This window comes from Lacicoccus qingdaonensis (genome assembly GCF_900101075.1).
Taxonomy (GTDB): domain Bacteria; phylum Bacillota; class Bacilli; order Staphylococcales; family Salinicoccaceae; genus Lacicoccus; species Lacicoccus qingdaonensis.
On record NZ_FNFY01000020.1, the window covers coordinates 1 to 44,584 of the forward strand.

General features: G+C 43.5%; 47 protein-coding genes, 1 rRNA gene and 3 pseudogenes. 33 read left to right on the forward strand and 18 right to left on the reverse strand.

The window, feature by feature from the left end; genetic code table 11:
• Positions 1–194: pseudogene (locus BLR15_RS10290) on the forward strand (IS110 family transposase); the annotation flags it as partial.
• A gap of 153 nt (positions 195–347) precedes the next feature.
• On the opposite strand, the gene BLR15_RS10295 reads toward BLR15_RS10290, so the two are convergent.
• The 4 genes from BLR15_RS10295 to BLR15_RS10310 form a co-directional block, all read right to left on the reverse strand.
• Complete coding sequence (locus BLR15_RS10295; RefSeq protein ID WP_092987202.1) at positions 348–986, reverse strand: uridine kinase family protein; 639 nt, start codon at positions 984–986, stop codon at positions 348–350.
• A gap of 125 nt (positions 987–1,111) precedes the next feature.
• Complete coding sequence (locus tag BLR15_RS10300; RefSeq protein ID WP_176754129.1) at positions 1,112–1,609, reverse strand: DUF1648 domain-containing protein; 498 nt, start codon at positions 1,607–1,609, stop codon at positions 1,112–1,114.
• Positions 1,610–1,709: 100 nt separating this feature from the next.
• Entirely contained in the window at positions 1,710–2,009 is a 300-nt protein-coding gene (locus BLR15_RS10305) for a hypothetical protein (protein WP_143003961.1), read from the reverse strand.
• 338 nt (positions 2,010–2,347) lie between these two features.
• Complete coding sequence (locus BLR15_RS10310) at positions 2,348–3,304, reverse strand: threonine ammonia-lyase (RefSeq protein ID WP_092987210.1); 957 nt, start codon at positions 3,302–3,304, stop codon at positions 2,348–2,350.
• 113 nt (positions 3,305–3,417) lie between these two features.
• Between BLR15_RS10310 and BLR15_RS10315 the strand changes: the two genes are divergently transcribed.
• The 6 genes and pseudogenes from BLR15_RS10315 (at position 3,418) to BLR15_RS10340 (ending at position 7,348) form a co-directional block, all read left to right on the forward strand.
• Positions 3,418–3,855 carry a MarR family winged helix-turn-helix transcriptional regulator gene (locus BLR15_RS10315; RefSeq protein ID WP_092987212.1) on the forward strand — a complete coding sequence of 146 codons (438 nt, stop codon included), beginning with the start codon at positions 3,418–3,420 and terminating at the stop codon, positions 3,853–3,855.
• A gap of 74 nt (positions 3,856–3,929) precedes the next feature.
• Complete coding sequence (locus tag BLR15_RS10320) at positions 3,930–4,889, forward strand: ring-cleaving dioxygenase (RefSeq protein WP_092987213.1); 960 nt, start codon at positions 3,930–3,932, stop codon at positions 4,887–4,889.
• A 39-nt stretch (positions 4,890–4,928) separates the two neighbouring features.
• On the forward strand, positions 4,929–5,525 hold the full coding sequence (locus BLR15_RS10325; RefSeq protein WP_092987217.1) for an alpha/beta hydrolase: 597 nt from the start codon (positions 4,929–4,931) through the stop codon (positions 5,523–5,525).
• A 40-nt stretch (positions 5,526–5,565) separates the two neighbouring features.
• A pseudogene (locus BLR15_RS10330) lies at positions 5,566–5,843 on the forward strand (GNAT family N-acetyltransferase).
• A 180-nt stretch (positions 5,844–6,023) separates the two neighbouring features.
• Positions 6,024–6,338, forward strand: coding sequence for a PadR family transcriptional regulator (locus tag BLR15_RS10335; protein ID WP_092987218.1), 315 nt, complete (start codon positions 6,024–6,026; stop codon positions 6,336–6,338).
• A gap of 20 nt (positions 6,339–6,358) precedes the next feature.
• Positions 6,359–7,348 (forward strand): DUF4097 family beta strand repeat-containing protein, encoded by a 990-nt coding sequence (locus tag BLR15_RS10340; RefSeq protein ID WP_176754130.1) that lies wholly within the window; start codon positions 6,359–6,361, stop codon positions 7,346–7,348.
• Between the two features lie 311 nt (positions 7,349–7,659).
• Here the strand turns inward: BLR15_RS10340 and BLR15_RS10345 are convergent, their stop codons facing one another.
• A complete protein-coding gene (locus BLR15_RS10345) occupies positions 7,660–8,541 on the reverse strand; it encodes an EamA family transporter (protein WP_092987220.1) in 882 nt (293 codons plus the stop codon).
• A 101-nt stretch (positions 8,542–8,642) separates the two neighbouring features.
• On the opposite strand from BLR15_RS10345, the gene BLR15_RS10350 reads away from it, so the two are divergent.
• From BLR15_RS10350 to BLR15_RS10370, 5 genes are all read left to right on the forward strand, one after another.
• Complete coding sequence (locus tag BLR15_RS10350) at positions 8,643–9,305, forward strand: copper homeostasis protein CutC (protein WP_092987225.1); 663 nt, start codon at positions 8,643–8,645, stop codon at positions 9,303–9,305.
• A 20-nt stretch (positions 9,306–9,325) separates the two neighbouring features.
• Positions 9,326–10,273 carry a VOC family protein gene (locus BLR15_RS10355; protein ID WP_092987226.1) on the forward strand — a complete coding sequence of 316 codons (948 nt, stop codon included), beginning with the start codon at positions 9,326–9,328 and terminating at the stop codon, positions 10,271–10,273.
• 53 nt (positions 10,274–10,326) lie between these two features.
• Positions 10,327–11,730 carry a 23S rRNA (uracil(1939)-C(5))-methyltransferase RlmD gene (gene rlmD / locus BLR15_RS10360; protein ID WP_245696746.1) on the forward strand — a complete coding sequence of 468 codons (1,404 nt, stop codon included), beginning with the start codon at positions 10,327–10,329 and terminating at the stop codon, positions 11,728–11,730.
• Positions 11,731–11,858: 128 nt separating this feature from the next.
• Positions 11,859–12,383: a hypothetical protein gene (locus BLR15_RS10365; protein ID WP_092987227.1), complete on the forward strand. Its 525-nt coding sequence runs from the start codon at positions 11,859–11,861 to the stop codon at positions 12,381–12,383.
• Between the two features lie 86 nt (positions 12,384–12,469).
• Positions 12,470–12,697 (forward strand): hypothetical protein, encoded by a 228-nt coding sequence (locus BLR15_RS10370; RefSeq protein ID WP_092987228.1) that lies wholly within the window; start codon positions 12,470–12,472, stop codon positions 12,695–12,697.
• A 49-nt stretch (positions 12,698–12,746) separates the two neighbouring features.
• Here the strand turns inward: BLR15_RS10370 and BLR15_RS10375 are convergent, their stop codons facing one another.
• A complete protein-coding gene (locus BLR15_RS10375) occupies positions 12,747–13,796 on the reverse strand; it encodes an NAD(P)/FAD-dependent oxidoreductase (RefSeq protein WP_092987230.1) in 1,050 nt (349 codons plus the stop codon).
• 74 nt (positions 13,797–13,870) lie between these two features.
• Here BLR15_RS10375 and BLR15_RS10380 point away from each other — a divergent pair, with 74 nt between their 5' ends.
• From BLR15_RS10380 to map, 3 genes are read left to right on the forward strand one after another with little or no spacing between them, the layout of a single operon-like run.
• Positions 13,871–14,434 (forward strand): DUF3267 domain-containing protein, encoded by a 564-nt coding sequence (locus BLR15_RS10380; RefSeq protein ID WP_092987244.1) that lies wholly within the window; start codon positions 13,871–13,873, stop codon positions 14,432–14,434.
• A gap of 55 nt (positions 14,435–14,489) precedes the next feature.
• Positions 14,490–15,557 (forward strand): DNA polymerase IV, encoded by a 1,068-nt coding sequence (gene dinB, locus BLR15_RS10385; RefSeq protein WP_092987246.1) that lies wholly within the window; start codon positions 14,490–14,492, stop codon positions 15,555–15,557.
• Positions 15,558–15,602: 45 nt separating this feature from the next.
• Positions 15,603–16,358 (forward strand): type I methionyl aminopeptidase, encoded by a 756-nt coding sequence (map, locus tag BLR15_RS10390; RefSeq protein WP_092987248.1) that lies wholly within the window; start codon positions 15,603–15,605, stop codon positions 16,356–16,358.
• Between the two features lie 42 nt (positions 16,359–16,400).
• Here the strand turns inward: map and BLR15_RS13850 are convergent, their stop codons facing one another.
• Complete coding sequence (locus tag BLR15_RS13850) at positions 16,401–16,661, reverse strand: hypothetical protein (RefSeq protein WP_143003962.1); 261 nt, start codon at positions 16,659–16,661, stop codon at positions 16,401–16,403.
• 154 nt (positions 16,662–16,815) lie between these two features.
• Positions 16,816–17,295, reverse strand: coding sequence for a metal-dependent hydrolase (locus tag BLR15_RS10395; RefSeq protein WP_092987250.1), 480 nt, complete (start codon positions 17,293–17,295; stop codon positions 16,816–16,818).
• Positions 17,296–17,455: 160 nt separating this feature from the next.
• Here BLR15_RS10395 and BLR15_RS10400 point away from each other — a divergent pair, with 160 nt between their 5' ends.
• Positions 17,456–17,650: a YwbE family protein gene (locus BLR15_RS10400; RefSeq protein WP_092987252.1), complete on the forward strand. Its 195-nt coding sequence runs from the start codon at positions 17,456–17,458 to the stop codon at positions 17,648–17,650.
• 23 nt (positions 17,651–17,673) lie between these two features.
• Here BLR15_RS10400 and BLR15_RS10405 read toward each other — a convergent pair whose 3' ends face one another.
• The 5 genes and pseudogenes from BLR15_RS10405 to BLR15_RS10425 form a co-directional block, all read right to left on the reverse strand.
• Positions 17,674–18,198 (reverse strand): D-glycero-alpha-D-manno-heptose-1,7-bisphosphate 7-phosphatase, encoded by a 525-nt coding sequence (locus BLR15_RS10405; protein ID WP_092987259.1) that lies wholly within the window; start codon positions 18,196–18,198, stop codon positions 17,674–17,676.
• A gap of 70 nt (positions 18,199–18,268) precedes the next feature.
• Positions 18,269–18,826, reverse strand: a pseudogene (locus tag BLR15_RS10410) (gamma-glutamyltransferase); the annotation flags it as partial.
• Between the two features lie 322 nt (positions 18,827–19,148).
• A complete protein-coding gene (locus BLR15_RS10415) occupies positions 19,149–19,715 on the reverse strand; it encodes a beta-class carbonic anhydrase (protein ID WP_092987261.1) in 567 nt (188 codons plus the stop codon).
• 1 nt (position 19,716) lies between these two features.
• Entirely contained in the window at positions 19,717–20,754 is a 1,038-nt protein-coding gene (locus tag BLR15_RS10420) for a YihY/virulence factor BrkB family protein (protein WP_092987262.1), read from the reverse strand.
• Between the two features lie 58 nt (positions 20,755–20,812).
• Positions 20,813–21,133: a hypothetical protein gene (locus BLR15_RS10425; protein ID WP_092987264.1), complete on the reverse strand. Its 321-nt coding sequence runs from the start codon at positions 21,131–21,133 to the stop codon at positions 20,813–20,815.
• 161 nt (positions 21,134–21,294) lie between these two features.
• Between BLR15_RS10425 and BLR15_RS10430 the strand changes: the two genes are divergently transcribed.
• The 7 genes from BLR15_RS10430 to BLR15_RS10455 all read left to right on the forward strand — a co-directional run bounded on the left by BLR15_RS10430 (position 21,295) and on the right by BLR15_RS10455 (position 26,412).
• Complete coding sequence (locus tag BLR15_RS10430) at positions 21,295–21,492, forward strand: DUF1128 family protein (protein WP_092987265.1); 198 nt, start codon at positions 21,295–21,297, stop codon at positions 21,490–21,492.
• A 23-nt stretch (positions 21,493–21,515) separates the two neighbouring features.
• Positions 21,516–22,736, forward strand: a complete 1,221-nt coding sequence (locus BLR15_RS10435; protein ID WP_092987266.1) for an aminopeptidase — start codon at positions 21,516–21,518, stop codon at positions 22,734–22,736.
• An 88-nt stretch (positions 22,737–22,824) separates the two neighbouring features.
• Complete coding sequence (locus BLR15_RS14075; RefSeq protein WP_176754131.1) at positions 22,825–22,980, forward strand: hypothetical protein; 156 nt, start codon at positions 22,825–22,827, stop codon at positions 22,978–22,980.
• A gap of 79 nt (positions 22,981–23,059) precedes the next feature.
• Positions 23,060–23,863, forward strand: coding sequence for a regulatory protein RecX (locus BLR15_RS10440; RefSeq protein WP_245696747.1), 804 nt, complete (start codon positions 23,060–23,062; stop codon positions 23,861–23,863).
• Positions 23,832–24,152: a YfhH family protein gene (locus BLR15_RS10445; RefSeq protein WP_092987267.1), complete on the forward strand. Its 321-nt coding sequence runs from the start codon at positions 23,832–23,834 to the stop codon at positions 24,150–24,152. Before BLR15_RS10440 ends, BLR15_RS10445 begins: the two co-directional genes overlap by 32 nt.
• Before the next feature lie 3 nt (positions 24,153–24,155).
• Positions 24,156–25,646, forward strand: coding sequence for a hypothetical protein (locus BLR15_RS10450; RefSeq protein WP_092987270.1), 1,491 nt, complete (start codon positions 24,156–24,158; stop codon positions 25,644–25,646).
• 10 nt (positions 25,647–25,656) lie between these two features.
• On the forward strand, positions 25,657–26,412 hold the full coding sequence (locus tag BLR15_RS10455; RefSeq protein ID WP_092987272.1) for a hypothetical protein: 756 nt from the start codon (positions 25,657–25,659) through the stop codon (positions 26,410–26,412).
• 68 nt (positions 26,413–26,480) lie between these two features.
• Here the strand turns inward: BLR15_RS10455 and BLR15_RS10460 are convergent, their stop codons facing one another.
• Entirely contained in the window at positions 26,481–27,458 is a 978-nt protein-coding gene (locus tag BLR15_RS10460; protein ID WP_092987277.1) for a metal-dependent hydrolase, read from the reverse strand.
• A 62-nt stretch (positions 27,459–27,520) separates the two neighbouring features.
• On the opposite strand from BLR15_RS10460, the gene mutY reads away from it, so the two are divergent.
• Genes mutY through BLR15_RS10480 form a run of 4 tightly spaced genes read left to right on the forward strand, consistent with a single transcriptional unit; the run spans position 27,521 to position 31,586 of the window.
• Positions 27,521–28,558 (forward strand): A/G-specific adenine glycosylase, encoded by a 1,038-nt coding sequence (mutY, locus tag BLR15_RS10465; protein ID WP_092987278.1) that lies wholly within the window; start codon positions 27,521–27,523, stop codon positions 28,556–28,558.
• 56 nt (positions 28,559–28,614) lie between these two features.
• Positions 28,615–29,160 carry a nucleoside tri-diphosphate phosphatase gene (ntdP, locus tag BLR15_RS10470; protein ID WP_092987279.1) on the forward strand — a complete coding sequence of 182 codons (546 nt, stop codon included), beginning with the start codon at positions 28,615–28,617 and terminating at the stop codon, positions 29,158–29,160.
• Between the two features lie 54 nt (positions 29,161–29,214).
• The gene (locus tag BLR15_RS10475) at positions 29,215–30,951 is read left to right on the forward strand and encodes an ABC transporter ATP-binding protein (RefSeq protein ID WP_092987280.1); all 1,737 of its coding nucleotides are present in this window, start codon (positions 29,215–29,217) and stop codon (positions 30,949–30,951) included.
• Between the two features lie 11 nt (positions 30,952–30,962).
• Positions 30,963–31,586, forward strand: coding sequence for a DNA-3-methyladenine glycosylase (locus tag BLR15_RS10480; protein ID WP_092987281.1), 624 nt, complete (start codon positions 30,963–30,965; stop codon positions 31,584–31,586).
• 40 nt (positions 31,587–31,626) lie between these two features.
• On the opposite strand, the gene BLR15_RS10485 is transcribed toward BLR15_RS10480, so the two are convergent.
• On the reverse strand, positions 31,627–32,508 hold the full coding sequence (locus BLR15_RS10485; RefSeq protein WP_092987282.1) for a LysR family transcriptional regulator: 882 nt from the start codon (positions 32,506–32,508) through the stop codon (positions 31,627–31,629).
• A gap of 118 nt (positions 32,509–32,626) precedes the next feature.
• On the opposite strand from BLR15_RS10485, the gene gltB reads away from it, so the two are divergent.
• Both gltB and BLR15_RS10495 read left to right on the forward strand, forming a co-directional pair.
• Entirely contained in the window at positions 32,627–37,087 is a 4,461-nt protein-coding gene (gltB, locus tag BLR15_RS10490; protein WP_092987283.1) for a glutamate synthase large subunit, read from the forward strand.
• A 17-nt stretch (positions 37,088–37,104) separates the two neighbouring features.
• Positions 37,105–38,571 (forward strand): glutamate synthase subunit beta, encoded by a 1,467-nt coding sequence (locus BLR15_RS10495; RefSeq protein WP_092987284.1) that lies wholly within the window; start codon positions 37,105–37,107, stop codon positions 38,569–38,571.
• A 386-nt stretch (positions 38,572–38,957) separates the two neighbouring features.
• Here BLR15_RS10495 and BLR15_RS10500 read toward each other — a convergent pair whose 3' ends face one another.
• Positions 38,958–40,070 (reverse strand): FUSC family protein, encoded by a 1,113-nt coding sequence (locus BLR15_RS10500; protein WP_092987285.1) that lies wholly within the window; start codon positions 40,068–40,070, stop codon positions 38,958–38,960.
• Between the two features lie 11 nt (positions 40,071–40,081).
• Positions 40,082–41,374 (reverse strand): glutamate-1-semialdehyde 2,1-aminomutase, encoded by a 1,293-nt coding sequence (locus BLR15_RS10505; protein ID WP_092987286.1) that lies wholly within the window; start codon positions 41,372–41,374, stop codon positions 40,082–40,084.
• Between the two features lie 148 nt (positions 41,375–41,522).
• Here BLR15_RS10505 and bcp point away from each other — a divergent pair, with 148 nt between their 5' ends.
• From bcp to perR, 3 genes are all read left to right on the forward strand, one after another.
• A complete protein-coding gene (bcp, locus tag BLR15_RS10510) occupies positions 41,523–41,969 on the forward strand; it encodes a thioredoxin-dependent thiol peroxidase (protein WP_092987287.1) in 447 nt (148 codons plus the stop codon).
• Between the two features lie 4 nt (positions 41,970–41,973).
• Complete coding sequence (locus tag BLR15_RS10515) at positions 41,974–42,918, forward strand: D-2-hydroxyacid dehydrogenase (protein ID WP_092987288.1); 945 nt, start codon at positions 41,974–41,976, stop codon at positions 42,916–42,918.
• Between the two features lie 91 nt (positions 42,919–43,009).
• Positions 43,010–43,444 carry a peroxide-responsive transcriptional repressor PerR gene (gene perR, locus BLR15_RS10520; protein WP_092987292.1) on the forward strand — a complete coding sequence of 145 codons (435 nt, stop codon included), beginning with the start codon at positions 43,010–43,012 and terminating at the stop codon, positions 43,442–43,444.
• Between the two features lie 39 nt (positions 43,445–43,483).
• Here perR and BLR15_RS10525 read toward each other — a convergent pair whose 3' ends face one another.
• Positions 43,484–43,873 (reverse strand): DUF2614 family zinc ribbon-containing protein, encoded by a 390-nt coding sequence (locus tag BLR15_RS10525; protein WP_092987293.1) that lies wholly within the window; start codon positions 43,871–43,873, stop codon positions 43,484–43,486.
• A 535-nt stretch (positions 43,874–44,408) separates the two neighbouring features.
• Between BLR15_RS10525 and BLR15_RS10530 the strand changes: the two genes are divergently transcribed.
• Positions 44,409–44,584 (forward strand): 16S ribosomal RNA (locus BLR15_RS10530); the annotation flags it as partial.

The following is a 44,584-nucleotide window of genomic DNA, read 5'->3' on the forward strand; positions in this document are numbered from 1 at the left end:
ATTACTTGATTGAGGCTGCCAATTCAGTCCGCAATAATATTCCGACGTTTCGTGCGTACTATCAGAAAAAGAAAGCAGAAGTCCCCAAGCATCAACACAAAAGAGCCCTCGTCCTTACCGCAAGAAAACTTGTGCGTCTGGTGGATGTCCTACTACGCAACCACCAACTCTACATGCCGGAAAGGAGTGTGTAATTCGGGCATAATATTGACTCGAATCCTTTCATCCAACGCCTAGGAAAAATGTGAAATTACGCTAGGCTTATTTAAGTATGCTTTAAATCTGTGATTCAGTTGTCGCCTCTACTGACGTTATGAATACATCAATTTGACTTAACACCACAAGTCTTATAAATTTGACTTGATCATTTTAAATTCATTGTTTGAATAATCTACAATGATATCGAATTTTTCCCTTAAAGGATGCATGAACAGATCGTACTGGTCCCGCCTGTGTTTCTGCGCGCTGATCAGTGTGTCCAGGCTCCGGCCACGCTGTTCGACATCACGCTTCTTTCTGCGTTCAAGTTCTGTTTCTGAATCGGTATAGAAGTAGACGGACAAATCAAAGTTGAAATCTTCGAGAAAGGCCGCGGACATCCCTTCGATGATTGTGACTTTGCGGGAACCATCCAGCACTTTTTCAGCGTCCCATGGTTTGTCTATTGTTGTGAGACGTGCGCCATTTTTAAGCACTTTGATATCCCTCGTCAAACTGTTAAGCTCGTGGCGGATCGGCATGCATGCCGTGATTTTGAAAGTGGAACGGCTGCCGTCAACTGTATAGTCCGCATACGTATTACCCAGATGCCGGCCTTCGATGATGTAAGTGTCCGTATTCATGTAATTATAATCCGTATCGAGGGAATCGCACAGCCTGCGTGCGAAAGATGTCTTGCCGGATGCACCATGGCCGGAGATGGCAATGAATATTCTATTTTCGGCAGTATTGATGACTTCATTGATCTGTCTGATGAGCGATTCCATAATGCACCTCTTCTACCCGTTAATTTTATTATCCCATAAACTGATGTAATTTTACAAAAATGCGTAATTTGCAGTTCACTTAAAACACAACTCACCGGATTTCATTGAGTTGTGTCCAGGGGCAATCACTTTATTTTTCTGCGTCCGAGCATTGCCCAGACAATCGGGCCTAAGGCCAATATAATAATTAAAGGAATCATAAAGACACCGAATGTTGATTGGTCCAATACGCCGTAGTTGATAATTTCTATAAAGATCACAGCGAAGATGACCAGCACACCGTTTTTGGTTGCGTTCATGAGCTGGCGGCTGTTCAAATAAAAAGCTTCAACAGTGGATTCATCCATCCGCTTTGGATAGTTGTGCATTTCAGGAACTCTTTCAAGAGCTTCGAGCATAGGTATGATAAAGAATGGTATGACTATTAAAATGATCATTTCATATTTCGAGCCGTATCTGTTCACTTCACCAGCTGAACCGAAATGCATGGGCACTTCCGCAGGCAGGAATGGAAAAGTGATAATGGCATAAACAAGAGCCCCGGTAAATATGCTGTAGCCGATGATGTTGTAGACTTTTTCTGCAGCTGTTTTAGGAATATCCAGCTTTGGTCGTGTTTGCAATTTGATTACCTCTTATACATGTTGTTTGACTTCATTATCCCATAACAGCATTTGTTTTCACACAAAAAATTGAGCACAGAAAGTCTGTGCTCAATCAATGTTAGACGACATCATGCCGGACTGCCTTTTTCTGTGTCGTAAAGTAGGTGACTGCATATGCCAGGATGCCAAGTCCGAGAATGATATAGGGCAGGGTATAGAGAGTGAAGTTCCAGAACGCATTTATTTCAATGCCTGTGTTGACCAGGTTAATCAGCGGCATAAAGTAGAACATATAAGTGAAGCCCATCGGTACCAGGTATATGACCACTTTTATATTGACATTTTTGAACCAGTCCCTGGCGAATGTCGTGTAGTAAAAGCTTGCGATGAGCAGATTGACTCCCGTAATCATTATCATCCCGAAAGGATAGAAGATATAATTTACTCAGATTATCAGGCCGGGAAACGAGTAAGTCACTCGAAAATGGATATGTGCTCGAATTCAGGACGTGCAAAACGATTAAGATGTGTGATGAGATAGATATACTCGGAATTCAGGGCCGGGAAACGAGTAAGTGGATAGCAAACTTCAATATACTCGGATATTGAAGAGGAAAACGATTAAGTCTTCCAAAATTTCAGATATACTCGTTTTCTAAATAAAGAACCGATCATTTTCAACAAAATCCAATATTTAATCGCCATGAAAATAAAAAATCCGGTAAACATAGAGTTCACCGGGATTCTGCCTGTCTATCAATACTCAATGTCCTTCAGCATCTCGAGCTGTTCGAAGCCGAGGTTGCCGCCCGAAACGACGAGGCAGACCTTATCATCTTCTTTGACATCCAGCTTTTTATCGAGCAGCGCACCGAGTCCGATGGCCGAGGACACTTCTGCAAGAATTTTACCTTCCATCAGCATCATCTTCTGGGCTTTCAGCATCGTTTCATCGGATACACTCAGAAAATCATCCCCATGTTTTTGAACGACTTCAAAATTCAAAGTGCCCGGACGGTTGACGACCAGCGCATCGGCAATCGTTTTCTGTGATTCAAGCTGGACCGGTTCGCCGGCTGCCAGACTTTTTGTGTATCTCGGCAGCCTTTCAGGCTCGACACCGATGACTCTGCCCTTGAATCCTGATTCCTTCATGGCAGTGGAAACACCGCCGATCAGTCCGCCGCCGCTTGCCGGGACCAGCACATGGTCGAATGGAATGTTCTCATCCATTATTTCGAGGCCGACGGTACCCTGACCAGCCATGACGAGATCATCTTCGAAAGGCGGCACGATTGTATATCCGTGTTTTTCAGCCAGCTGTTTCGTTACAATGAAACGGTCATCGACGGTGCAGAATTCAGTCGCCGCGCCGTGCTGTCTGATGGCCTCGACTTTGAACGACGGTGCGGTTTCAGGAATGACGATCGTGGCCTTTATCCCCAGCAGCTTTGAAGCGTAACTGACTGCCTGGCCATGGTTGCCGGAAGAGGAGCAGATGATGCCTGCTTCTTTTTCTTCATCGGTCAGGCTGAGAATTTTATTCATCGCACCGCGGAGCTTGAAAGCTTTTGTGTTCTGCATATTTTCAAGCTTTGCATACACTTCGCAGCCCGCATACTCGTCCAGGTTCTGGAGACGGATCAGAGGTGTTTTAACAATAAAAGGTTTAATCTTCTCGCGTGCTTGGTATATATAATTAACGGATATCATAAATAAAAACCTCTTTTCTATTGGATTTATATAAATAATTTGACAATAGTAACGAATCATACTAAAATTATCTCGAAACTGAAATAATTTGGTTTATGACAGAAGGTGAGACAATGAATCGCACAAAAGAAGCTTTTAAGGCCTTTGTAGGTGTGAAACGTACAAACGAGTACCTGGAAAGCAACGTCAAGAAGGATGTTTCACGTTACGGTTTGAACATCACCGAGTTTGCTGTTCTGGAACTATTATACAACAAAGGTGACCAGCCGATACAGCATATTAAAAATCGTATTTTAATTGCGAGCAGCAGTACAACCTATGTTGTGGATAAGCTCGTTGATAAGGGCTATGTGGACAGACGTCCGGATACGAATGACCGACGGATCAGCTATGCGTTCCTGACCGAAAAGGGGCGTGAGCTCATGGTGGAAATTTTCCCGCCGCATGCCGAACTCATCAAAGAACTGTTTGAAGAGTTGACGGATGAAGAACTGGCTGCATTCAGGAAGACTTTGAAAAAAATATCAGTGAAGCGCGCTCAGACTAATTAGGTTTGAGCAAACTTTTTGAAACTTATCTCGATTTCGAGATATAATAAAATCATGTTTAATAAAGGAGAGTTAAAATGGTTAATCATGAACTACTGGGTATTCATCACGTCACTGCAATGACAGACGATGCGGTGAGGAACTATCGGTTCATCACTGAAGTGTTAGGAATGAGACTCGTCAAGAAAACAGTCAACCAAGATGACATTCACACATATCACACATTTTTTGCTGATGATGCCGGCAGTCCGGGAACGGATTTGACTTTCTTTGATTTTCCGAATGTCCCGCAGGGGCAGAGAGGTTCGAATTCTATCAGCCGAATCGGTCTGAGAGTGCCGGATGATGCGGCTCTGGAATATTATCAGGAACGATTTGATGAATTCGGTGTCAAGCACGAAGGCATCCGGGATTTATTCGGCAAAAAGGTGCTGCCTTTTGAAGAAGCGGACGGCCAGAGATACCAATTGTTCTCTGATGAGAACAATGAAGGCATAGCGCCGGGGACACCTTGGAAAAACGGTCCTGTACCGGAAGACAAAGCCATTTACGGACTCGGTCCGATTGAAATTACGATCTCTTATTTGGATAAATTCGTGGAAAACCTGACCGGAATCTACAATATGAAACCTGTGGTGGAAGAGGAAGATATCGTTGTATTAGATGTCGGCGAAGGCGGAAACGGAGGTCAGGTGATTGTCCGAAAAGACGGCTCCCAGTCCGCAAGACAGGGTTACGGTGAAGTTCACCACGTGTCCTTCAGAGTAAAAGATCATGAAGCGATCAAAAAATGGGAAGAAAATTACAATGAGCTGGGATTGAGCCACTCGGGCAATGTCGATCGTTTCTATTTTGAAGCACTGTACTCAAGGGTCGGTCACATATTGATCGAGCTGTCGACGGACGGTCCGGGCTTCATGGGCGACGAACCGTATGAAACGCTTGGTGAATCATTGGCACTGCCGCCGTTTTTGGAACCACAGCGGGAGCATATAGAATCGCAGATCAGACCATTTGATACAACTCGCAGCAAGTAATCATAATTAAAATAGATAAGAAATCAGGAGGAAATATATATGTTACACATTTTTAAAGAAGGTAAAAAAGGCGGACCGGTATTTGTATTATTGCATGGCACAGGCGGTACGGAGCATGATCTGATTCCGCTTGCCGAAATGCTGAACAGCGACTACAGCATACTGTCCATCCGCGGCAACGTCCAGGAAGGCGGCATGAACCGTTATTTCAAACGCCACGGCGAAGGGCAGTATGACATGGAAGACCTTGAATTCAGAGGGAAAGAACTTCTGAATTTCATCAAGGAATCAGCAGATAAATATGATTTCAACACAGAAGACGCGATTCCGGTCGGATTCTCAAACGGGTCGAACATTGCGATCAACATCATGCTGAGAGAAGAATCGGACATCAAAAAAGCACTTTTATTCGCACCGCTGTATCCTGTTGACCTTTCGGGTAATAATAAAGATCTGAGCGGCGCAGAAGTGTTCCTGTCACTCGGTAAAGGCGATCCGATCGTTCCTGAAGATGAAAGTGAAAAAGTTGTTGAAATCTTTAAAGAGCGCGGTGCAGATGTCAGGCACACGTGGGTCAACGGGCACAGCCTGCCGCAGGAAGTCGCGATGGAAGCAAGAGATTGGCTGAATAAGTAACCTCACTATTTCCGTTTGTCAAAGGACAGGAGATGGAAATATGGATATGACTGTAAAGCAGGGTCAGAACAAATTTTATGTGGACGACGATGAAGAAGATCCACTCTCTCTGATGACTTATGTCCATAACGCCAAGACGCAGATCATCATTGACCATACCGAAGTGAGTGATGAACTGCGCGGTGAAGGCATCGGTGATCGACTGCTTGAAGCTGTGGTCCGTTATGCGAGAAAGAAATCCAGATCATTCCATTATGTCCATTTGCAAAGGCACGGCTTGAAAAGAATGATGACGAGTATGAAGATGTACTGAAATAGAAGATGATTACAGAATCCCGCCCCGGCTGAATGAGCCAGGATGGGATTTTTCTGTGTGCTGAGATCTTTATTTTTAACACATACCTTGCATTATTCACTAGTGAGCAATATACTATAACTAAGTAGTGAACAATGAACAGTAGTGAGTTAAGAGCAGTAGTCGAAAAGGGGGGGTACCGAATGAACGCACAGTTTAAAAAGGGGTCGCTGGAACTTTGTGTGCTGTCGTTTATCAGACAGGAAGAACAGTACGGCTATCAGCTCGCACAAAATATCGGTAAATATATCAATATTGCGGACGGCACTTTGTATCCGCTGCTCAGACGATTGGTCAAAGAGGGGGTTGTTGACAGTCATTTCAAAGAATCGACCGGCGGCCCGGCAAGGAAATACTACACGTTGACATCAGAAGGGGAAGCGCATTTGGAGAGTATACACGAGGAATGGAGAACCTATACCAAAGCGGTCAATCAGTTGCTCGAAGATACGCATTAAACAAAAGGGAGAAATTTATTATGACAAAGAATGAATTTTTGAAGCAGCTTGAAAATGAGCTGATACAGCTTTCAAGCACCGTAAGAAATGATATTTTAAACGAGTATCAAAATCACATCAATGAAGGTGTGGAAGAGGGCAAAAGTGAAGAAGAGGTTGTGGCAGCTTTGGGAGACCCGGCAGATATTGCAGAAGAAATCTTATCAGTCGAAAACGTTGAGGAGAACGCCAGAGAGCCGGAATATGCTGCGATGCAGTCAGATCTTCATCAGGATATCAACCCGAAAGATATTAACAGCATCGATATCCAGGGTGATTTTTTAACGGTCGATATCAGAAGCGGGATCAAGTTTGAAATGAATTATGAGAGCCCCGGAGAGCAGAGCGAGTTTTCGCACGGCGTCGATGGAGATAAGCTCATATTCAGACATAAGAATAAAAATGCGAAGAAAGTCCACTTCAACATACTTGATTTTATGCGCAACAAAAACTACCGCAGTGACAAGTTGACAATCGTCTGGCCGGAAACTTTGACTGATTTAAAAATCAGGACGGAAAAAGGGGCAGTGACACTGAGCGGACTCACAGCCAAAACTTTTAATGTGGCTGCGGATCTCGGAGGGGTCACAGTTGAAAATATTGTCGGTATGAACGGAGAGTTTACAAGTGATATGGGATCTGTAACCGTTAAAAACAGCGGTTTTGATGATGTTAAACTCGCGACGGATATGGGCAGGGTGAAAGCAGATAATATTGTTGCAAACCATCAGTCGTATTCAACGGATATGGGAGCGATTGACATTAAAAATGCACAGCATGATTCAAATATTACGGCGCATACCGATATGGGCTCGATCAGTGTCGTCTATAACCATAAGCCGACTGTAACACAAATCATTGCGAAAACAAAAATGGGCAGTGTATCAAATCAGCTTGATAATTATATTGTTGACCATCCGGAATATACTGCAAGATTTACGACCTCGATGGGATCTGTCAGTATTCATTAAAAATAAAAGGAGCAATAACTCGAGTTATGAGTTGCTGCTCTTTTTGTTGCTGTGCCGCTCGAGGGGGAGTCTTCCTGGCGCTATATCTGTTCATTTTATAAGTAGGTTATAGCGTGGCTAATGACTATACGCTATATGTACGAATTTCATAATCGACTTATAGCGCAGCTGCCGCTATGGCGCTATATCCAGACTTTTCACAAGCGGGTTATAGCGTAATCAGAGTCCTGACGCTATATTCAGCCTTTTCTCAGGTGACTTATAGCGCAGAAGGTGTCTCCAGGTCTCAAAATCACCCGCACCTCACCAACTCACACATTCACCGCCTGCCTCTTATTCTTTCTCGACTGCAGGACGAGTATGACGATGCCGAGAAGGAGCATGATGAGGCCGGCCCATGACAGGCTGTCTAGTGTTTCACCGACGAGAAATACGCCGAGAAGTGAAGCTGTCAAAGGTTCGGCGAGAGACAGTGTGACGGCGGTCGAAGATTTTACATGTCTTAAACCGCTTGAGAATAAAAAGTATGCCAAAGTTGTTGCGAACAGGCCGATATGTAAAGCGACCAGAAGTCCGTTCGTTTCACCGATCCATGACATATCATTGATGAATAGGAATGGTGACAGGATCAGGGCACTCAGGCAGAATATCATCGCCACCGAAGCGATCGGATCACGTGACTGGACAAGTCTCGAGTTCGACATCGTAAAGCTGGCGAATGAAATGCCTGCGCCGAGTCCTCGGAGGACGCCTGAGGCATCGACTGTTACTGCATTAGTGTTGAACATTAAAATAATACATCCCGTAATCGCGAGTACTGTGGACAGCCACCATACCCGGGATGGTCTGATTTTGAAAATCAGCCATTCAATCATTCCCGAGAATACAGGTGCGCTGCCTATAGAAACGACCGTACCGACAGCAATGCCCGTCAGCTCGACGGCACTGAAAAAGAATGGCTGGAAAAGTGCCATCGCAATTCCGCCGATGATCAGAGGTTTCACCGGCCAGCCTTTGAACGTCATTTTTTTGGTCAGTACGGCGATCGCCATCAGCATAACACCGCCGATTACCAGTCTCGCGACGCCCATCGATATACTGTCTACTTCGCTTGCGAAGGCTTTTGCCGTTCCGGCAGTGCCCCAGAGCATTGCTGCAAATAAAATCATGAAAGGTGCCAGACTCTGTCTCATTTGATCTCTCCTAAAATAATTACATACAAACCATATATAAGATATAATATAGGTAATTTCAATGATTATAACAATAAAATGACTTGAGTGGAGTGGGTGTTATGTTAGAAGTGATCGCAACAAACATACAGGATGTCATCGATGCCAACCAATACGGCGCCGACAGGATCGAACTGTGTGCCAATATGAATGAAGACGGTTTGACGCCGAGCATCGGACTGATAGAAGAGGCATCGAAACTGTCACGAATACCCATACATGTCATGGTCAGGACCCATAACCGGGGGTTCGTCTATAACGCACTCGACCAGCAGGAAATGCTGAGCGACATCGACTTTATCAAACAGACGAATGCCGCCGGCATCGTCATAGGTATGCTGACATATGAAGGGGTTGTCGACGAGTATTTTTTAAAGAAGGTCATCAGCCGGGCTGAAGGGCTGAATATTACATTCCACCGTGCATTTGACTCGGCGCGCATCCAGTTCGAAGCGCTGCAGACTTTATTGAAGTATGAAGAAGTGCAGACGATTCTGACTTCGGGAGGAGAAGGATATGCGAGCGAAAACCTGCCGCTGTTGATCGAGATGAATAAGTTTGCCAAAGAGAAAAATAAAGTCATCATGCCTGGCGGGGGCATCAATGAAAACAACGTCAGTCAGTTTCTGGATGAATTCGAGTACATTCATGCAGGAAGCGGCGTCCGTCTGGACGGCACATTCAAAACCGGAATGTCACAGCGTCTGGTCCATTCATTTTTTTGACTCGGAAAGGGTGGGGCTCAATGATTAAAAGACATCATCATATTTCCATGTATACAAAAGATCTGAAAAAGAATAATCATTTTTACACTGAGGTACTGGGGCTGAGACGGGTCAAAGTGTCCGTCAACCAGAATGACCACTCGATGTACCACGTGTTTTACGGGGACACGCTCGGCACAGCCGGAAACGATATTACCTATTTTGATATGCCTTATGTCGCAGACCGGAAGCCCGGCACGAATGCCCATCATGCACTCGGCCTGCTTGTAAAAGATGAAACGGTTTTTGACTACTGGCAGGAGCGTCTGAAAAAATTCGGCTTTGAAAGTGAGAAAAAAGAATATTACGGACGCAGTGTCCTCGAGTTTCGGGATGCGGATACTTTAAAGCTGATACTGTTCAGTGCAGAAGGCGAGACGCTCCCGCCGGAATGGGAACCGTGGACGAATAATGATATTGATGAGGAATATCTGATCCTCGGCATGGGCCCGGTTCAGATAAATGTGCGCGACAAAGACAAGATGGTCGATATGCTCACCGGGATTTTCAAGTATGACATCATCGAAGATACAAGAGAGCATGCAATTCTCCGTGCACATAAAAACCGGTTGACCGGTGAAATCATCATCTGTGAAAGAGAAGGAAGAATCGAGGTCCAGGGTCGCGGCACCATCCATCATCTGGCGGTTCAGACGGACGGTGCTGATCTGCATGGAGTGGATGAAATGTTGAAGGCACGCGGATACCGTACAACCGGTGTCATCGACCGCTATTATTTTGAGAGCCTTTATTTCCGCGAGGATAACGGTGTGATGTTTGAAATCGTCGGCCCGGACGCAAGAGGCTTTACTGCAGACACTGACGAGAGTGAGCTCGGTAAAAAACTTGATCTGCCGCCGGCACTGGAAGAGAAACGGGATGAAATCGAGAGCGGTCTGACACCTATCAGTGACTGGACAGATCAGTAATATTTTAGCACGAAGATATGACAACGATTGTCTGATATTTTGGAGGTTATAAATTGAACGAACAAAAAAGTGTTAAATTAACGACGACGATTCACAGTCTGGATAAAAAAGGTTCCGGCATGGCTCTGGAATACAGGGATCATGGCGGCCATAAGCCGCGCAAGCTGAAGCTTAATATTCCTCAGACGCTGATCGGCGAAGAAGTGGAAGTCGATGTGCCGAATGCGGACGGCAGAAGGCGTGCGACGGTCATGCCGGGTAAAATACTCACACCGCACAAAGAACGGGTGACGCCGCCGTGTCCGCACTTTGAAATGTGCGGTGGCTGTGTATGGCAGCACTGGCAGTATGAAGGCCAGCTCAATTACAAGACGGACCTTGTCAAATCATTTTTAAAGAAGCATGATTTCGATACTTCGATGGTCAAAGATACAATCGGAATGGAGCACCCGTTCGAATTCAGGAATAAGATGGAGTTCACATTTTCAAAAGAAGGGCATCTCGGCCTTCATGAACTCGGTAACTTCAGAAATATCATCGACCTGGATACATGTCTGATTTCAAGCAGGGATATGGTGAACGTCATGAAAATCGTCTCCGGGTGGGCGAAAGATTTTGATCTGCCGGGTTACGATAAGGATAATCACACCGGGCTGCTGCGCCATCTGATGGTCAGACAGTCACAGATTACAGGCGAGCTTATGGCAGCATTGTTTGCAACAGAGGCACCAGACGGTGACCTCACAGAAGCGGTCAACGCACTGGTTCTAAGGCTGACGTCCGAGATTGATTCTTTGGAAAGTCTGATGTGGATGGAGAACAAAGAAATCGCAGATGTCGCCCAGGCAGAGGACGAGGATATCCATCTTCTTCACGGCAGGGAGTATATCCATGAAGAGATGAGCGGTTACAGCTACCGTGTCTGGTACAACACATTCTTCCAGACGAACCCGACCCAGGCGCAGAAACTTGTGGAACTCGCCACTGAAATGGCAGACGTCAAAGAGCATGAAACGATGATCGACCTATTCTGCGGTGTCGGAACTTTTTCACTGCCGTTTGCCGGCAGGGTGAAATCTTTGGCAGGCATCGAAATCGTTGAATCGTCGATTGAATCGGCCAAAAGGAATGCCGGGGACAATGATATTCACAATACGTACTTCCTCGCGAAAGATGCAAGGCGCGGCATGTCCGAGATTCTCAAGACGTGGGGCATACCGGATCTGCTGCTGCTCGACCCGCCGCGTTCAGGAGCCGGCGGCAAAGTGATGCGCCGCATCGGCAGACTCGGAACGAACAGAGTCGTCTATGTTTCATGCAACCCGGAATCATTTGCTGATGACATTACATGGCTGAGAGAATTCGGCTATACACTCAGACAGGTTCAGCCTGTTGACCTGTTCCCGCACAGTGCTCACGTTGAAATCGTATCGGTTTTGGAACTGGAAAAAGAATAATGTTTGATTAGGAGTTGCAGAAAGGTGAAAGTTGCCGCTGCAGCTCTTAATTTTTGATAATTATGCGTTTTAATCTTTATAGATTCTTTACAAATGTATATAATGGAAATAAGAAAAGAGGGTGTAGAATGGAGCAATTTACATACAAGATTCAAATCAAGAATAAAAAACAAGAAGTTGTGATTATCGGTGATGATGACAAAGTTTACGGATCCATTCAGCGCAGTGTGCTGAGAAACTGCGACAAAAGAAGCACTTATCAATTCATCGGCAATTCCGGCGATAAGGTGGTCGTCGGTATGAAGAAGAGGCGTTTCCGCGATCTGAACGTCGCAAGCTATATCGTGCAGTCGGATAATTATGAATTCAAATTGAAAGAACGGCCGGGGAGCAACCTCCTGTACTTCAAAGTGGATGGTAAATTTGATAATAAATATATCACACTTGCCGAAGACTGGAACGGCAACCTGGAAGTCTATTACCATGCGAGCCATGTGATGACGGTCATTGAAGATCCGGTGAGCGGGGAAACGGCAATCGTTCTCGGAGAAAAATTTGAAGTGAATTCCCTCAGCTTCATAATCGGTCTTCTGATGTTCTTTATGTATAAAACATATAAGCGGGAAGACTGGTACATCGAGCGGGCATTATAGCGAAATTGTGTCACTTGTAAAAATGTTTTGAAAACTCAAGGGAAAACATGTAAAATCAAACTATTGAGACGTTAAGGGGGAATCGTATGCTAAGGTTGTTATGTATTGCGATACCGGTAGCAATTTTAGTGTTCCATTTAATATTTGATGACGCGCTCTTATGGTTGATTTCATTATTATTTGGACTGCTGGGTTTTCTATTCAGTTTTATCAATCTGAAATTCAGAGTAAACCCGCTTGCATGGGGGCTTTTTGCATTGAATATCGGAATGTTCATATTTACGGTAGTTTATACCGTACTGCACTTTTCATAAGTGCGCACAAAGGGGACAGGGCTTGTGAATCAGCCCTTTTTATTGTGCTTTAATTATTTTCCGGTTCTACATAGCTGTAGTCACTCAGATCAAGGTCGGTTTCTTCACCGCTTAAAAATCTGGCGACTTCATGTCCGATGAAAGGTCCGGCAGTCAGACCCGTTGCACCGGCACCGTTGATGACGAATGTATTCTCATCCACATGGCCGATGAACGGCAGAAAGTCCCTTGTATAAGGCTTGAAACCGACCATCATCCTGATGTCTGTAAGTTTGGAGTCCGGGAAATACCTTTCTGCAAGCCCCCGCAGATATTGATAGTTTTCTTCCGACGGTGAATCATCATATGACTCGGTCTTTTGATGCGTCGTACCGATCGCAAATTCATTATCTCCCATCTCGACAATATAGATGGGGCCGAGAGCCATGACGACAGGTGTTTTTACGACTTCAGCCTCCTCCACTTTGAAATGCAGTACTTCAGAGCGCTGATGTGTGATTACCGGTTTGAAACCCTGTTCAGATCCCCATGCGCCTGTAGCATATATCGTCATACCTTCCGTTGTTTCCGGCGGATTTTTATCGATCCATGTGCCGCCGGCTTTTATAAATGCCTTTTTCAATGAATCTCTCAGCAGGGCACCCTTGACCTGGGCACCGCCTTCGACATAGACACCGGAGTACTTATCACTAAGGTGAGGATGATAATCCTTCACTTCCTCCCGGGACAACATTTTTACTTCGCCCATTTCAGGGGCATCGGTTTTCTTTTTACTGATTCTGTTGAAGGCGAGCTCCAGTACGTCATCATCTTTGAATAAAGAGATCGATCCGCGTCTTGTATAGCCGGTTTCCGAATCCGTTTCTTCTTCCAGCTGTCCGATGAATCCCGGGTAGTATCGTGCAGCTTTTGTTACAAGACGGTACCACTTCTTATTTCTTCTCTGTGATACCCATGGGTTGATGATTCCGGCAGATGCTCCGGTTGCATTTCCTCTGTCATTCCGGTCATAAACTGTGACTTCATGACCTTGTTTAATGAGGTGGTAGGCCGTAGATGCACCGATGATGCCTCCGCCGATTACTGTGAATTGTGACATTCTATCCCTCCGTACGTTAATATATATAAAATTATGATAAACTGTTTATTGATCAATGATGGGGAGTTTTACTCATGGAAAAATACGTTTTGAATATATTCAAAGATCAGCAAGCTTTAAAGACTTTGAACAAATGGTCCATTCTCATTACTATGGGCGCCTTTATAGTATTTTACTTATTTGAAGTCTTTTTCACAAATACTACAGGTCCGGCCCTTTTGGGATGGTCTTTGACGGAAATACTATTGTCCGTCCTTTTCATCATCATCTTACTGTTTTTGATCATAACAGTACATGAAGCGATCCACGGTTTATTTTTTAAAATCTTCAAACCGGATGGCAACGTCAAATTCGGTTATAGTAAAGGTATGTTCTATGCGACCTCTCCCGGTGAATTTTTCGACCGCAGGCAGTTCAAAATCATCATTATCATGCCGTTCATCATTATCACTTCACTGATGCTCGTCATGTGGTTCATAGTACCACACTCTTCGATCAAATACTTTCTGGCGCTCCATACAGGCGCATGTGCCGGTGATTTTTATTATTTATACCTGCTGAATAAACACCCGAACATGAAGTATGTCGAAGATACGGATGTCGGTATGACGATGTATGAAAGCCTGCCTGAAAATTAGAACGTTTGTTCGTATCATGGTATAATGGACTTAATGATAAGTTTTAGGTGATACTATGGAAAGAAGAATCATTCATATAGATATGGACGCGTTCTATGCCCAGATTGAACAGCGGGATCATCCCGAGTACAGGGGCAGGCCCCTGATCGTCGGCGGCCGTTCGCTCAGCAGGGGCGTCGTTGCGACTGCCAGTTATGAAGCGCGCAAATTCGGCGTGCATTCAGCGATGCCGACAAGAACTGCGCATAAGCTGTGCCCTGATGGTATTTACGTCAGGCCGCGCTTTGATGTGTACAAATCCGTGTCGAAAGAAATTATGGAAATATTCCTGTCATACTCTGAAGTCGTGGAGCCGCTCAGCCTGGATGAAGCGTATCTCGATATTACGCATCTCGTGTCAAGGGAGCGGACGGCAAAATCTGTGGCGCTGAATATTCAGAGGGATATTTTTGAGAAAACGAGATTGACGTCATCAAGCGGCATTTCATATAATAAGTACCTGGCGAAAATCGCCTCCGGCATGAACAAGCCGAAAGGAACAACGGTCATCCACTATGACAATGTCATGGAAGTTTTAAAGGCGATGCCGATCGGCAAGTTTCCTGGTGTCGGTGCGGTCACCGAAGAGAAGATGAAATCGTTGAAAATATATGACGGTGCAGACCTCTACGAGTGGTCCGAGCTTGATCTGACACGTGAATTCGGCAAACGTGGAACTTCTCTCTATAAGAAGGCCCGCGGCATCGGGACGAATGAACTGAGTGTCGACCGGGTGCGTAAGTCTGTCGGAAAAGAAACGACGTTCGATCACGACATCAATGATGATGAGTACATACTTAAGACGCTTGAAGGGTTGAGTGACAAGGTCAGCGAGAGTATGGAACGCCGCCAGTTTGCCGGACGGGTCGTCACAGTCAAATTGAAAACACAAGATTTTAAGACACATACGAAACAGATGATGACCACGAATCCGATTTTCACCGGAGAAGAGATATTCCATTATGCATACAATTTATATCATGAAGTGAAGTCACCTGAAGCGCCGATACGCCTGATTGGTGTGACCGTGTCACACCTGGAAGAAAGAAGTTATCGCAATTTGACGATATATGATTTTTTATAATAGTATGTATTTAATAAAATTTTATAAAAGGAAGACAATTGACTTATGATAATTAAAACAGATGAAGAACTAAAAGCATTGGAAGAGATTGGCCAGATTTGCGGGAAAGTCCTAAACGCGACGGTCGATTATGCGAAAGTCGGCTTGACGACAAAAGAGATAGATGAAGAAGCTGGGCGTCTTTTGAAAGAATACGGTGCAGAGAGCGCGCCGATCAGTGAATATGATTTCCCGGGCTACACATGCATCAGTGTCAATGAAGAAGTTGCGCACGGCATTCCGGGATCACGGGTACTGAAAGACGGCGATCTTGTCAATATAGATGTCAGTGCCAAGAAAAACGGATACTTTTCAGATACGGGCATTTCATTCGTCATCGGTGAGTCGGATGATGAGCTGAAGCAGAAAGTCATCGATGTATGCGGAGAAGCATTCGACGCTGCGATGGAAAAAGTGAAAGTCGGCGGCAAAGTCAGCCAGATTGGACGTGCAGTACATAACGTCGCACGTAAAAATGGCCTGACGGTCATTAAAAATCTGACTGGCCACGGTATCGGTGAAACGCTGCATGACTCGCCGCAGCACATTATGAACTACTATGAAGCAAGTAAGAAAGATATTTTGAAAGAGGGCATGGTCATTGCTGTCGAGCCGTTTATTTCATCAAAGGCGAGCCTCGTTACAGAAGGCAAGAACGACTGGGCCTTCGAGACGAAAGACGGCAGCTACGTTGCCCAGAAAGAACATACAGTAGTTGTGACCAAAGACGGTCCAAAATTCCTGACGAAAATTGAAGACTGATTGAAATAAAAGATCCGGCTGCATGAGAGTGCAGTCGGATTTTTAATGTGTCGCAGTTTTGTTGTGAGCCTGCTCATTTGGCATGTTTTTGAAGGTTATGTGAGCAGATTTTTCTGTTGCTTGCTCACTTGAAGTGTCTTTGAAGGCTATGTGAGCAGATTTAGCTGTTGCCTGCTCACTTGAAGTGTTTTTGAAGGCTATGTGAGCAGATTTTTCTGCTGCCTGCTCACTTGATGAGTTTTTGAAGGCTATGTGAGCAGGAACTTCTGATCTGCGTTTAGTTAGACTTATATTTCTTGCCAACTAAACGTTTGAGGTGATGAAGTGTGAAGATAGGCCAGATGTTGCTGCTATCTAAACGTTTAGGATACTTCAGTGTGAAGACAGCCCTGGATTTCCACACAGCTAAATGGCAAAATCACAAAAAGAAAGCCCAAACCTGAGTCGGGGCTTTTATTCATAAATAAAAAGATAATGCATGGTATCCGTAATAAAATGATACGAGCGCGAGTACACTGAAAATAACATTTTCTGCCATGCTGCCCGTTTTTGTCGTAAGTGGAAATCTGACTCTGAAATCGATAGGGAAGAACAGCTGGATGCCGCTCCTAGTCCCCATATCCAATATGTAATGGCTCACCATGCCGACGATCAGTCCGGCCGTGACGGTTTCATATGGTAAAAATGTCTTCATTAAAAACGCGATGATGACTAAAAATAAAATGCTGTGTGTAAATGAACGGTGTCCAAAAATTAAATTTATGATTTTGGATATTATAGGCAGCTGTTTGCCGATTTTGCTGCCGCCGTGACAGATGTCCGGCAGCAATGCCCCGATTATGCCCGCCCCGGTCAGAATTACCGGATCTGATCCTGAAAAATAAGCGTAAGCAAGACTTGCTGCGATACCGCCGATGATATGTGTTTTTCCTGTCATGCTTTTCCCTCCCTGACTTATTTATGATACCATTATTCAGCTGCCGGTTTCACTCTATTTATACCGATCCACATATAAGTGGCGGCGCCGGAGTGAGAATGTTGTAGAAGCCGCCTGTAAAAGGTAAGATTAATAATAATATGATTGAAGGAGAATGAACATGCCAGGAACAAGAAGAGAAAATATCAGACCGGGCAAAACCGTGAGAGTGGTACAAAAACAGGATCAAAGGTCGGGGAAACTGACTGTAGGTGTGGTTGCAAGACTTTTGACAAATTCACCGACACACCCTCACGGCATCAAAGTGAAACTTGAAGATGGCACAGTAGGCAGGGTGAAAGAGATTCTCGTCTGATAAATTAAACATCTTACCAAAATTCAATCCGTCAGCCACGTTGCAAATGACAGCAGGGTGGGGAAGTGCAGGTCGGCCTTCTCCTTCTGCTTTTTGTCGTTTCCGAGAAAGACGGTTTTAGTGCCTGCATTTCTGCCCGCCAGTATGTCCGGATCACGGTCGCCGGCCATATAGCTTGAAGCGAGGTCGATCCTGTGTTTTTGTGCCAAGTCCAATATCATGCCCGGACTCGGTTTGCGGTACCAGCTCTTGACATGCGGCTTATCGGGGCAATAGGCGATATCATCAATATATGCACCGAAGCGGGCAAGATCGCTTTCCATCCGATAATGCACATCGTGCAGATCCTGCTCGGTCATAAACCCAAGCCCGACACCGCCCTGATTTGTCACGACAAACACTTTACAGCCGGACGCATTCAACTTTCTTATGCCTTCCCCGACACCGTCCAGCAAATAAAAATCATCGGGTGTATTAACGAATTTCACACGTTTTGTCAGCACTTCATTGATGACGCCGTCACGGTCTAAAAATACTGCTTTACTCATACAATATCCACTCCTTAATAAAAATCTCCGCCAGCTCAATCTGGAGCGGAGATTTTATTCATACTTATCTTTATAATCCTTTGGCTTCTCCCGGCCTTGGAAAATCAGCCCCGCCGTAGAGCCGGCGGTCATCTGCATGATCGATCATGATTGCCTGGACGTCACCGATTCTCGTATCGTCGCCTTCTTCCCGGAAAGTCTGGTCAAATTGATAGCCCATTTCAGACAGTTTTTCAAGAACATCATTATTGAGACCGTCTTCCCACTGTTTACTGAGGTCGGGCATGACATAGACACGCTGGTCTTTGATTGCTTCATCGATCGGCATATTGTAGTCGATGACATTCACGATCGTCTGGACGACCGATGCGATGATTGTCGCTGCACCGGGTGAGCCGAGAGTGAAAAACGGCTTGCCTTCATGAAATAGTATGGTCGGACTTTTTGAGCTTTTCGGGTATTTATTGCCATTGGGCTCATTTATACTGCCGGGCTCGGTGGAAAAGTCTGTAAGATGATTATTCAAAAGGAACCCGTATCCTGGGACCATTATACCTGAACCGTAAATACGCTCAATGGAAGTTGTGCATGCTGCAACGTTACCCCATTGATCGACGGCGGTGAAGTGGGTGGTTTCAAAGCCTTCATTATATTAAAACCGCAGGTCTGAAGATTCAATAGATGCGTACTCCTTCGTGCCGTCGTTTTACTGCCATGGCACGAGCTGGTCACTCCCGTGCCGTCGTTTTACTGCCAAGGCACGAGGCGGTCACCCCCGTGCCGTCGTTTTTCCGCCATGGCACGAGGCGGTCACTCTTGTGCCGTTGTTTTTCCGCCATGGCACGAGCTGGTGATTCGCGTGCCGTCGTTTTACTGCCAAGGCACGTCATCATTGAACAAAATAAAAACCGGCGCTCCCAGAAGGGGAGCACCGGTATCATCAATATAATTTAATCTTTTTTGTAGCCGTCTACGACGAGATCGACTTTTCCGTTGTCGGGGTCGATGACGAGGCCGTGTACGGGGATGTTGTTATCGAACAGCGGGTGTTCGTGAACTTTTCTGACGCTGTCCTTGACGCTTTCTTCGACGCTGTCGAAGCCCTGCAGCCAGTTTTTGATGTTAATTCTTGAGTGTTCCAGAACGTCGAATGTATTTTCGGAAATGCCGCGTTTCTTCATTTCCTCAATCATCGGTTCCGGTTTCAATGCACCAAAGCCGCAGTCATGGTGTCCCATTATTACAACTTCCTCGACACCGAGCATATACACGGCAACCAGAATGCTGCGTACTGTACTGCCGTACGGGTGTGAAATGACGCCGCCGGCATTTTGGATATGCTTGATGTCTCCATTTTTCAAACCGAGTGATTTGAATGACATCTCGGTCAGCCTCGTATCCATACAGGAGACCAATACCATTTTCTTATTCGGTGATTTCGTCAGAACATAGTCTTTGTATTTTTCGTCTGCCACGAAACTTTTGTTGTAGTCAAGCAAGTCATATAATAATGTCATTTTAAACTGTTCCCTTCACATGCTTTTTTTCCGCATTATTTTCTTTTCTTTCTTTTAAAACGCTGTCCTTATGAATGATTGCGTTGATCTGTGCGCCAAGGATGATGATGACGCCGGTGATATATAACCAGAATATCAGAATGATCACACCGGCGATACTGCCGTATGTCGCCGAATAGTTGCCGAAACCGGATACGTAGATGCTGAAGCCCCATGAGGCTACAAGAAACGCGACCGTGGTGAATATGGTTCCGGGAATCACTGATTTCAATTTCACTTTTATATTCGGCGCAGTCAGGTACATGATCAGGAACACTACGAATACGAGAAGCAGTGGTAAAATGCTTCTTACGAGATTCCATACTGTAGAGAACTGATCGTCAAGGCCGATGACACCAAACATCAGGTTGCCGATCTGTCCGCCGAACACGATGAGTACGAATGTAAGTAATACTGATAACGTTAAAATGATAGTGAAAAATATAGAAAGACCTTTCGATACGAAAAAGTTACGGTTGTCCTCTATATCATAAGCGACGTTGAATGCATTCATCAGAGCTGTCATACCGTTTGATGCAGACCACAGGGTCGCAATCAGACCCACTGACAATAATCCGCCGCCTGATGATGTCATGACGTCATCGATGATGCCCGTCAGCATACCTGCAATCTCGGCAGGTGCGTAGTCCTCAATCATACCGACGATCATTTCCTGGTCAATTTGGAATAAAGGCACCAGGGTCAACAGGAATATGAGCAGCGGGAATATGGCGAGCAGAAAGTAATATGCGAGCTGTGCCGCCATGCCCGATGCGTTATCCTTACTGAATTGAAACATCAGTTTCTGCAGGAAGTTCGGATTATCTTTCCACTTTGCAGGCTTATTGATCTTGGATACATATAGTGTTTCATCATCTTTCTTTGACTGTTTTGATTTGAATACCGTATTATCAACAAACTTGTTGTCGGCTTTTTTCTCTTCAGTTTCTTCTTTTACCTGTGAAAGATAATTGGAGTTGCTGCTTTCATTCTTCGACATATAAACACCTCATTATATAAAAGGACCAACCTCAGTCAGTCCTTTTCAGATTGATTACTTATTTCAATTTTTTCTGTTCGCGTTTATTCATGAAAGTATCTTTTGCATCCATGATGGATTGTTCAAGTTCAGGATTTTCTCTTCTGATCTGCTCAACAGTGTCTTTCCAGAACATAACTTCATCTTTCAGCTGCTCAAACTTGGATGGCTGTCCTGACGTGTTCTGGAATTTATTTTTCGCTTCATCAGGATGTTTTGCATAGTAGCCGACTTCCTTGCCACTGCTCACTACTGACTCACGAGTACTTTTATCAATCAAACTCACCAGTGCCCCAATACCGGCGCCAATTAAAATTGCAGGGATCATTTTGTTCTTCATAATGTAAAATCTCCTTTTAAGGTATTTATATGTGATATATCCATTTTAAATCATTTATAAACTTATGTACAAAATATATCAGTATTTTTATTTATATTACTCAACTTTAGTAATATTTGATACTATGTATTTATGTATAAATTTGAAGGAGGACAAGTATTTTGGATAAAGAGACTATGTTGAAGGAAATAGAAGAAAAATTGAAAGTGGTAAATAAAGGTATTCTGAAGCCTGAAGATTTTGATGACAGCCAGAAGGAAGAAATAGAAGATTATCACAAAATGCTGACGTCAAGAAACGATATCAGTGCGATGGAACAGACGGCAATACTTGATGAACTGTCCAAAATGAGAAAGTAATTTTAAAAAAAGGGGATATATTCATGACTAAGTTGGAGAAATACGCCTCACTTCTCGTTGAAGTCGGGCTGAATGTACAAAAAAACCAGAGGGTCAGCATCAACGCTTCAGCCGATGTACTGCCGCTAATACGTCTCGTTACGGAAAAAGCATATGAAAAAGGTGCGAAAGACGTCACTGTCAAACTAAAGGATGACAAGCTGTCCCAGCTTCATGCGGAAAATAAAAGTCTCGAGGAGCTGAGCCGCGTACCGCAGTGGATTATTGATGAACGCATGTATTATTCGGATGAGAAGGCGGCCTTTTTAAGCATCACTTCCTCATCACCTGAATTATTGAAAGGTGTTGACTCTGAAAAGCTCCAGGCGATGCAGATTTCTGCAGGCAAGGCGTTCAAGGATTACTCCAACCGCATCCAGTCCGACTATCACAGCTGGTGTGTTGCAGGATATCCTTCAGCCGAGTGGGCGAAACTCGTCTTCCCGGATAAATCGGATGATGAGGCTGTGGATGCGCTTCTTGACCTCATTTACTACACGATGCGCCTCGATGAGGAAGATCCGGTTCAGGCATGGAAGGAACTTGACGAATCACTGCACGAGAAAGTGGATATTTTAAATGACCGTCATTTCCATGCATTAAGATATGAAGCACCGGGTACAGACTTCACTATGAAGCTTCCTGAAAAACATCTGTGGGCAGGTGCTTCTAGTGAAGACTCGAACGGCGTCAGTTTCATGGCGAACATGCCGACCGAAGAAGTGTTCACAGCACCTGAGAAAACAGGGGTGAATGGTTATGTATCCAATACTAAACCTTTAAGCTACGGCGGTAATATCATCGACGGCTTCAAACTGACATTCAAAGACGGCAAAGTAGTGGACTATTCTGCAGAGCGCGGTGAAGATGTGCTGAAAAATCTGTTGGATACGGATGAAGGTGCGAGATATCTTGGGGAAGTGGCGCTGGTGCCGGATGATTCCCCGATCTCCAATACTGGGACTTTATTCTTCAATACTCTGTTCGATGAGAACGCATCCTGCCATATTGCACTCGGCAGTGCCTACGGTTTCAGTCTGGACGGCGGAAAAGACATGTCCCGGGAAGAGCTTTCAGAAGCGGGACTGAATGATTCGATCACACATGTCGACTTTATGATCGGCAGCGCTGAATTGAACATTTACGGTGTGGATGCAGAAGGCAGAGAAACACCGATATTTGTAAAAGGTAACTGGGCAATTTAAGTTATATAAAATACTGTTCACCATCATCGGCATTTTATGATAAAATATATGTAATATGGATTATGATGACTTTGTTAGGAGGGCTTTCATGAGTATGATGATGATGACGCTGGTATTATTGGCATTCACTTTTGCCATTCTGGGATTCGCCGCTGTTCTTGGTTACTACCTGAACAAAGCATTCCCCGGAAAATCGTCAGTCGAGGTGGATACACCTGAGGAAGCATTGAATAGAAAAATATAATATATTTTAGTTAAGAGTGGAGAGGGGATATGGATTCTCCTCTCTTTTTCGATTGTTCTACTTAAAAGAGGCGATTATGATGGATCTGATAAACATCGACAAAGTTAAAAGGCGTAAAAATGGTTTATATGATGTGGATTTTTCAAATGGTGATAAAATGACTGTACATGAGGAATCCCTCGTACGCCACAGGCTGATCAGCGACCGTCAGATGACGGAAGATGAATTGAAAGAGATTTTTGAGGCGGTGCAGTATGATCATGCCTATGTCGCCGCACTCAAATATATAAGTTATAAACTTCGTTCCATGAACGAAATCAAAAAATATTTGAGCGAAGAATACGAATCTTACGTTGTGAATGATGTAATCGAACGTCTTGTGAATGAAAACTACGTCAATGATGAAATGTACAGTGAAGCTCTTAAAAATACTATGCTGAACACTTCCGACAAAGGACCGAAGCTCTTGGAAATGGAACTGAAGAAACACAGCATCAATGAGGATATCATCATGCGTAAGTGCGGCGAATTCAATGATTTGATAGATTCTGAAAGAATGAATAAAATCAAAAATAAAGAATTTAAAAAGTATAAAGGTTCCAAAAGGCAGTTTTCAATGAAACTCCAGGAAAAACTGATGACTAAAGGTTACTACAAAGAGCATTTTGAAATGATAGATTTTGATGATGACTTTGATGAAACACCGTATTTTGAGCGTGATTTTGAAAAGACATTCAGAAGATATAAAAGTAAGTATACAGGATTTGATTTAGAACAAAGAATGACTGCTGCCATGCACAGAAAAGGCTACGGTTATGATTTGATTCAGAAAAAGATGGGTGAGATGAAAGATGAAACCACTGCGTTCGATGACGAGACGTGAAATTGAGGCATATATAGGACAGAAACGCGAAGCTATGAGAAAAGCTGAAATGATGGGCATTGAAAACGAGTATCATGTGAATGAGAGGCAGGTATTGATTGCCGAAAGCTACCTGATCGATCTGAGCCAGATTGAAAAGGGCAAAATATATAAAATTGTCAGTAATGAAGATCATTACTTCAAAGTGGAATACATCAAAGGTGTCTTTGCATGGGGCTTCTTCATCGGCGGCAGAGAGAATGAGACCGGCATCCCTGTAAGTATGCTTCAGTTAAAGCGGAAAGGATAAATTATGCAAGATATCATTTTGCTGAGAGGCCAGGAACTCTCATATGCGAAAGAGTCCATACACCTGAGGAAGCGTATATTGTCGAAGGATGAACATCTGCTGCTGAAAGATGTTTCCTTCACTTTATACAGGGGAGAAGTGCTTGGTGTTTTAAGCGACTATGAGACCCTTTATTATTTAAAGGATATGATTACGGGCACAATCAGGCCCAAATCCGGCAAAGTCAAGTCTGAAGCGGTGATCGCAAGCCTGGATGTCATGGATCATGTACAGAATAAACACCAGGTACAGAGGTTTTTAAGTGAACTGTTTGATGAATACATGAACCCGCAAAATGTTGAGACGAATCTTGAGGAATTGAATGAAAATCCATTCTTCAAGAGAATATGGTATAAGAAAGTCAATGCTCTGACCCGGGCGGAGATGGCAGCAGTTTTAATGGAGGCTTCTACATATATCGAAGCGGATGTTTTTATTTTCTGTAATATGAGCAGCCATCTTTCCGACGGAAACAGGGTGCGTTTCAAAGAAATCGTATCCGCCTTTGAAAAAGAAGACAAAGGTGTAATGCTCCTGGAGACGGAAGTCGATATGATAAAACAGCTGTCCAACTATTTTTTATGGCTGAGTTACGGGCAGGTCCGCTATGAAGGCGGTGTGCAAAAGGGCATTGCCCATTATAATAAGTATTTAAAAGATAAGAGCCAGATTAAAAATGTGGACGAAGAAGCGCTGTTCGATCTGAAATGGAAGCGGAATATATCTGAGTATGCACACTATAAGCATAATATGCAGAGGCTCAGCAAGAAGCAGACATCACTGATCGACCAGCTGAGTATCAGACGGATCATCATTTCGCTCGTCCTTTTGTTCATCATCATGACATCGTCGGCAGTGATATTCATGAATATCAATTTCAGCGGGACAGGTACGACAGTCGGAACAGAGACGGTGCCGGTGGAAGAGGAAGAGGGCATTGAAAGTTTCGTATACGGACTGGTGCTGGATGACAGTCTTGAAATCGGCGGAGAAACACTGCCGTATATGAGTCTGGTCGACATCGTTGAAATTCATGATCAGAGCTACACGGTGGCAATAGACGACAGCGAGCATGAAGTGGATGAATCGGACCTGCTTTACTTCAACCCGGCAAGCTTATATACGGAAGCCGCATTTGATGAACTGCTGCAGTATGCGGGTGAATCATTTTCAGACAGCTACCAGTTTTATCTGCGGATGATGAACCGTGATTCAGATGAAGCAATAGAGTCTTTCAACCTGCAGGCTGATGAATATCATGGAGAAGTGCCGGGTGTGCCGATCACTTATCATTTCAGGAATGACAGGGTGATATCCATCACTTTGCCTGCAACTGACGTGGATGAACTGCTCGAAGACTACGGTCTGTCTGAAAATCAGCAGATATTCAGAGTTGAAGATGGCTATATGATTTTAGATGGTGAAAATGAAAACTGGGTATACATCAACCGGTAAGGAGGTCATTATGAAGCAAAAGTTCAATTATTTAATCAGACATTTTTCCTATCAGGTTCAAAATTTTAAATTTCATAATCTGACCCCTCTGCTGATGTATTTCATTTGCGGTCTGTTTCTGGTGATTGGCAGCCTGACGCTGACGAATGTCGAGGCTGTCAGATATCTTTATCTCGTGATCGGGCTGATGACGACGATATGGCTGTTCAGCATGGTGGTACTGAATTGGAATATTGTGTTCGCAAAGGATTCCATCGTGAAAATCAGATATGTTTCCATCTTTTACAGAATCATGCCGACGATCCTGTTTCAAACATTCATCTTCACTTTACTCATGGTGGTGAATTCCGCAGTCGTCGCACTTGCTGTTGATGACTGGATGATTAATATCTTTACGATGCTGTACTATATTATTCTCGGACTGCTGCTCATCGTACCGTTCATTTTATTTTATCTGATGACAGATTCGCCGAACTACAGATTTAATGTCATTGTGTTCGTCATACTCATTCTGGTCGTTCCGGTAGTCTATCTGCCGGAGCAGCTGCCGACGGCACTGAACAACCTGTTGAGTCTGAATCCGTTCTATTATGTGGTGAACGGGCTGCAGACCAATTCGATCGATATCGCATGGGGCATCAACCGTCTGCCGCATGATGTGCTGTTCTTTGCACAGATGGCCCTGCTCTATTTATGGATATTCAAGCTGTATGACAAGATGAAATTCACATTTTATGATTTCAACAAAAAAAGGCAGATGACGTAATTGCTGAAACTAAAAAAACGACAGGCGGGCTTATGCCCGCCTGTCGTTTGAATTTTCGGCAGCTTCGACTAGGAGTCCAGCAGTTTCCGCTGCAGTTTATCTTCTGAAAACACCCATCCTGTATAGCTGTGTTCGACTTCATAAGTTTCCTTATCCAGATGCATGATGCAGACGAATGGGTAATGTCCTTCTTTCAAATACCTCAGATCAATGTAACGGAGTTCGAAGGTGTCCGTATCCAGCGATGTCAGCTCATAGCGGTAAATGGACGAGAAAAAAGTGAATGCCTGAAAGTTCTTATCATGTTTGATCGCCATGAAAATCTCATTCGGCAAATAGTCTTCCCGGTTGAAACGGTCATAGAATATGATGTTGCCCTTGAAGCTCCTGCCGACATAGTAGGCAGTTTCCGTCACTGCGATGATGCGCCACTGGTTGAAGTGAAGTGTGGGCATGACAAATGTACGTTTAATCTTTTCATTCGGCAGCTGCCTGTGGACTTTCCTGATCAGGAATCGTTGCATAAAATATCTGGTGATATAATATAGTATAAGGAAGGCATACATTACAACGAACAATGTGACAGGTGAAAAACCTATAAACCACAGAACGAAATAAAGGCCGTGGACGATCAATATCGGAATATCCACTGTGTTTATCGTTCCAAGCTGAATCCACGTATTGTCGAGCGGCCGGAGGGCCTGTGTTCCGTACGAATTGAATATATCTACGAATACATGCAGAAATACTGCCAGCTGGACCCATAAATATGTGTTTAAAAACGGCAGTCCGAATGCAAGATGTGCAATTAGTGTCAGCAGCACCGGCCATATTAAAAAAGTGAACGGCAATGAGTGGGTGATGCCGCGGTGGTGGGTGATGTAGACGGCATTATTTTTCATCTTCATTATTGTGTCGACATCAGGCACTAAAGATGCACCGACGGCTGTGGCGATGAAACCTGCTGAAATTGCATCGATATTCGGGTCTATGGTTGCGAGACCGACCAATGTGCCGCCCATTAATGTATGTGTGAGAGTATCCATAATTTGTGCCTCCACTCTGTTTAATATGGTATATAAAAATTATTTTAAAAAGGAAAGTCAGTATGTTACAGTCTTCAACATTTAATAATAGCTTACTCGAATGGTATCACTCAAATAAAAGGGATCTTCCGTGGAGAAGGACAAGCGACCCTTATAAAATCTGGTTAAGTGAAGTGATGCTGCAACAAACTCAAGTCATTACTGTTATTCCCTATTTTACAAAATTTATAACAAAATATCCTACTTTACAGCATTTGGCCGATGCAGACGAACAGGCGCTGCTGAAGGACTGGGAAGGTCTGGGGTATTATAACAGAATACGTAATTTCCACAGCGCCGTAAAAGATGTGAAAGAAAATTATAATGCTGAAGTTCCGGACAACCCGGACGAATTTTTTGAGTTGAAAGGTGTCGGACCTTATATTGGCGGAGCAGTCCAGAGCATAGCCTTCAATCATCTGCTGGCAGCTGTTGACGGTAACGTTCTCAGGGTGATGTCCCGCTTGAACGAGGACAGCCGGGATATGACAAAGGCAGGTGTCCAGCAGTCGGTAAAAAAAGAGATAGAAGAAATCATCCCACTCGAGGCAGGGGATTTCAATCAGGCACTGATGGAACTCGGTGCAACAATCTGCACACCGAGAACACCGAAATGCATCATGTGTCCTGTCCAGGAACACTGTGAAGCATTCAAAAGAAATACTGTCAACAACTTCCCGATCAAGAAAAAGAAAACAAAGAAAAAAGAAGAGACCTATAATGTATATTTTATCGTCAATGATGCCCAGGAGATCTTTATTTATAAACAGGAGGGCGACCTTTTGAAAGGCATGTATGAACTGCCGAAATACGATGTGGATACGAATATTGAAAACATTGAAGAGGAACTGGATGTCAGACTCGACGATAAACGCATCTACATAGGCAGTGACAAACATGTCTTCACTCATAAAATCTGGTATATGGAAAGTTATCTGCTGCATACCACTTCCAAAAATGAATATTTCGTGCCGGTGGGTGAAGTCCATGAACTGCCGATGAGCATTGCCATGAAGAAGATTTTCAGGAAATTCGCTGCAGATGAATTCGCTGAACTGTAAAGTAGATATTCCTGTGTTATAATATAAAAGTATTAACTCTTGAGGTGGTGTGGAATATGGGTGTAGAATCCATACCAAAAGAAGGAACCAGGGTAAAGGTTCAAAGTTATAAACATGATGGTTCAATGCATCGTGTATGGTCAGAAACAACGATTTTAAAAGGCACAGACCATGTAATAATCGGCGGGAACAACCGCACGCTGGTAACAGAAAGTGATGGAAGAACCTGGGTGACCAGGGAGCCGGCCATTGTATATTTCCATACAGAATACTGGTTCAATGTAATCTGCATGTTCAGAGAAGATGGTGTTTATTATTATTGTAATTTATCTTCGCCGTATGCTTATGACGGGGAAGCCATCAAGTATATAGATTATGATCTGGATATTAAAGTGTATCCGGACGGTAAATATCATCTGCTTGATGAAGATGAATATCAGTTACATAAAAGCCGTATGAACTATTCTGAAGATATCGATGCTATTCTCAGAAGGAATGTCGATATTCTGCAGCAATGGATTGAACACAAAAAAGGGCCGTTTGCACCCGATTTTATAAAGGTCTGGCAGCATCGCTTCAACAGTGACTTTAAGTCGTACTAAACCAATCAACAAGTGCGTTGATTGGTTTTTCGAATGTATAAGGAGGATTGTCATTTGATAAGAAGGTATTTAAAATTTGTCAGGCCATATATGTGGCTGATATTTCTAACGATCATCATCGGCATACTTAAATTTGGTATTCCGCTGTTAACCCCGCTCCTCATCAGATATACAATCGATGATATCATCATGCCGGAAGGGCTGGCTGCGGACGAGAGAATGACAATGCTCGTTCAGATTCTGCTGGTGTTCGCATTCATATTCGTGGTCATCAGACCGCCGGTGGAGTATTTCAGGCAGTATCTCGCCCAATGGACAAGCAACAAAATATTGTATGATATTCGTAAAAAGTTGTATGGTCACCTGCAGATGCTGAGTGCCAAGTACTATTCGGATAACAAGGTCGGGGAAATCATCTCACGTGTCATCAACGACGTAGAGCAGACTAAAGATTTCATCATGACCGGACTCATGAACATCTGGCTGGATCTTGCCACGATCCTGATTGCCCTCACAATCATGTTCAGTCTTCACGGTCAGCTGACGGTTGTGGCCATGCTCATATTCCCGTTCTACATTTTCGGGGTATGGTATTTCTTCGGCCGTCTGCGTAAAGTGACGCGTAACCGTTCGCAGGCACTGGCAGAAGTACAGGGGTATCTGCATGAGAGAATCCAGGGCATCAATGTCATTAAAAGTTTTGCTGTGGAAAAGACGGAATCCAGCCGTTTCAATAAAAGAAACGGTAATTTCCTCAATAAGGCGACGACTCACGCGAAATGGACGGCACGGAGCTTCATGGTCGTCAATACGATTACGGATATCGGACCGCTCCTTGTCATCGGTTTCGGTGCCTACCAGGTGATACAGGGCAACCTGACCGTCGGAACACTGGCGGCATTCATCGCTTATCTGGATTTATTATACGGACCTTTACGCCGACTCGTTTCATCATCAACTGCACTGACCCAGAGTATCGCGTCAATGGACCGTGTTTTCCAGTTGTTTGATGCTAAGTATGATGTTACAGATAAAGCAGATGCAAAAGAGCTTGAGACGACGAACGGCAATCTGAAATTTGAAAACGTCGGATTCAAATATAATGAAGACGGCCGTCAGGTCATCAATAATATGAACCTGGAGATCAACAGCGGCGAAACCGTCGCTTTTGTCGGGATGAGCGGCGGCGGGAAGTCCACGCTGGTCAATCTGATTCCGAGATTCTATGATGTGACTGAAGGTAAAATCACTCTGGACGGCACGAATGTGAAAGATGTGACGACTTCATCACTCAGAAATAAGATAGGAATCGTCATGCAGGAGAATATTCTGTTTTCTGAAACGGTCAGGGAAAATATTCTGCTTGCACGCCCGGATGCCACAGATGAAGAAGTGGTGGAAGCTGCGAAAAACGCCAATGCCCATGAATTCATCATGATGCTTGAAGATGGCTATGATACCGAAGTCGGTGAGCGGGGCGTGAAATTGTCCGGCGGTCAGAAGCAGCGCATCGCAATTGCACGTGTATTCCTGAAGAACCCGCCGATTTTAATATTGGATGAAGCGACCAGTGCACTGGATCTGGAAAGTGAGAGTGTCATTCAGGATACATTACTCGAACTGTCAGAGGAGCGTACAACTGTTATAGTGGCCCACAGGTTATCCACTGTAACACATGCAGATAAAATTCACGTCATAAGTGACGGTGAAGTAGTGGAATCGGGTACGCATGAAGAATTGATGCTCAGAAAAGGCGAGTATTTCGACCTGTACAGTATTCAAAATTTATAAGGTGATTGCATATGATAGATAAATTTCAATCTGATGTGGATCTCGGATTTATGAGTAATGATACTCTTAATGCAGCAAAACAGCTGCTCGGTCTGGAAATCATTACTTGTATTGACGGCCGCATAACCAGTGGGTTCATAACTGAAGTGGAAGCTTATCTGGGTGTCGGGGACAAAGCGGCCCATACATTCGAAGGCAGGAAAAATAAGAAGAACGAAATGATGTACAAACCATACGGCCATATTTACGTTTACAGCATGCACGGTCATAACTGTATGAACTTTTTAACTACACACAGTGAACCGGAAGGAGTGCTGATCCGGGGAATCGAACCGAATATGGGGATTGATATCATGAAAGAAAGGCGCGGGCGTGATAATAATCTGACGGACGGACCCGGTAAGCTGACGAAATCTCTAGGCATTACAAGAAACGAACATAACGGTATGGAATTGAACAATGCAACTTTGATAGTAAGGCACGGTAAAACACCCGCCCAGATTTTGGCGACACCCAGAATCGGCATTGATAATAAAGAAGAGGCTGTTGATTATCCATATCGCTTCATAGTTGAAGGCAACCCCCATGTCAGCAGGTTTAAAGGCAGGGCCGCGGACGGCAATGGCTGGGAATAGTAGAAAGAGCGCAAAATCCTCTTGGATTTTGCGCTTTTTTTTATCCCATCATATGATTTTTCATCTTGCTGAATTCGTCACTCAGCTGCTTATGAAATTCATGAACAAAAGACTTTTCATTCTTTTTTAGTGTACTGATATAAAGCGGCTGTCTTATATTCAGATGATCCAGGCTGTGGATGACAAAATTAGGATAATTATACTTCAGCATTCTGGTTTCATTCGAACTTAGTATGGCTACATAATTTTGGTGCATGAGCAGATATTGTATAATCGCAACGTCATTGATGTTTAAAACCTTGGATTTTTTAAATTGCTTTTCAATATCCATCACCGCATCCAGGGTGACCAAAGATAAATTTTCGAATTCATTTAAAGAGGCCTTGACCGGTAAATTGATTTCTGAGCTTTCACGAAATATATAATTGTAGTTCTGATCGAACAGCAATGTACTTTTAATATTTTCATCTGAGTACTTATTTGTTGAAATGGCGATATCAAGAGAGTGATCCAGTAACTTTTTTTCTATCGTCTGCTCATCACTCTGCTGAATATTAAAATCAATCTCATTGTTTTCGATGAGAAGGTTTTGAAAAGTATGAAGCACTTTTGATGTCATGTCTGACTTGGTGAGATGAATATTCAAAGTCAGAGCATCCGCCTTTATACTCTCTGAAATCTTTTCCCTTGTCTGATCCACAACTTCCAATATTTTTAATGCATCCTCATAAAATATTTTTCCTTCTTCAGTAAGTATTATATTTCTGCCTTCCCTTTTAAACAATTCTATTCCCAAATCATTTTCCAGCAGACCTATTTGTCTCGACAGCGCAGATTGCGCCACATTCAAAAGGAGGGACGCTTCTGTCATGTGCTGCAACCGTGCGGTTTCTGTAAAATATACCAATTGTTTAATTTCCATAAAACCACAACCAATCTTATTTTGATATTAATATTATATCATTGATATATTGATTGTATAGAATTAAATATGGATAATATAAAATTGTAAAAATATTCAGATGAAAGAGGTGCCAGAAATGTCTTTATATCAAAATATTGACCAGTATGGACTATATGATTCCAAAAATGAACGCGATGCCTGCGGCATTGGTTTTTATGCAAATATGGATAATTTAAGGACTCATGATATTGTACTGAAATCTTTGGAAATGTTGACCAGACTTGATCACCGCGGTGGTATCGGTGCTGATGGAATGACAGGAGACGGTGCAGGTATCATGACGGAGATTCCTCACGATCTGCTAAAAGAAGAGTACTCCGAGCTTCCTGAGTTCAGCCGTTATTCCGTTGGAATGTACATGCTGGAATCCGGAGCATCTCTTGATGAATTTAAAATGATTGTTGAAGAAACGATCAATACTGAAAATGAAGAACTGATTGCATTCAGAAAGGTTCCGGTGGATGAAAGTGCGATTGCCGAGCATGTCAAACAGACCATGCCGTATTTTATCCAGGTCATTACAAAATGTCATGATCCCCTGGATCTTTATTATTTGAGAAAAATGATTGAACAAAATCTGAATGCAGATATGGTGGAGCATTATGTTTCGTCATTCTCAAATGAAACTATAGTGTATAAAGGATGGCTTAGGGCTGAACAGATTAAAGATTTTTATATTGATCTCAATAACCCGGACTATATTTCCAAATTCGGTATGGTCCATTCAAGGTTCAGTACAAATACTTTTCCCAGCTGGGCGCGGGCGCATCCAAACAGATTATTGATGCATAACGGGGAGATCAATACGATTAAAGGTAATGCTTCCTGGATGCAGGCACGTACGAATCAATGGCTGAAGGATGTCTACGGGAAAAAAGGTGAGAAAATTTCTGAAATCATTGACGGTGACGGCAGTGATTCTGCGATGGTCGATAATGTCCTTGAATTCATGAGTCTTGTGATGCCTCCTGAAGAAGCTGCAATGATCATGATACCTGAACCGTGGAAATATCAGGATTATAATAATGCTGCTGTGAAAGATTTTTATGAATTTTACAGTTATATCATGGAACCATGGGATGGACCCACAATGATCAGTTTTTGCGATAACCACAAGATTGGTGCACTGACTGACAGGAATGGATTAAGACCGGGAAGGTATTATGTCACTGATAAAAATGAAATCATCTATTCATCGGAAGTCGGCGTGGTAGATGTTGATGAAGATGAAGTAATTTATAAAGGACAGCTGAGTCCGGGTAAATTGCTGCTGGTCGACTTCGAAACATCGAGAATTATAGAAAATGACGAATTGAAAAATGGCATATCATCTAAAAGACCATATGGAAAATGGCTGGACAGGACTTCTGAAGAGCCTTCCAAGTTCAAGAGACATCCATTGGATAAAGTCCAGCTTCAGTCAATTCTGGTCAGATTCGGCTATACAAAAGAAGATATCGAAAAATATATGAAGCCGCTGTCTTCAGAAGTGAAAGACCCTATTGGTGCAATGGGATTTGATATGCCGCTGGCATTCTTGTCTGACGACACAAAATCTTTGTTCGATTATTTCAAGCAGCACTTTGCCCAGGTGACGAACCCGCCGCTCGACTCATACAGAGAAAAGATTGTAACGAGTGAAATCACTTATCTGGGCGGTGAGGGGCATCTTTTGAAACCGGATAAAAACGTAACGGACAGAATTCAGCTGGAAGGACCGGTTATTGACAACGGTGTGTATGAGAGAGATGATGTCAAAGCTCTTGGAATTAAGAAAATTGACATCACATACAACGGAAGTCTTGAAAAGTCACTTGACAATCTGATTGAAGAAGCTGTTCTGGTTGCGGACAAATATGGTGTCATACTATTGACTGATGAAGCTGTACTGGAAGATGAGAGTGTCTATGTCATGCCGCCGCTGCTGGTGACAAGTGCTGTGCATCAGGCGCTCATAAAAGCGGATAAAAGAATTTCAACAAGCATCATCATTAAATCCGCAGAAGTCCGTGAAGTCCATCATGTTGCAGCATTAATCGGCTTCGGTGCCAATGCTGTAGATCCTTATATCGCACAGGAGACTTTGCTCCAGTACTCTGCCGGTGATCCCGGAACTGTCAAACAGTTCAATAAAGGCCTGACAGCAGGACTCATCAAAGTGATGGCTAAAATGGGAATTTCAACAGTGCAGAGCTATCATGGTGCGCAAATTTTCGAAGCGGTGGGGTTGTCAAAAAAATTGATGGCGAAATATTTCGGCAGTGCTGTATCGAAAATTGGCGGCTTATCCATAGAAGACATCGATAGGAATATTAAAGAGCAGCAGGATAAGAATTTGGAGTATCTGGAATCAGGAAGTAAATTCCAGTGGAGGCAGCAGGGGGACCACCACGTTATAAATCCGACTTCAATCAGGATGTTAAGGGAAGCATGTATGACTAATGACAGAGAAAAATATAATGAGTACAAAAATTACATGAATGATAACCATCATTCCAGTATCAGACATTTACTGAAATTTAAAACCGGGAAACCGATACCTCTGGAAATGGTTGAACCTGCAAAAGATATAGTTAAGAGATTTAAATCGGGAGCGATGAGCTACGGTTCACTTTCAGAGGAAGCGCACCAGACACTGGCAGAAGCAATGAACAGAATCGGAGGAAAAAGTAACAGCGGCGAGGGAGGGGAGAATCCTGAACGCGCCACATTAAATACAGATGGCAGTAATTACAACAGTGCTATCAAACAAGTTGCATCCGGACGTTTTGGTGTTAACAGCGAATACCTGAACAGTGCTGAGGAGATACAGATTAAAGTTGCCCAGGGCGCAAAACCCGGTGAAGGCGGTCAGCTGCCCGGTGAAAAAGTATATCCATGGATAGCTGAAACTAGAAACTCAACACCCGGTGTTGGACTTATTTCGCCACCGCCGCATCATGATATATACAGTATCGAAGATTTGGCACAGCTCATTCATGACCTGAAAAATGCCAATAAAAATGCGGATATATCAGTAAAACTTGTAGCTAAGGATGGTGTGGGCACCATTGCTGCCGGGGTGGCAAAAGCCTACGCGGATAAAATAGTCATCAGCGGTTATGACGGCGGTACAGGTGCTTCACCAATGACAAGTATTCAACATACCGGCCTCCCCTGGGAACTGGGTCTGACTGAAGCGCACCAGACACTGATATTGAACGGGCTTCGTTCAAGAGTGACTATAGAAACAGACGGTAAATTGATGACCGGCCGTGATGTTGCCATGGCTGCAGCGCTCGGTGCCGAAGAATATGCATTCGCAACTGCACCTCTCGTTGTTTTGGGCTGCATCATGATGAGGGTCTGCCATAAAGATACGTGTCCGGTCGGCATCGCAACCCAAAATGGAGATTTGAGAAAGCTGTTCAGCGGTAAGGCAGATCATGTCGTCAACTTTATGAATTTTATTGCTGAAGATATCAGAGAAATACTGAGTGAGCTGGGATTAAAATCGATGGATGAACTGGTGGGTGCCGTCAATCACCTTGAAGTGGATGAAGCGGCAGTGAGCCGTCACCGTATGAGCGATCTCGATTTAGAGCCGATCCTTACTATGGTCGAAGGTGACAGGTTTAAAAGCGAGAAGCAGAAACATCCGTTTGAACATTCTCTTGATGAAACTGAGGTTATACCTGATTTCACCGATGCATTAGAAAAAAGTGTGAAAAAGGAAGCGGCGTATAAAGTAACGAACAGACACAGAGATATAGGAACAAGGTTCGGCAGTATGATTACCGATAGATTCGGCATGAAACAGCTGGCGCATGATTATTATAAACTGAACACCTACGGTCATGGCGGTCAGAGCTATGGTGCCTTTATCCCTCAGGGAATGACCCTGCATCATACAGGAGACTTGAATGATTACGTCGGTAAGGGACTATCCGGCGGACGCATCATCGTACAAGCTCCAAATATCAGACGCAGTCATGAAATAATCACAGGAAATGTCTGCCTGTATGGTGCAATTTCCGGTCAGGTATTTATTAACGGGACTGCCGGTGAACGCTTTGGTGTCAGGAACAGCGGTGCAAATGTCGTTGTCGAAGGTCTCGGTGATCACGGCCTTGAATATATGACCGGCGGACGGGTAGTGATACTTGGAGATATCGGTAAAAATTTTGCTGCAGGAATGAGTGGGGGTATTGCTTATATAATCAATGAGCGTTCACTCATGGAAAATAAACTGAATATGAATACTGAAGCTATAGAAACAGGCTATGTGGAAGATTCTGAAGAAATCGAAAAAGTGAAGGAATTATTATATGCACAAAAATTCTTTACCGGCAGCAGGAAAGCTGAAAAAGCGGTTGATCTTCTTGAAAATGGGAGACTTCAAATCATTAAAGTGATACCTGTCGAATATAAGGAGATGCAGCAAAAAATCCAACACGGTCTTCGTTCCGACCAGTCGAGGCAGGATGCTGAACTGAATGCATTTTATGGAACAGGTGATGCAGATGCAAAAGAACTTGAAAGTATGAATATTCATTAAGAAAGGAGTTCCGTCATATGGGAGAATTCAAAGGTTTTTTAAAATATGAACGTAGAAACCAGAAAGAAGAAAGTTTAGAGGACAGAATTCAAAATTATGATGCTTATCAGCATAGATTCTGTAATGATGATGCGAGTGAGCAGGGCGCCAGATGTATGGATTGCGGAACACCATTCTGTCAGACAGGTTCGAGTGCAGGGAAAGAAACAATCGGATGTCCTATAGGCAATTATATTCCTGAATGGAATGACCTGGTTTATAAAGGGGATTTCAAGGAAGCGTTCCACCGATTATCAGAAACCAATAATTTTCCTGAATTTACAGGTACGGTATGTCCTGCCCCATGTGAGTCTTCCTGTGTACTTTCAATCAACGGAGATCCTGTAGCCATCAAAGGTATCGAACGTACAATCATCGATGAAGCTTATAAAGAAGGATGGGTACAGCCAAAAGTACCGAAACATCGTCTAAAAACAAGGATTGCTATTATAGGCAGCGGGCCGGCTGGTCTCACTGCAGCTGATGAATTGAATACGTGGGGGCACAGAGTCGATGTTTACGAACGTGATATCAAACCGGGCGGATTATTAAGGTATGGCATACCAAATATGAAACTCGATAAAAAGCTGGTGGAAACCCGTATACAATTGATGGAAGATGCAGGCATCAATTTCATATGTGGTATCGATGTAGGAAAGGACATAACCGCGGAAGAGCTGACTGAAGAATATGATGCTGTCATCATAGCATCAGGTGCAAGAAAACAGCGTGATTTGAAACTTGAAGGCCGTCAGAGCCGCGATATAAGATTTGCAATGGATTATTTGACGGAGCAGACAAAAATTCAGTTAAACGAGAAAGAATCATCTGAAATCACAGCAAAAGATAAGCATGTTGTTGTCATCGGCGGAGGAGATACGGGTGCAGACTGTGTGGCAATGGCGCTTCGTGAAGGCTGTAAATCCGTTTTCCAACTCAATAAATATGATCGTCTGCCTGATGAAATTGAAGGGAATCCAGCATGGCCGCTTGAGAAAAAGACTTTCAAGCTGGACTATTCCCATGCAGAGTATCAACAGAAATTTGGTGTGGAGCCGAGAGCGTACAGTGTTCAGACGATGGCTTATGATGTAGATTTCATCGGTGATTTGAAAGGGGTTAAAACCCAGGTTTTGAGTCAAAAGAGCCTGACTAATATGACAATGGAAGATCAGGAAAGATATTTCAAAGCAGATCTGGTGCTTCTTTCAATCGGTTTTGAAGGCGTTGAAAGTGAACTTCCCAAAGCATTTAATATCAGGATGGAAAACAATAAGATTCATGCAGATGATGAAACTTACAGAACAAATCAGGAAAAAGTGTTTGCTGCCGGGGATGCAAGGCGCGGCCAGAGTCTGGTCGTGTGGGCAATCAAAGAAGGCCGTGAAGCGGCAAAAGAAGTGCACAAATTTGCCGTCGGCAACATGTATCACAAAAGTTCTTAAACTGCATTACATTGCAGTAATCTAATTTTGATATTGATGATATATCATTAATGTATTGATTGTATAGGATGGTATTGTCTAAGATGGACTTATAGAAAGATTTAGAAAAACTCAGATGAAGCACTGTTTTGAATGATTGAAATAGTTTTATGGTGCCGCAGCACCTGCCGGCTGATATTGGGGAATGTCAGCCGGAAGGGGCACTGTAAAGGGAGAAATGATACTGTATTAATGATTTAGGGATCAGTGATTTAATTTGAATGGACGGCATCAGTACGTTATGACTTTGATCTGGATTGATTCTTTTAAAAAAGCTCCATAGTACTTCCTAATAAAATAGATGAAAAACCCTGAGTAATGATACTCAGGGTTTTTCATGTGGCTTTTTAAATATCCATCGTTTCATCCTGGATATTGATTTTGTTTTTCTTGGAATGGAATCTGAAGAAACTGTCAGCCAGACGATTGATGCGTTCCAATGAGTTCGCATATTCATATAATGAAGAAAGTATCTCCATGATGCTTGTGTATTGAATACGTTCTTCTTCCGTTTCAGCTTCATTATAATGTCTGATGAAATCATCCATCAGGGAAGTTTCGTACAGATCTTCGTGTATACTTTCATTAGTGACATTCGGTTTTATTTTCTCTGTGAACTTCATAAAAATCTGCTCGTGGAAGCCCATTAAATATTCGAGCTCAAAACGGATTCTGTTTTGAAATTCTTCATCCAAATGATTGTAGTTGTTTTCAAAACGGTTGAATTTACGAAGCAGTTCGAATGCCCGCCTCGTGGATGAAATCAAATGTTTGAATAATATTTTCCTTCTGGAATCTGCAAAACGTTCTCTTCTGAACAGTGAGCGCTCCTCCCGGAACCATAAGTACATGGTTTCCAGTCTGACAACACGTTCTCTGATTGACTCGATATCTTTCTTGACTATTTGATACTCACTCATGTTGCTCAGTTCCAAACGTATATATTTGAAGATATCGGTCGTGATATTAAAACAGTTGTGATACATTTTCGTTTCATATTTCGGCGGGATAAACACCAGATTTATCAAGAGTGATGACAATACCCCGATCATGACGAGTGAAAATCTTATACCCGCTGCCTCAAGGAAATCGATTGTCGTTGCTCCAGCCTCACTGATCTGAGGCGCATCCATAATCGCAATCATTGTGACGACGGCAAGTGTTGAAACACTCTGCAGGTTGAAAAACAGCAGTGTCGCAAGAACGAGAATGACAGTCAGACCAATAACGATGACATTATTACCGAATAATAAAACCATTATAATCGCGGCAACTGCGCCCAATGTGTTGCCCTGGAATTGTTCCCATGTCCTTACCGCTGAGCGGTGGACGTTCGGCTGCAGTGCAAATACTGCTGCGATGCCTGCGATAAGGCTTGGCTGGAGCCCCAAGAGATGTGTGATGAATAATGTGAGTACAACGGTTAATCCTGTTTTAAATACTCGTGCGCCAAAACGCATGGCACCATCTCCTAAAAGTCATATTTAAATACATCCTCTACAATTTGTAACGTCTCTTCAATGTCTTCATCCGTATGTGCTGTGGTGAGGAACCATGCTTCGTATTTTGATGGTGCGATGTTGATGCCGCGGCTGATCAGTCCTCTGAAAAACTTCGCGAACGATTCGCCGTCAGTGTTTTCTGCCGCCTGATAATTTGTCACTTTTTCCGTTGTGAAGAAAATGGTCAGTGCGCCGGACAGGCGGGAAGTGTTTGCAGGAATCTCATATTTATCTATCAGATCATCAAAGCCGTCCTGCAGTTTTTTGCCCAGCCGGTCGAGTTCGGAGTAGACGCCCGGCTTTTCCAATATTTCAAGGCATGCGATGCCTGCCGCCATTGATAAGGGGTTGCCGGCCATAGTACCTGCCTGATAGGCCGGGCCGAGCGGTGCAACGCTTTCCATGATGTCCTGTCTGCCGCCGTATGCACCAATCGGCGTACCGCCGCCGATAATTTTACCCAAGGCAGTGAGGTCAGGGTAGACTTTCAGCAAATCCTGGGCGCCGCCATACATGAACCTGAATGCGGTGATCACTTCATCATAGATGACGAGTGAACCATTATCATGGGCGACCTGATTGATCTCTTCCAGAAAACCTTCAAATGGTTCGACGATGCCGAAGTTGCCGACAATTGGCTCGACCATTACAGCAGCGACTTCATCTCCGAAGTGTGCGATTGCTTCCTTAAGTGAGTCGATATCATTGAAAGGTACTGTTATCATGTCCTGTGCGACACCTTTCGGGACACCTGCCGAATCCGGGGAACCCAGTTGTGCAGGGCCACTGCCTGCTGCGACCAGGACCAGATCTGAATGTCCGTGGTAACAGCCTTCAAATTTTATGATCTTATTCCGTCCGGTATACGCTCTTGCTACACGGATCGTCGTCATGACCGCCTCTGTTCCGGAATTGACGAAACGGATTTTCTCCAGGGAGGGCATGGCCGCCTGGATTTTATTGGCAAAATCAATTTCCAATTTTGTCGGTGTACCGTACAGTATGCCGCGCCCGCTCTGTTCCACGATCGCTTCATGGATGCGCGGGTGTGCGTGTCCAGTAATGATCGGCCCGTACGCACTCAGGTAATCAATGTATCTGTTTCCGTCAACATCATAAAAATATGCGCCTTCTGCACGATCCATCACTACCGGGGCACCGCCGCCGACAGCTTTATATGAGCGTGAAGGGGAGTTGACACCACCAAGTATGATATCGTCAGCGGACTCTTGCAGTGCTTCTGAATTCTTGTGTGTAAACATTGTATTTCATCCTCTAAATTATCAATTTGTTCATTAGATATAATAACACAAACGATGTATGCTTTTAAGTAAATTGGAAGTTCTTGTCGGATTATAATTAGTTTTGTATCATTAATATTAACTATAATATATGGAGGCATAGATTGTTATGAATAAGTTCCCGGATTTTAAGCTTGAAAACCAGAATGGTGATACAGTTTCCAATGAAGATTTTAAAGGTGTCACGGTCATTTATTTTTATCCTAAAGATAATACACCGGGCTGTACAACCCAGGCATGTGATATGAGAGATGCAATGGATGATTTGAAAGATCTGGATGTCACAGTGTATGGCGTGAGCGGAGATTCAAAAAAGAAACATCAGAATTTCATAGCAAAACATGATTTGAATTTCGATCTGCTGGTTGATGAAGACTTTGAACTGGCGAAGGAACTGGATGTGTACAGACTGAAGAAGGCGTTCGGTAAAGAATCCATGGGGATCGTCCGTACGACATTTGTTGTGGATGAAAACAGCAATATTCTCAAGCGCATGGATAATGTAAAGGCAAAGGCGCATGCAGAAGATTTAAAAGCATTTTTACAAGAGGTATAGAGCGATGAAAAATATAGTTTCTACCATTAGACTGCCGGATAAAATGATCGCCGGTATAAAAGAGGTTTTACCTCAGGCGAATTATGAGCATGTACGTTCAAGGGAAATGACTGCTAAAGAACGGGAGCGGGCTGAGATTTTTGTGACATACGGCACGGATATGACAGAAGAGCATGTGCCGGAGTTTAAAAACCTTAAATGGATCATGGTGATGAGTGCGGGACTGGAGATGATGCCGCTCGATAAACTGGAAGACGTACTGATTACAAACGCAACCGGCATTCATAAAATTCAGATGACAGAGTACACAATCGGTCTGATTCTCTCTCATTATAAGGATTTCAATCTGCTTCATGAAGACCAGAAGGCGAAACACTGGCGGAAAAATGCATTCACCACTGAACTGTACGGGAAGACGACACACATCCTCGGTACGGGCAGCATAGGCAGCCACCTGGCTAAAGTGCTCCAGGCTTTCGGTGTAAATACAGTGGGTTACAATACAAACGGCAGGGAAGTTGAAGGGTTCAATGAGACCTATCCGCTTGATGAACTGATGAATCATATCGGCAGGGCAGATATACTGGTCAACATCCTTCCGAGTACGGAAGCGACTGTCGGTCTTCTTACCGATGGTCATTTTGACGAGATGAAGGACGACAGTATATTTGTCAATATCGGCCGCGGTGATATTGCAGCCGATGAAGTGCTTCTGAATGCACTGGAGCAGAAGAAGATCGGCCAGCTCATACTTGATGTATTCAATGATGAGCCGCTTACCGGGGAAAGTCCGTTCTATAAGTATGATAATGTGACGATCACCCCGCATGCTTCATCCAAGACGAGCGGATACATTGAACGTGCGTTTGATATATTTGAACACAATTTAAAGCATATCGATGACTACAGCAAGATGGAAAATGTGATCGACAGTAAAAAGGGTTATTAACATTATAAGAAGTCTTGATTGACAAACAATTTTGGAATTCAGTACAATGATACTAATACCAGTAGTTTAGTTAAAGAAAGTGGGTATCATTATGAAGATGATAGATGCGGATAAAATTTATGATGAATCTATTGATGCGCTTAAAGAAACAGGCGTCAGAATTACGCCTCAACGTAAAGCGGTATTGAATTTCATGATTCAGTCGGATGAGCACCCAACTGCTGATGATATTTTTAAAGCTTTATCAAGTGAATATCCTAACATGAGTGTAGCAACTGTTTATAATAATTTAAAATTATTTAAAGAAACAGGGCTGGTAAAGGAGCTGACTTACGGAGATGCTTCCAGCCGCTTTGATTTTGTAACGGATACACATTACCATATCATCTGCAGCGAATGCGGAAAAATCACTGACTTCCATTATCCGGGCTTAAATGAAGTTGAACAATTGGCAGGCGCTGTCACAGACTATGATGTCAGCCACCACCGGTTGGAAATTTACGGACTGTGTCCGGAATGCAGATAGTATAATAAGGCAAGAAAAAAAGAAGACCAGTGATCTAGATCACTGGTCTTCTTTTTGTTTCTTCTCAGCTACAAATTTATCTCTTCTATGTTGGACATTATAGTCAAGATTGAATTCTTCGCCTTCCAATTCTTTATCTATAGTCAGAGGTTCCTTACAGAAGTAGCAGTAGTCAACTCTGCCTAAAATTCTGGTGGGACGTTCGCAGTTCGGGCATTCAACGGTGATCACTCTGGCACTGATGATGCCGACCCAGAAGTAAATGATCACAGAAAGAACCATAGGTATGAAGCCTAGTAGAATGAACAGGCCGAACAGCCAGGTGATCTCTCTGAAAAATACTCCGAGATACATTATGATGAGCCCGGCGAACACCATTGCGAGGGCGTAGCCTCTGATACGTTTGATCTTATTGGTTTTTCTCTCCATTATTTCACCTCAAAAATTATTATATACATAATAACATATATATGATAATCTAATAATTACATTCTTAACAAGTTAATGACACGTTAAGAAATTTACAGGAATTTAATATTTCTTATTGACGGAAATTTAAAACCCTGATATTATATAAAAGTCGCTAATTTGAGCGAACGCAAACAAGCTTACTCAGTCGAAAAATAGTTTTTCAAAACTGTTGACGAAAATTAGAAAGCTTGGTATGATATAAAAGTCGCTGTTTTCAGAGCGAACTTGAATCGAAGCCTGCAACAAACGCCAGCCAAAAGAAACAATCGCAAGTGTAAAATTGTCACTTGATTTTATAAAACGGCTCAAGTATAGTTGTAAGAGTGATTTAAAAATGAAACAAAACGAGAACATTGAAAACTGAATGACAATATGTCAACGTTTAATTCCGATAAACGTTCCTATTATATGGGAACGAGAAGTTGAGGCGAACAACACAACACGCAACCAAGATACTGTCAGCAGTATCGACCGAGCTCAGAAGAGCTTTCCATTTATGGAGAGTTTGATCCTGGCTCAGGATGAACGCTGGCGGCGTGCCTAATACATGCAAGTCGAGCGCGAGATTGGGGAGCTTGCTCCCCATGATCGAGCGGCGGACGGGTGAGTAACACGTAGGCAACCTACCCATCAGACTGGGATAACCGCGGGAAACCGTGGCTAATACCG

Excerpts from the sequence above, each read along its gene's own strand:
- BLR15_RS10295 (WP_092987202.1), bottom strand. The coding sequence starts at position 986 with ATGGAATCGCTCATCAGACAGATCAATGAAGTCATCAATACTGCCGAA.
- BLR15_RS10305 (WP_143003961.1), bottom strand. The coding sequence starts at position 2,009 with ATGATAATGATTACGGGAGTCAATCTGCTCATCGCAAGCTTTTACTAC.
- BLR15_RS10310 (WP_092987210.1), bottom strand. The coding sequence starts at position 3,304 with ATGATATCCGTTAATTATATATACCAAGCACGCGAGAAGATTAAACCT.
- BLR15_RS10315 (WP_092987212.1), top strand. The coding sequence starts at position 3,418 with ATGAATCGCACAAAAGAAGCTTTTAAGGCCTTTGTAGGTGTGAAACGT.
- BLR15_RS10320 (WP_092987213.1), top strand. The coding sequence starts at position 3,930 with ATGGTTAATCATGAACTACTGGGTATTCATCACGTCACTGCAATGACA.
- BLR15_RS10325 (WP_092987217.1), top strand. The coding sequence starts at position 4,929 with ATGTTACACATTTTTAAAGAAGGTAAAAAAGGCGGACCGGTATTTGTA.
- BLR15_RS10335 (WP_092987218.1), top strand. The coding sequence starts at position 6,024 with ATGAACGCACAGTTTAAAAAGGGGTCGCTGGAACTTTGTGTGCTGTCG.
- BLR15_RS10340 (WP_176754130.1), top strand. The coding sequence starts at position 6,359 with ATGACAAAGAATGAATTTTTGAAGCAGCTTGAAAATGAGCTGATACAG.
- BLR15_RS10345 (WP_092987220.1), bottom strand. The coding sequence starts at position 8,541 with ATGAGACAGAGTCTGGCACCTTTCATGATTTTATTTGCAGCAATGCTC.
- BLR15_RS10350 (WP_092987225.1), top strand. The coding sequence starts at position 8,643 with ATGTTAGAAGTGATCGCAACAAACATACAGGATGTCATCGATGCCAAC.
- BLR15_RS10355 (WP_092987226.1), top strand. The coding sequence starts at position 9,326 with ATGATTAAAAGACATCATCATATTTCCATGTATACAAAAGATCTGAAA.
- BLR15_RS10365 (WP_092987227.1), top strand. The coding sequence starts at position 11,859 with ATGGAGCAATTTACATACAAGATTCAAATCAAGAATAAAAAACAAGAA.
- BLR15_RS10370 (WP_092987228.1), top strand. The coding sequence starts at position 12,470 with ATGCTAAGGTTGTTATGTATTGCGATACCGGTAGCAATTTTAGTGTTC.
- BLR15_RS10375 (WP_092987230.1), bottom strand. The coding sequence starts at position 13,796 with ATGTCACAATTCACAGTAATCGGCGGAGGCATCATCGGTGCATCTACG.
- BLR15_RS10380 (WP_092987244.1), top strand. The coding sequence starts at position 13,871 with ATGGAAAAATACGTTTTGAATATATTCAAAGATCAGCAAGCTTTAAAG.
- dinB (WP_092987246.1), top strand. The coding sequence starts at position 14,490 with ATGGAAAGAAGAATCATTCATATAGATATGGACGCGTTCTATGCCCAG.
- map (WP_092987248.1), top strand. The coding sequence starts at position 15,603 with ATGATAATTAAAACAGATGAAGAACTAAAAGCATTGGAAGAGATTGGC.
- BLR15_RS10395 (WP_092987250.1), bottom strand. The coding sequence starts at position 17,295 with ATGACAGGAAAAACACATATCATCGGCGGTATCGCAGCAAGTCTTGCT.
- BLR15_RS10400 (WP_092987252.1), top strand. The coding sequence starts at position 17,456 with ATGCCAGGAACAAGAAGAGAAAATATCAGACCGGGCAAAACCGTGAGA.
- BLR15_RS10405 (WP_092987259.1), bottom strand. The coding sequence starts at position 18,198 with ATGAGTAAAGCAGTATTTTTAGACCGTGACGGCGTCATCAATGAAGTG.
- BLR15_RS10415 (WP_092987261.1), bottom strand. The coding sequence starts at position 19,715 with ATGACATTATTATATGACTTGCTTGACTACAACAAAAGTTTCGTGGCA.
- BLR15_RS10420 (WP_092987262.1), bottom strand. The coding sequence starts at position 20,754 with ATGTCGAAGAATGAAAGCAGCAACTCCAATTATCTTTCACAGGTAAAA.
- BLR15_RS10425 (WP_092987264.1), bottom strand. The coding sequence starts at position 21,133 with ATGAAGAACAAAATGATCCCTGCAATTTTAATTGGCGCCGGTATTGGG.
- BLR15_RS10435 (WP_092987266.1), top strand. The coding sequence starts at position 21,516 with ATGACTAAGTTGGAGAAATACGCCTCACTTCTCGTTGAAGTCGGGCTG.
- BLR15_RS14075 (WP_176754131.1), top strand. The coding sequence starts at position 22,825 with ATGAGTATGATGATGATGACGCTGGTATTATTGGCATTCACTTTTGCC.
- BLR15_RS10440 (WP_245696747.1), top strand. The coding sequence starts at position 23,060 with ATGGATCTGATAAACATCGACAAAGTTAAAAGGCGTAAAAATGGTTTA.
- BLR15_RS10445 (WP_092987267.1), top strand. The coding sequence starts at position 23,832 with ATGAAACCACTGCGTTCGATGACGAGACGTGAAATTGAGGCATATATA.
- BLR15_RS10450 (WP_092987270.1), top strand. The coding sequence starts at position 24,156 with ATGCAAGATATCATTTTGCTGAGAGGCCAGGAACTCTCATATGCGAAA.
- BLR15_RS10455 (WP_092987272.1), top strand. The coding sequence starts at position 25,657 with ATGAAGCAAAAGTTCAATTATTTAATCAGACATTTTTCCTATCAGGTT.
- BLR15_RS10460 (WP_092987277.1), bottom strand. The coding sequence starts at position 27,458 with ATGGATACTCTCACACATACATTAATGGGCGGCACATTGGTCGGTCTC.
- mutY (WP_092987278.1), top strand. The coding sequence starts at position 27,521 with ATGTTACAGTCTTCAACATTTAATAATAGCTTACTCGAATGGTATCAC.
- ntdP (WP_092987279.1), top strand. The coding sequence starts at position 28,615 with ATGGGTGTAGAATCCATACCAAAAGAAGGAACCAGGGTAAAGGTTCAA.
- BLR15_RS10480 (WP_092987281.1), top strand. The coding sequence starts at position 30,963 with ATGATAGATAAATTTCAATCTGATGTGGATCTCGGATTTATGAGTAAT.
- BLR15_RS10485 (WP_092987282.1), bottom strand. The coding sequence starts at position 32,508 with ATGGAAATTAAACAATTGGTATATTTTACAGAAACCGCACGGTTGCAG.
- gltB (WP_092987283.1), top strand. The coding sequence starts at position 32,627 with ATGTCTTTATATCAAAATATTGACCAGTATGGACTATATGATTCCAAA.
- BLR15_RS10495 (WP_092987284.1), top strand. The coding sequence starts at position 37,105 with ATGGGAGAATTCAAAGGTTTTTTAAAATATGAACGTAGAAACCAGAAA.
- BLR15_RS10500 (WP_092987285.1), bottom strand. The coding sequence starts at position 40,070 with ATGCGTTTTGGCGCACGAGTATTTAAAACAGGATTAACCGTTGTACTC.
- BLR15_RS10505 (WP_092987286.1), bottom strand. The coding sequence starts at position 41,374 with ATGTTTACACACAAGAATTCAGAAGCACTGCAAGAGTCCGCTGACGAT.
- bcp (WP_092987287.1), top strand. The coding sequence starts at position 41,523 with ATGAATAAGTTCCCGGATTTTAAGCTTGAAAACCAGAATGGTGATACA.
- BLR15_RS10515 (WP_092987288.1), top strand. The coding sequence starts at position 41,974 with ATGAAAAATATAGTTTCTACCATTAGACTGCCGGATAAAATGATCGCC.
- perR (WP_092987292.1), top strand. The coding sequence starts at position 43,010 with ATGAAGATGATAGATGCGGATAAAATTTATGATGAATCTATTGATGCG.
- BLR15_RS10525 (WP_092987293.1), bottom strand. The coding sequence starts at position 43,873 with ATGGAGAGAAAAACCAATAAGATCAAACGTATCAGAGGCTACGCCCTC.